We start from the raw sequence: 57,342 nt of genomic DNA, 5'->3' as shown, positions 1-57,342 counted from the left end.
GCGGCATGAAATCTAAAGGAATATAGCTATCAAAGGTTAAGTCGAGTAACAGCTCAACACAGTTGAAAGGGTTCTCAGACAGGCGTGCGCGTTTGCGCTCTGCCAGCATGTCCTGCTCTGTCTCAAAACCTCGCAATAGATAAACTTCGTTCAAATCACCAATGTCTGAGTACCATGCACCAAACAACTTCCCTTTTGCCTCAGGTGCTTCCAGAAAAGCTTGAATACCTGGCGCGGCTTTTCCTGCACCAAAAATAACAGTTTTCAATGTAACGATTTCATAGTACTGCATGATTTTCTTCCTCTGATGAATTTAGATCTGTGGCCGGTTTTTCCGACAGTGTTTTTAAGTTGTTAGCGATGATGTAGCCAAACGTCATAGCAGGGCCTAGGGTGATACCACCACTGGGGTAATTGCCTTCGAACACACTAGACATGTCATTACCTACTGCGAATAAACCGGAAATAGGACTGCCATGATTAGTAAGTGCTTGCCCTTGCTCGTTCGTCGCAATACCCGCAAAGGTACCCAAGCTACCCGCAACAATACGCACAGCATAAAAAGGGGCTTGTTCTAGAGCGGCTAAAGACGGGTTGGGGCGATTCTCTGGGTCCCCTTGAATAGCGTTATAGGGTGATGCTCCCCGAGCAAAATCGCGATCATGGCCTAACTGCGCGTCGCGGTTAAAACGATCAACGGTATGAACTAACGCAGTGCTAGGCACGCCAATCTTTTGTGCTAGCGCGTGCCAAGTCTCCCCTTTATGTAAGTAGCCCTGTCGCTCGTAGAAAGACGTAGGAAATGGAAAAGGTCGCGACCAGCCTAAGCCCCAACGACGTTGAGCTCGGTGATCCGCAAGCAACCAACAATAGGGCTCCTCTCCTGTTGGAGTCGCCTCAAATAAAGCCTTCATAAAGTCATGGTAGGAATCCGCTTCGCTAGTGAAGCGCCTCCCATTTGGAAGCACCGCTATAATACCGGGCTTTGCACGTTCAATTAGATGAGGAAAATGAATCGCACCTTGCTTACTCGGCACCAGTGAAACAGGGCTCCAAGCACCAGGGTTATCTAGGTCATCTCGTATTTTGGCCCCTATTTCCTCAGCCATATTGAGACCATCGCCAGTATTGGTTTTAGGCGCAGCTGAAAAATGTTGTTGGCCCGCAGTTTGAGGAAACAATGCTTTCTGACGTTTCGTATCGTGAGGGAATCCACCTGCCGCGAGAACAACGCCGTGACGAGCGCCAATTTTTGTCGGCTTACCGTCTATCACAACATCAACCCCTGTCACTCTTTCACCATGCTTGATTAAGGCTGACACGTGCGCGTTATTTTGAAGATAGACCTTTTTATCTACGGCGCTTTTTAGCAACGCGGCGACTAAAGCGTTACCGTTCACTAATTGTGTGCTTCGTCCATCACGTAATAAATCAATGACATGACGCCCCACTCTCTTGGCAACATATAAAGCTGAACGAAGAGAACGAGTGGCATTAAAGAAATGTTTTAGGTCTTGCCCACTGGCAATCCCCATTCCCCAAAGAGAAATGACAGACAGGGGTTTTCTCAACGTATACTTCCAGTCACCCAGTGCACGTCCATCAAATGGGGCTGCGGCAACTGAGCGACCGCCCAGAGCATGACCATTGGAGGTGTGGAAATCAGGAATAGCGTTACCATCTACGAAACGCAATGCGGTTTCTTGTTCAAAAAAGGACACCATTTCAGGCCCTTTTTCAAGAAACGCTAAAACACGTTCATCTGGGCAACGTTCACCCATTTCACTTTTAGCATATGCTAATGGCGCATCAAAAGGCTCTTGAATACCAGCTCGCTGAGCAAGCGGGTTACGTGGGATCCACAACCAGCCACCCGACCACGCACTGGTGCCTCCGAACACCTCAGTTTTTTCTAGCACAAGGACTGACAGACCTTGATGAGCTGCTCTAACAGCAGTGCTCAATCCAGCGGCTCCGGAGCCAACTACTATCACATCATATTGATCTTCTAAAACACCTTGATTAGGTAATCGCTGAGTCATACTCCAGAGCCTTTCATGTCAATATTCTACTCTCGCTGTGAGAAGTAGAGCGTTGCTCTGCTTGCTTCCCCCAGCGCTTCTGCTGCTTTTTTCAGAGGTGCTACATAAGTTTGAATCACCTCTTCTGTTACCCGCACCGATGGCCCTGCAATACTGACAGCACCAATTGGCCTACCGGTTTCTGGATTTTTTATGGCGACTGCAACGGCAGCCATGCCATCTAAATAACTGTTGGCGTTCACGCTGTAACCATTCTCGCGAACGGTGTTTAGAACGCTCAATAAATCGGCTACCGTCGCTGGCGCGTCTTTACCTGGATCAGGCTGTTTCAACAGCCCTTGCTTCATCACCAAAGCAATCGCTTCCTCGTCTGTCATTGCCGCAAGCCAAGCTTGCCCACCAGCAGAAGATGCTAAGTGAACGATTTTTCCTTGATCTGCCCCCGGCTCATATCGAAGACCAGACGTTGAGCCCTGTGAAACTCCTACCCAAACCAGCTCATCATTGTCAGCCAGCGACATTCGTACAAGCTCGCGAGTTTCCTTCGCCAACTCATCTAAAATTGGCTGGCTAATATTTCCTATCCCTGTCTGCCCTAAAAACGCTAGACCTAGAGACGCCAGTTTAATGGTGAGTTCGTACTCTCCCATTCCCTTTACCTGACGCACATAACCAAGTGTTTCAAGCTCTTTTAAAAGGCGATGTACACCACTAATAGGCATATCCAAAGACTTTGCTATATCGCTGACTGCGCTTCCGATGGGCTGATAAGCCAAGTACTCCAATACCGATAACGCTTTCGCTAACGCACTACTCAAATCGCTTGCCTCCAAAAAATTGAGGTGAATGTGTCACCTCGTTCGCAAGCAAGTTTATTCACACTAACAAAAAAAAACCACAATGGAAACTTTTTTAATTCTTGAAACAGTTTCAAGTTTATGAAATATTAAATGACATAACAACAAATTTGGTGAGTAAAACTCCCTTTCACAGGACTCTAAATATGACGACATTGGACCCACGAACCGGCCTGTCTCACATAGAAAACAACGCGGCATATGATGTGATTGTTCTAGGTGCTGGCGCTGGAGGTATGTCTGCAGCCCTGTTTGCAGCAATAAGAGGGCAGCGCGTATTACTGCTCGAGAGAACTCCTTGGGTTGGCGGTACAACAGCTTTATCAGGCGGCACCACATGGGTGCCCCTTACGCGTTACCTTGGCGACACAGACCTAGAAGACTCTTACGAGAAAGTGATGAATTTTCTGGATCATGCGGTAGGGAACCATAGTCACCGTGAATTGAGAGAGTCATTTGTACGACATGGAGCTGAGGCTATCCACACACTCGTTGACCATACCGAAGTGGCTTTTCGAGCGTGCGCTTACCACCCCGACTACATGGCAGATCTTCCTAATGCATCCTTATATGGGCGTGCTTTAGAACCACTTCCATATATAGCAGACCGTCTTGGCAAAGCCCGTCACTTATTGCGACACCCTATCCCAGAGTTCACTGTGCTAGGAGGCATGATGGTTAACCGAGAGGATATTGGGCATTTGCTAAAACGTTTTGATAACGCCAAATCCTTTTTTTACAGTGCTAAAGTCCTAACACAGTATGCCTTAGACAAAGTGCTGTACGGCCGCACCCGTCGCAGCGTAATGGGACATGCTTTGATTGCGCGAATGCTTCAGTCTTTGGTTGACAAGAAAGTCGACATATTAGTGGAGACCGAGGTAATAGATATAACGTCTAATTCTGATTCAGATTGGCAACTTACACTACAGCAGAAAGAAACCCAGAAAACGGTACACGCTAAAAGAGCGCTTATCTTGGCTTCCGGCGGTTTCTCTCGGAATCCTGAAAAGCGCCATCAATTCATGCCTCATACACTTCCAACAGAGTCCCCTTCAGCAGAAGGGCATAGCAGCAATCTGCACTCACTAGTAGAGGCGATGGGGGCACACTATGGCACTGAACATGATCAACCTGCTTTCTGGGCACCCGTATCACTGCGTCAAAGAAAAGATGGTAGTAAGGCTGTCTTCCCACATTTTGTTTTCGACCGCTCGAAGCCCGGTACCCTCTGCGTCAACTTAGAAGGTAAGCGATTTGTGAATGAAACGGTTTCCTACCATGAGTTTGGCAAAGCAATGTTAAACGGAGGAGCCAGTACAGAAAAAGCGTGGATCATAACGGACAGTGTTGGTTTGCAAAAATATGGACTCGGAATGGTTCGACTGGGTGGAGATAACCCGGAGCCCTATATTCGCGACGGGTACCTGAAACATGGTGACACCCTAGAGGATCTAGCCCATAGCATCCAAGTCGACCCCAATACATTGGCCAGCTCCGTGCAAAGCATAAACGATGCTACGGAAGCAGGCTACGATGCTCTGTTTGGCCGAGGATCCAATGCTTATCAACGAGCCAATGGCGACCCGGAACATGCCCCCAACCCAACGCTTGGCAAAATTGCCGTACCACCTTTTTACGCAGTAAAGCTGCAGCCAGCTGATATTGGTGCTGCTCAAGGATTAGTCGGTAATGAAAATGGGCAATTGCTGACGCAGGAAGGTAATCCGATACCTAAGCTATATGCCTGCGGTAATGACCTACAATCAATTATGGGTGGCACTTACCCAGGCCCAGGTATAACAATCGGTCCAGCCATCGTTTTTGCATACTTAGCTATTCGCCACGCAGCACTAAATGACTCAGAAACTACATTAACGACTAAGCGCCCCTCATCGCTAGCAGAAGCCTTATAACTCCATGGAGAAAAGTATGACGTTTATATCTGGAGAGACACAACTGTTTCCTATCTTAGGTGACCCTATTGCCCAAGTGCGTTCACCTGAGTTTTTAACCAAAATTCTGCACCGTCGAGAAGTAAATGGCATTGTGCCACCTATGCATGTTGCTCCAACAAAGTTCCAAGAAGTCATGAAGCATTTACGATCGGTGCAAAATGTAAATGGTGTGGTCATCACTATCCCACACAAAATTGCCGCGCTAGAAAGCTGTGATCTTGTTTCCGAACGAGCGCAGTTTGTTGGCTCAGTCAATATCATCCGAAAATTACAGGATGGCCGTTTTTACGGTGATAACGTTGATGGCATCGGCTATTTGGATGGCATATTGAAAGAAGGCTTTGATGTCGCAGACAAACGCGCATTACTAATTGGAGCGGGCGGCGCAGGTTCTGCTGTCGCATTCGAAATTCTTGCTCGCGGCGCCTCCCACCTTTCTATATTTGATGTTGATGAAACACGCCTAACGGCATTGATCACACGACTTGAGAGTCGCTTTCCTGGCAAAGTATCAATCGGCAACAACAATCCGACTGGGTTCGATCTAATCGCCAATGTAACCCCAGTAGGTATGCGTCCGAGTGATCCTTATCCAGTTCAGGTTGAACATCTGAATGAGAAACAATTTGTCGCTGACGCCATCACAAAACCTGAGGTATCACCAATGGTGGAGTATGCCAGATCACTTGGCTGCAACACGATGGTCGGTGCAGGTATGTTCAATGCGGAAGCCGAGATTTTAGTCGACTTCATGCTTACTGAGCATGATGTTTAATATCATGTTGGTACGCTTGTAAAGGTGCCACATCACTGCTCAGACACAACTTGTCTGAACATTCACATAATGGAGAACAATAACAATGAAAAAGCACATTATTGGTGTTTTAACAGCGATTACCTTATCAACGTCCACTGTGGCTGCTGACTATCCTAGCAAAGACATTCAAGGGATCATCCAATGGGGCGCTGGCGGCTCCACAGATACTGTGATGCGCTCCATTTCGCCACATGCAGAAAAAGAGCTGGGTGCAGACATCATCCTGACGAATAAAACAGGAGGTGTTGGCGCCATTGCAATGAAATACGTAAACGGCAAAAAAGCGGATGGCTACACGCTTTTAATGGGAGCTGAAAACCCGCAGATGTATAAGGTGCTTGGCTTATCAGACATTGATTATAACGACATGATTGCGATTAATGTGTTAGCACGTGGCACACCGATCTTTGTCGCACGCAATGACGCACCCTATAACAACATGCAGGAATTCTTGGATTACGCTAAAGCTAACCCAGGCGAGGTAAAGATTGGATCCACAGGCAAAGGCGGATTAACATCCATTGTCATGGCCATGCTGGAATCACAGGTTAAAGACTTAAAATACACTAGTATTCCGTACAATGGCGATGGTCCTGCTCTGACAGCGCTTCAAGGGGATGCGATTGATGTCATGCCCGCTGTGCTGGGCGCAACGATAGAGCATGTCAAGGCTGGCCGAATGAAAGCCATTGGCTTAGTAGACGTAGAAGCCAACAAGTTACTGCCAGGTGTTGCTCCTATTACAGAAACCTTGCCAAATATGGAAAGCTACTTACCTTGGGGACCATTCTTTGGCGTATTTGTGAAGAAAGACACGCCGAAGGACGCCGTAGAGAAGCTGCAAAACGCCTTCCACAAGGCTGCGTTTAACCCTGATTTTATTTCGCTAATGGAAAAACGCGGCTTCACTATTCTGAACATTGCAGGAGAAGAAGCAGAGTATTTCTTAAGTGGTTACCGCTCAACCTCTTCTTGGTTGGTGCATGAGGCAGGCTTCGCTAAACACTCTCCAGCGGATTTCAATATCCCTAAACCATAACCCTCCCATCTCAATTACCTAAACGAGTGGAGAAGCGTAGATCGCTTCTCCATCTTTTTACCTGTTTAATTTACACGGAGTCATGTGATGAGCCGCGTTTTATTACGCCATCCTGGTGAAGCTCTATTTAGCCTAGCAGTACTGGTTGGGGCTGCTTATTTGTTTTGGCAAGCCTTTCATATTGCGGACGCAGGCTCATTGAGCTCACCTGCCTCTTTACCTATTGCCGCATCGACTATTATGGTTATCAGTGCAAGTATTATCGTCATTAAAACCTTACGAATGCCTTTGCATCCGGAATTACGCTTTAGCCACCATATTTTCCCTCCTATCATTGCTCTAGTCATGGCTCTGTTGCTGATATTCGGCCTTGCCCTAGAGCCTGTCGGCTTTCTACTGTCCGCATTCTGCTTTTTATTACTTGGATTCGTTTTTCTTTATCGAGGCAAAATGCTCTGGAACATTGGTTTGGCAATTACCAGTCTAGCCCTTGTGTACCTGATATTTCGTCTTATTTTTCAAGTAGTGTTACCTGAAGGTATTGTCCCTGAGCGTGAATGGTTGGCACAACTCGCACAATGGTTTGAAACACAGGAGTAATTCATGGACGCTATCACTTATTTTCTAAGCTCTTGGGTCTCTCCAGAACTACTCGCCTTGACGGCACTCGGGACATTTCTTGGCATGTATGTCGGTGCGATTCCTGGTTTGTCCGTCACTATGGCGGTCTCCATTTTAATTTCTTTTACCTTTTCATGGGATGTAAATAACGCACTTTGCTTGATGGTTGGCGTCTACATGGGCGGCGTTTATGGCGGTTCGCGTACTGCGATCCTGTTAAATATCCCAGGCGCGCCATCGGCCATTGCCACTGCCTTAGACGGCTACCCTTTAGCAAAAAAAGGGCTAGCAGGGGAAGCCATTGGCCTGTCTACTGTTATGTCTGTCATTGGTGGCTTCATCGGCATTATTGTCTTAGCGTTTGCTGCACCACTCGTCAGTGAGTTCGCACTGAGTTTTCAGCCACGTGATTACATGCTGATTGGGATTCTAGGCATCATGTTAGTGGGTTCATTATCGGGTAATAATATGTCGAAAGGAGTGCTTGCTGGCGCCTTTGGTGTATTAATAGGAACAGTTGGATTAGATCCTTTAACAGCAGAAGAGCGCTTTACCTTTGGGGTTGTTGAACTTTGGAACGGAATCAACCCTGTCGCGGTTATGATCGGACTTTTTGGTCTATCTGAAGCACTCTCGCAGCTCCATCATATGGATAAAACCTCTGTTAAACAGGTGATTAACAGCGTCATCCCCAAACTTAAAGACGTTCGTAAGCACCTCCCTCTAAGTCTCCAATCCTCTACGATGGGTGTTATTGTCGGTGCTTTGCCTGGCACTGGAGGTGATATTGCCGCACTGATGGCGTATGACCATGCGAAACGCATCACAAAAAATCCAACAACCCCTTTTGGGGAAGGAGCAAAAGAAGGCTTGGTTGCACCGGAAGCGGCTAACAATGCAGCCGTTGGTGGCGCCTACATTCCAATGCTGACGTTAGGAATTCCTGGCGATGCGGTCACTGCTGTGTTCATTGGTGCACTGTTTATACATGGACTAAATCCTGGGCCACTGCTTATGGTCGAAAAGCCGGATATGTTCTGGTTTACGGTCGGAAATCTAACCTTAGCAAACCTATGTATTTTGATCTTCGGTCTGACTGGCATTCGATTATTTGCCAAGATCGTTGAGTGCCCTAAAGGTATTCTTATTCCACTCATCTTCTTACTCTCGATTGTTGGCGCGTACGCCATTAATAATTCGATTACAGATGTCTGGTGGATGCTCGGGTTCGGAGTACTTGGGTACTTTATGAAGATGTATGGCTATCCGGTAGGACCAGTGATCCTTGGTGTCATTCTATCGCGCCTAATCGATGAAAACTGGCGTCGCGCCATTCTATCCGAGCAAGAAAGCTTAGGAGGGTTATTCTCAGGCATTCTCACTAGCCCACTTTCTTTAACGCTCAGTGCTGCCATCATTTTTATTCTTTGGTCAAATCTGCCCTTAAAACCTAAAAAGTTATCGTGGCGCATTAAACCAGAAATATGAATGCATTTATTCTGAGCCACATAAGCATGTGCTTACGTGGCTCTGTTTCGCATCAGTCTATGAGCTTGCCCATGCTGATACGTTGCTCTACTTTGAAGCCCAATGACTCATAAAACGCCACGACTTCAGGGTTGTTTACTTCACGCACCTGTAAGTTAACTTTGATGCAGCCAAGCGACTTCAAGGTCTCAAACGATGCATTAATCAAGTTCGTTCCTACGCCCTTACGACGATGCTCTGGATGCACCGCCACGGCATACAGCCAACCTCGGTGACCATCGTAGCCCACCATGCATGCGCCAATCAGCTTACCTTCTTCCCACGCAACGAGGATTAAATCGTCTACGTCCAGTTTGGTTGGTAGCATTGCTCGTGGCGCGTTGTGAGACGGATCGTCTGGAAAGACCATTTCCCACAGTTCTACCAAGGGTTCTAAATCAATGGGTTGTACCCTTCTTATTGTCATAACACCCACTCCTCTGAGTACACCTCAACATTGACAATATATACAAAAGCGATGGTAATGCCCATCATTCAACGCTATTTCCTATAGCCTGTTCGACGAAAATCTAAGTTGCTGCGAACTCTTCTCTGCCTTCATGGTCTGTATAAGGGTAAAATACGTACAAGAAAGAAATCCGATCAATTGAATGACGTCTTATGAAATTTTTTAGTAAAGCCGAGTTAATCTTTTATGCAGGTGCCTTTGTCGCCGTTTTTGGTGTCGCAGCCCTCGTTAAAATGATTCACTCAGAAGATCCTCTTCCAGAAGCATTAGGTCCTTGCAATCTCGATACAGGACTTTGTACTCTCCAGGAAACACCAGAACGTTTCAATGGCGCTACCATTCAATTTGAAGATGGAATTCGCTTAAACCGCCGCATCAGTACCACACTTGATTTACCCAAGGCAGTGCAAAATGCGCAAGACATTAAGCTAGTCCTTGAAGGTCGCGACATGTACCTTGGCGTGTATGAGTACCCGCTGCGTAAGCTGCCAGATAATACATGGCATAGCCAAGTGGTAGTCCCTCTGTGTACGGATGAACGCATGCAGTGGGTACTGAAAGTTCAGATGAAAGATGCCATGGGGCGCAGTAAAGAATGGGCTTACCTATTCGATATCGACAACCCCAATGAGGCGATTTAATGTAATCTGCTCATCCTTGCTAGCTTGAAACGGATTGGATGAGCATCATACCGCCGCGTAATAGCAAAATAATGGACAGCAGAAACAGCATTCCCTGAATGACTTTGATGTAGGTCTGATCATGCAGTTTCTTGGTCAGCCAACGTCCAATGAACGTCCCAACGATACCAGTGACAGCCAACCCAACAATCAACGACCAATTCAAGTCGTCCATCTGCCCAATGGAGTAATAAGCGGGAATCTTGACCACATTACCAATGGCAAATGCGATGGCAACGGTGCCAGCAAACTCCAGCTTGGGCAGTTTCTGTGGTAACAAATAGGCTTGCGCTGGCGGCGCTCCTGAATGCGTAATAAAACTGGCGATCCCAGTTAATGTTCCCCAAAACACGCCGGGGCCGATTTCAGCTGTTTTTACGGCAGTAGAAGGCTTGGAAAACCAAGCTCTTACACTGTACCAAAGCCCTATTAAGCCAGTAAAAATTAACAAGCCAAACTCGGGGGTGTAAGGGGTAATGACGGTCGCAATGGCTAATCCTAACAAGATAGCAGGCGTCAAAATCCAAACATTTCTTTTCGAGTAATGCTTACGATACAGCCAGACGCCAACCCAATCCGTGACAATGTACACGGGCAGTAACGTTGCCGCCGCTTGCACGGGGTTCATAAACAACGCCAGCATGGGTACGGCAATCGCTGCCATAGAAGCCAAACCGCCTTTGGATAACCCGACAATCAGTGCCGCGATGATAAGAAGCGTCGTATCCATCATGTAATAATTCCACCATTGAGTTTCGCTGTGTCGAGACGAATATAGGATTTGGTGCTCACCACTTGCTCATGGGCATAAATCCCTTTGACGACAAAGTCACTAAAAGCCGCCATATCCTTTGCGCGAATTTCCACCATCAAATCCACGTCTCCTGTGACACCAAATACGGACACCGCCTGATCTTGTTCCTGCAAATAGCGAGTAACGTTATCCCGTGCTTCGGGCACATCCTTGCTAATGGTCACCAAGGTCCACGCGACCACCGTATAACCCATTTTTTCATAATCAATCTGCGCTCGGTAGCCACGGATAATGCCGCATTCCTCCAAACGCTTGATACGCCTTAAACACTGGGATTGTGACAGGTTCACTTGCTCTGCAATCCATGCATTGCTGGCCCGACCATTGTGCTCCAATGCTTTTATAATTTTATAGTCCGTACGATCTAAGGCAATTTCTGTCATTTAGCATCTCAATAATGAAAGTATCTTGTGAAACCGTACGAGTAAGCCCCCTATTATGCAAGCACATTGCGGCCCAATGCTTCTAGAATGAAAAGATCTTGCACACTTATTTATCAGGGGAAGGTTATGTTGTTGGATCAAAATTTTGTACGTCAGCAGTTTCCAGCGTTCCAAGAAGCATCATTACAAGGACAAGCGTTTTTCGACAACGCCGGTGGCTCTTACGCTTGCGCTCAGGTGATTGAGGCACTGAGTAACTATTATCGCGAAACCAAAGTGCAGCCTTACCACCCGCATCCTGCAGCGCTCAAAGCGGGGGCACAAATGGACGCCTCTCATGCCCGCATGGCAGCCTACTTAAATGTGGATACGGACGAAGTGTATATGGGCCCTTCAACCTCTCAGAACACTTACGTCCTCGCCCAAGCCTTTGCCAATGTGCTGCAAGCAGGCGATGAAATTATTGTCACCAACCAAGACCACGAAGCCAACATTGGTGTTTGGCATCGTCTTGCAAAGCACGGCATTGTCATCAAAGAGTGGCAAGTCGACCCTAAAACGGGTGCGCTATCGGTAGACGATTTAGATGAACTGATCACACCAAAGACAAAGCTATTAGCGTTTAACCACTGCTCTAACATTGTGGCTTATATTAACCCGGTGGCTGAGATTTGCGCCAAAGCCAAAGCCGCAGGAGTGATCACGTTAGTCGATGGCGTATCGTATGCGGGACATGGCCTGCCAGATGTCGGGGCACTTGGAGCGGATATTTACTTATTCTCTCTCTACAAAACCTTCGGCCCGCATTTGGGTGTGATGGTTATTCGCAATGCCGTGGCAGAGTTACTGGGTAATCAGGCGCATTATTTCAATGGTGCTTACAAAGCCAAATGGTTTGTCCCTGCAGGCCCTGATCATGCACAAGTCGCCGCTAGCCAAGCCATATTGGATTATTTCGAAACAGTTCACGACCACCATTTTGCAGCAACTAGCGATGTCAAACTTATCGCTGAAAGAGTACGTAAGCTCTTTCATGATACTGAGCAACCGCTTTTAGATAAATTACTGACCTTCTTATCGAATCACCCTAACGTGACCTTGCTTGGCTCAGACCAAGCCAGCGAGCGCGCAGCGACCGTGTCGATTGTACCGACACAGCAAACACCTCAGGAATTAGGGCGCAAGCTTGTAGAACAAGGCATTATGTGTGGCGTAGGGCATTTCTATGCCGTACGACTGCTAGAAGCCATGAATGTCGATCCCGACACTGGCGTCGTTCGCCTATCCTTTGTGCACTATACCACCCCAGAGGAAATCGATCAGTTGATTGCCGCGTTAGATCAAGCGCTCTAGAAAACTCGCGCTACAGGTGACCTCAAGCAAGAGTTCATCTTTTGGATCGAGCAAAAAAAGCCCCAATACGGGGCTTCAATCATACTGGAGGCGAAGAAAATTAAAGAACGGCACCAATAAACTGCTTCAGTTCTTCCGTTTCTGGCTCTGAGAGTAGCTTTTTAGAGTTGCCCTCTTCCCAGACTTTCCCTTGGTGCATAAAGACAACTCGATCGCCCACGTCACGAGCAAAGTTCATTTCATGGGTTACCAAGATCAATGTCATGCCCTCGGCAGCTAATTGCTCTAGGACTTTTAACACTTCACCAACCAATTCAGGGTCTAGGGCGGAGGTAATCTCATCACAAAGCAAGACCTTCGGATTCATCGCTAGAGCGCGTGCAATGGCAACCCGCTGTTGTTGACCACCAGACAGTTTCTCTGGATAACGATCAAACTTATCCCCAAGCCCCACCTTTTCAAGCATGGCACGAGCGACTTTTTCGGCTTCCGCCTTGGACTTTTTCAAGACAATGGTCGGTGCCAGCATAATATTTTCACCCACAGTGAGATGGGGGAACAGGTTAAAGTTCTGAAAGATCATCCCCACACTGAGCGCCAGTCGACGCACTTGAATGTCTTCCGAAGTCACTTCTTTATCGTCGACCGAGATACCGCCTTGTTGGTATTCTTCTAGACCATTAATACAGCGTAGTAAGGTACTCTTACCTGAGCCACTTTTGCCGATGATCGATACCACTTCTCCCGCTTTGATGTTCAGATCAATGCCTTTCAGCACATGAAAGTCACCATAGTATTTATGGACTTGATCAAGTTTAACGAGCGACATGGTATTTCTTCTCCAAATACTTGCTGCAAAGAGACAGCGGGTAACACAGGGCAAAGTAAATAAGTGCAACAAACGCAAACACTTTAAATGACTCAAAGGTCGCGTTATTCAACATGGTGCCGGCTTTGGTTAGCTCAACAAAACCAATCACCGACGCTAGTGCAGTGCCTTTGACCACTTGCACCGAGAAGCCAACGGTTGGGGCAAACGCCACTTTAGTTGCTTGTGGCAGAATCACGTGACGAAGTGTTTGCAAGAAGTTCAGGCCTAGTACGCGACTCGCTTCCCATTGACCTTTTGGTAGGGTGTCGATGCAACCGCGCCAAATTTCAACTAAAAAAGCACTGGTAAAGAGAGTTAAGGACAGGATAGCTGCACCCCAAGCAGAAATTTCATAACCGATCATCGACAAGCCAAAGAAACACAGGAACATTTGCATCAGAAGTGGTGTGCCTTGGAACAGCTCTATATACAATTTAACCAAGCGCACCATCACTGGGTTACGAGTCAAACGCATAGCGGTTAAACCAAGTGCCACCGCCGTGCCACCGATAAACGCGGCAAGGGACAACAGCACCGTCCACTGGGTAGCAATTAACAGATTACGAAGAATGTCCCAGTTCGAAAATTCAATCATTGAGCCTCCCGAAATGCGAACACACGTTTGCCAATCATAGCAAAGACATATCGCATCAACATAGCTAAGCCTAAGTACATCAATGCTGTCACCACATAGCTTTCAAACGCTCGAAAGTTACGCGATTGAACCAAGTTGGCTGCATAAGTGAGGTCTTGTACCGAAATCTGAGATAACACCGCTGAGCCCAACATAACGATGATGCATTGGCTGGTTAAGGCAGGGTAAATCTTTTCAAAGGCGGGCGTGAATACAACGCGTGTTAGGGTCTGGCGAAAGTCCATTCCCAACACTTTAGCCGCTTCCCATTGCCCCTTCGGAATATTGTTCAAACCGGCACGAATGATCTCTGTACTGTATGCCCCGAGGTTAATGGTGAGTGCAATGACACTGGCTTGCCATGGACTTAGCATCAAACCAATCGACGGCAGACCAAAGAAAATAAAGAATAACTGCACAATAAACGGAGTGTTGCGGATGAGTTCTACATAAGCCGCCACCGCGCGCTGACTCGCAGGGTGACCGTATTGTCGAACGGCAGCACAGGTTGTTCCCAATACAACGCCCAGTACAGTGGTTAATAAGGTGAGTTCAATGGTGGTCATCAGTCCACCAAAGAACACATCCGTATAGGGTAATAAATCGGAAAAATTCAGCATGGCTTAAGCCTTATGCACCAAAGCCTTTAGGCAATGGAGCCTTTAACCATTTCATGGAAATGTCGTTTAGCTTGCCTTCGGCCAGAGCCTTCGCAATGATGTTGTTCACTTCCGTTTGTAGCGCTGTTTCACCTTTGGCCATACCGATGTAACAAGGTGAGTCTTTCAGCATGAATTTCGCTTCAGGGGCACGAGCCGGCTTACGTTTGGCGATCTCTGTTGCGACAAGGTTACCTGTGGCGATCAAGTTCACTTGACCAGATAGGTAAGCCGTCAATGTAGTATTGTTGTCTTCAAAACGCTGAACGGTCACATCACTTGGTGCGTTTTTCTCAAGCTCAAGATCTTCAACTGAACCACGGGTTACACCTACTGTTTTACCAGATAGGTCTTGAAGAGCACCCACTGCAACACTTTTCTCGCCGAATACCCCCAAGAAGAATGGCGCGTATGGCGTTGAGAAGTCGATGGCTTTTTCACGCTCAGGGTTTTTACCTAAGCTAGAAATCACAAGGTCAACTTTATGAGTTTGTAAGTAAGGAATCCGGTTGGCGCTGGTAACCGGTACAATGGTTAACTCTACATCCAATTGTTCAGCAATGTAGTTTGCCATATCCACGTCAATCCCCTGCGGTTTCAAATCCGTACCCACCGATCCAAATGGGGGAAAATCCTGCGGTACGGCAATGCGAATTTCATCGCGCGCTTTAATGTCGCTAAGCACATCTGCCGCTGCGCTCATTGCTGTACCCAAACATGCTGTTGCAAGCAGTGTTTTACCTAACAGTTTCCTAAGTGATGTCATTGTTGATTGCCTCGTTTAGCTTTATGTAATTGTGAAACACAGTTTGCAATCAATATGCCAAAGTGAAACCAAAGTTTCACAACCTACTCTCAATGAGACGTAAGTACCAACTATGATAGAAGTTTCTCGAAAAACCGACTTAATCCTTCGTAAGTATTTGACCGATAAGTCAATTTTTTTTTGCCCAAGTTTGATGCGCAAATATAATTACGCACCAAAATCAATCATGAAATTTTATTAAAAAAGTTTAATGTTGTGTCCATCTTGGGTTTAAGGGGGATGCGTTAATGTGATAGACATCAAAACGAACTTAGGAGAACCCTTATGACTTTTAAAGAAAAAGTAGGCATCATCGCAACAGGCTTATTCACAACAGGGGCAATGTTCACTGCATTAACCTCTGCATTATTACTCACAAGCACTGCCAGCTACGCAAAAGACAAAGACCATAAAGATGACATCATGCGTCTAGCACTGCAGTCTAGTGAAACCACAATGACACAAGCCATCGCGGCATTTCGTTCAAACTACGCAGGTACTATTGTTGAAATTGAGTTGGACGATGAAGATCACATGTTGGTCTACGAGATCAAAGCCATTAATTTAGATGCAGGTGAAAAGCACCAAGCCTCGTATACTTTAAATAACTTAACGGAAGTGGATTATTACCATAAGTCTCTGAAGGTATTGGGCTTTAGTAAACTAGATGACGAAGATATAGCGGCAATCGAATCCGTTAGTCAGCCAGGGGCAGTTTCCATCGATAAAGCCATCGAGATTGCCAATGCTCATAATTCATCACATATTGAATCCATTGAACTAGAACACAAACGTGGCCTTACTTACTATGAAGTAGATTACATAGATAACGCCAATACAAAACGCTTATTAATTGATGCAGCGACTGGTGAAGCCATTCCGTCTATAAATCGTAAGTAATCATCGTTAGTATAAGTCAGCAGGTGTTCTCTTCACCTGCTTTTAATAGGTAAATTCTCCGTGCGCATATTGGTAGTTGAAGACGATCAAGTCACTCAAAGCTTTCTAAAAAAAGGCCTCACTGAACAGGGTTATCAGGTTGAGGTAGCTTGTGATGGACAAGATGCCCTATTTCAGGCACTAGAAGGAGAATTCCAACTCATTGTGCTTGACCGAATGCTTCCAAAACTTGATGGTTTGACGGTGCTTAACACTCTTCGCAGTGCTGGAAAAACGTTACCGGTCTTAATTCTAAGCGCACTTGATTCTGTTGATGATCGAGTAAAGGGGCTGCGTGAGGGCGGTGATGATTACCTCGTCAAGCCTTTCGCTTTTGCCGAGCTATTAGCGCGAATTGAAATTTTATTAAAGCGCTCTGCTCCGAATCAAACAACGCAAGAAACGACACTCCAAGTTGCCGATTTAACAATGAATTTGCTAACTCGAGAGGTTTCTAGGCAAGGTCGCAGCATTTCACTACAGCCAAAGGAGTTTCAGTTGTTACGTTACCTGATGGAGCACCCTGGGCAAGTAGTCACACGAACATTACTGTTTGAAGCTGTTTGGCACTATGACTTTGACCCCCAAACTAATGTTATTGACGTCCATGTGGCACGTCTTCGAAAAAAGGTAGAAAGCGATGACCTGGCTCCGATTCTTGAAACCATCCGTGGCGTCGGCTATCGACTGGTGGACAGCTCGGTTCGCTAGCTTTGCTTGGCGCTTCACCGTTTTATTCACTGGCATTCTACTGCTGTTGATATCAGCCATCATTTTTGTGCTGTACCAGCTAAGTATTGGGGAAATAAGCCGCAGTAAGCAGCAACAGCTCAATCTCATCGCACAGCAACAACAGCTATTAGCAGGCCAACTTCAGTACAGTGAGTTCTTACAGCAGCTCAGTTTGCAAGCAGAGCAAAGCCGTGATTGGATTATTGCTTATCAAGATTCCGAAGAAGCTTTGGGGGATTTATCTCGCGTCCCCAGTCATCTCCAAGATTGCCCCGATTTATCCTCTTTCCTAGTCTCCCAGGGAGATGACCTGCGGGTTTATTCTGGTTGCATCGTGACGCTTGCTCAAGGCACTTTGCTGGTCGCGTTTGATGAAGAAGACCTGTATTTCTTACAACAACGGTTCATCAATGCCAGTATCGTGTCACTGCTGTTAACCATTATTCTTGGGGGCTTTTCCGGACGTTATCTTTCTAAACAACTACTTAAGCGAATTAAAGGGTTTAACCAAGCGGCCGCTGTTGTTCAAAGTGGCAATTGGTCTGCCCGAGTGCCGTCTACAGGACGTGGCGATGAGTTTGATATATTGGCCAGCAACATCAACCGCATGCTGACGCAACTGGAGCATTCCTTTCAAGCCGTATCAGGCGTCACGGACGCAATCGCGCATGATTTACGAACACCTTTAGGTCGTGTGCGATTGACCTTAGAATCGGCTATCGAAGATGCCGCTCATCATCCCATTAAAGCAGAAGCCTTAGAACCATTGTTAACGGAAGTGGATAACATTATCCATACCTTTAGTTCTATGTTGGAGTTAAGTCGCCTTGAACATAAGCAAGCTCGTAGCTCTTTCGAACAAGTAAATTTGAATGTCATTGCAGAGGATGCAATAGAACTGCTCCAACCTGTTGCGCAAGATCGACATCAAACCATCGACCTAGAAACGACACCAACCCTAACACTACTTGGTGATCGTTCTTTGATCTTTAGAGCCTTGTTTAATACTTTAGAAAATGCCAGCAAATACGCAGGGGACGGTGCCACAATACAACTATCCTTACAGCCCACTGGCTTTATTGTAAGAGACAATGGCCCCGGTATCCCTACGGAATTCCATGACAAAGTATTCCAACGGTTGTATCGCTTGGAATCGAGCCGAACGACACAAGGTTATGGTTTAGGTTTGCCGTTAATACGAGCTATTGCCCAATTCCATGGTGGCGATGTCACCGTGTCGAATTTATCCCCAGGTTTACAAGTGTCCGTTACACTTCTTCAACCTGCGCTCACTTAATTTTCTTGCTTAACGTGTAATAAATCTTTGGTAGCGTTCGTCTAATAAACGGGAGCTTACCAATGATCAATATCGCGCGAGGAAACGACTATGGGCTTAACAACCATCAAAGGGAAACTGATAGCAAGTTTTATGGCCTTACTGATTTTATTGTCGGTCATTACCGGTGTTGCCATCACTCGGCTCCATCATCTTACAGCAAGCCTAGAGCAAATCGTTGAACACAATGCTCAGCTTGTGGAATCCAGCACAGAGTTAACCAACCTTGCTGAAGGCCTTGCTAGTCGTCTGTTACTCTTATTCGTGTTAGATGAGCGTGAACAGCGTATTGAGATCTATAAGGAAATCGACGCAAAAAATGCCATCATGGATAACCGAATTGAAAGCATGCAAAGCTTAACCGCGGCAACAGCAGACACATCTAAGCTTTCCCAATTGAGTAACCAAAAGACACGTTATCAAGCGGCCTTACAAGCAACTGTCGAAGCACTCGAATTTGGAGAGTTAGAGGACGCTAAATTGCAAATGTCTGGCGACACTCGAACCCAACTGGAGCAGTTCATCAACCTTGCACAGACCTACGCAGAGACTCAACGTATGGCTATGTCTGAGCAACAACAAGATGTATTAACCAGCAGTGATAATGCCATCATTATGATGTTAGGAATTGGGGTTTTAGCATTGATTACGGGACTGTGCATGGCGCTAATTATCACCCGATCAGTGGTACATCCTATTCAATCTGTTGGTGCGATCTTAGACCAGGTCGCTGAAGGTGATGTTTCCAAGCCTGTACAATTAAATACTTCAGGGGAACTCGCACATTTAAGTCATAGCACAGAGAAAATGCGTTCAAGTTTAGTAGGCTTATTAAAGGACATCGACCTGAGTGTTCAGACCGTTTCTAACTCTGTTAATGCAATAGGTACAACCGTTACAGATGTGCGGGCTGGCGCGCAATCTCAAGAAGGTATGGCAACCAGCATTGATCATTCTATTACACAACTAAGTCATGTTTCCGAGCAAATTGCCACCAACCTCACGTCAGCAAAAGACCAAGCTGACTCTGCACACCAGCTGGCCAAGCAAGGGGTCGTCGTGATCAATGCAGCCTCCACTGACATTCGTAATGTGGCGAACTTCATGGCAGACAGTGCCACCTCCGTAGCAGACCTTGAACAAAGCGCAGCAAAAGTCACGGAGTTTGTTGATCAGATACGTGAAGTGGCAGACCAAACCAACCTACTTGCACTAAACGCCTCCATCGAAGCTGCTCGTGCTGGAGAAACAGGTCGAGGGTTTGCAGTCGTTGCCGACGAAGTACGCAATTTGGCTAATAATACCGCCTCTGTTACCGAGTCTATTGATCAAGTCATCACTCAGATTAGCCAATTAGCGACTCAAGTAGCGTCTGAGCTCGATCAAGGCCGTTCAAAAGTACATCAAGGCATGGAGCAAATTGAGCAAGTTGTGGAGCCGCTTTCTCGACTAGAAGAAGACTCCGCACAAGCACTGCAAAGTCTGAATGATTTAACTCGGCTCGCAACTCAGCAGAGTCTGGATGCGGCAAATATACGACAGCAAGTTCAAGCAATTGTTGATGTCATTCGCCACAACACTCATACCTCTGAACAGCTCGAATTGTTAACCAATACAATGCAAGAAGCTGTAATACGCAGCCAGTCTGCGACATCTTCCTTTAGACTACCTTCATAAGCGTGAAATCATGATGACGTAGTTGGCACGACTGCTGCTTTCGATTAACGTATACCCATTCGTTTTTATTGAAGGCAGCACATCACCGTGAAGCAGGATGTTCTCTCGCTTATTGAGCAAAATTACCCAACTCTGTCGCCCTCGGCGCGAACCATTGCCAACTATTTACAGCAACACCCATTGGCAATTGTTAGTCAAACGTCTGCGGAAATAGCCGAACACACACAGACCTCCAAAGCGACCGTGAGCCGTTTTTTCCGCCAACTTGGGTTCGAGTCACAACAAGATGCCAAGCAGGCCCAGTTACAACTGCGCCAACAGGGCGTTCCAGTGTTAACCCAAGGCCAATCCATCGATCAAACCGCAGAAGAGCTAAAGAATTTATCCTTAACATTTGAAGGGCTACGCACAGAATTACTTGATGAGATCAGCGCCCAACTCGCCAACGCAAGCCGCGTCACGTTAATTGGCTTTCGTAATTCATACCCTGTTGCGTTGCACTTTCGCCAGCAGCTACAACAGATTCGTACATCGGTCCGACTGTTACCACAACCTGGTCAGACGTTAGGAGAGGACCTACACGATATCTTGGATGACGAAGTCATCGTACTGTTTGGCTTCCGTCGTAGGACACGCATATTTAAGAAAATTGTTGAAGCGCTAGAAGGCCGCAACACCATACTCGTGACCGACCCGACTGGACAGGTCTACAACCAACAAGTCAGCAAAGTCTTAGTTTGTCACTTAGGAAACGACAACCCATTTTATAGTTACGCAGCCCCTATGAGCCTCGTTTCGATGCTGTGTAATCGCGTCTACAGCTACATTGGTGAAAACGCGCAATACCGCACCCAGTCTATCTCGAATCTATACGATGACTTAGATGAGATGGAGCTATAGCAGAATGCTAGAGCTCCAACGCCGAAGAAATGGCTGATACAATCTCATCACTAGATGGGATACTCGCGTCCGAGCGCATCACGATGTGATGAGGCTCGTAGAGTGGCGTGTATCGATAAGGGACAGTGAAGTAAAAAATGCCAACTGTTGGAGTATGCGTCGAAATGGCAATATTACGAACGCCAGTATCCGGCGCAACCAACAAAGAAGATTGCGCTACTTTCTGTACCAGCTCATCCAGAGGCAAGCACTCCTGGATTGAGAAGTTATTCTGAGCAGTTAAGTCCTCTAAGAACTCGCCTTTCTCAAAGTCGTTTTTACCTTCCAAATAGACATGCTGAAAGTCGGGTAATGCAGCCATACTTCTCGCGATAACATCGCGCATCTGATCTTTTGATAAGATCTTGTCTTTCACAGAGGCACCATTGAAATACAGGATAAATGGCTGCTCTTTGTCACATACCAACTGATGATCAGGGTAAGCAAAATCCAAGCGCATTGGGGGCGTATGGCCTAGGATTCGCAACATGTCTAGCATGACTTCCACTTCCGGCTGTAAATCGGACCGGAATATGGCAACGTCACACAATAATTTACGTACTAGATTATTGTACGGAAAGCCAATTTTCAGCTTGGCTTTACCGAATGCCATCATCCAATGAGATCGGTTGGTACTTGCCAAGTCAAACATAATATCTTGTTCACCTAGCGCTTTAATACAGGCAAGCTTTTCTTTAATACCTGTCGTTTTACGCTGGTCTGAACCTGGCATAATGCTCACATGATCCACAAGATCCGTTGGCATGCCGTATTGATAATTGGAAACAGCTGCTAGCGTAATTTCAGCATTTGGGAAGAATTTACGTACTTCGACTAAGAACGGGCGCACAATCACTTGGTCACCGAGCGCGGCATGTCGAATCACAGTGATTTTTCTAATCGCTTGAGGGTCAAAGTTTCCTTGTAAAAATTGACGGGCCTTGTTATTCGCGTATGCACCTCTTTCAAACCAAAGATGTTTGAGTCGGTCCTGTGACAATCGAGTCATGAGGATACAGTCCAATTACATTAAATTATGTGGAATTGTACTTGAGAACCAGCATTGGCTAAACCTAAAACTGACTCTGATACTTTATGAGCCACTGCTGTCTGCAAGTACCGCGACCATTGAATCTTTTGCTTGTACTACTGCATCATATAAAGGGCCGCTAGATGGATTAAACACAACAGCAATGATTGTGATTAATGCAACAGCAATGACCGCGTATTCAATTGCGGTAACGCCTTTGCGACACTTTAAAAAATCGAAAGCACATTTAACTAATTTTTTAAGCATATAGGTAAACATATGATCGCCTAACATGGGATATAGATCGATATAATTTAGCTAATTAGTGCTAATTAACCAATTATTCCTTGTGATTTTTTACTCTTCAATCCCTGAGGTCAAAACATTGATTGAATATCATTCCTTTCTTAAAAGAGCATAGTCTGGATCAAAACATGTTACTTCCGTACATACCTCTGCATCTAGACGTTGCTTTGCAAGCACACCTTAAGCAACATCTACAGCACACAGCACTTATAAAGCTTCTCACTATTCATCTTTTAGAGGCATGACATCAGTAATCATACATATTCTTATTCAGAATAATCCTCTCACTTGTCAATCTATAACTTCCCTAATAAATCATAATTTATATTTTAGAACTTTATTGTACCTAATCACTTTTTCAGAGGATGCCTTTCCAATAACATCTTCTAAAATACTTAGAAATTTAGGTTGATTTGACGTTATCACATAAAAATCATCATTTTCTAAAATATCTAGCTCCGATAGTATTTTAGAAAATTTATTTTCATTCAAGTCTTTGTCGTTAATTATATAAACCTTACTCTTATTGTGTAAATAAGGCATTAAATTTACAATAATCCAATCCTTCTGACTCTCATCAAATATTGTACTTTTCCACTCATCTCTTAACTTGATAATCACCGGATAATCATCATTTTTAAAATCATAAAGAAGATCACCTTCTTTCGCATTATCCCTATAAAGATAGCTAACATTGCCAATATCAAAGTTCACAGCAAAAAAAATAAAAACCAATAATGATATAGATATTTTTTTAATATAACTTGTCTGTATACCCACTAGAATCTTAGATAAAAAAACGCCTAAAAAGCATATCATCAAGACACTTGGCACATAAAAATACCTATACGATCCATTCAGAATAGAAAATGGCTGTGTTAGAAAAACAATCGTATAAAAACTAATAGCGGATATAAAAAGTGATGCAAAAAGATATCCTCTATAACCGTAGAAATATAGTTTCGATCCATCTTTTTTTGCCCAAAGATAAGCTAAAACAAAAAAACATAAAAACTGTAGCAACAACCCTGAGAAGAGATAATTATTTGTCATTGCTAACATTTCGATAAAGTTACTTTTCTTTCCAAAAGACTCGAAGATAGTGTTTGAAAGTTTGGAGGAAAAAACTTGCTCAAAAACAACATGCCAGGTTATCAAATAGCATAGCGCACTTACTGATAATATTTTTATATAGTCAACCAGATCAGAGTACCTCTTATTAGCAATATAACCTATCGCCAACAACAGAAACACAAAAAACGCTAAAACAATAAAATAATGATGAGTAAGAGCACCTAGGGTACAGCTTAAAAAAATTGAGACAATCAATACCCTACTTCGTCTTCCTATAAAAAATAGAAATGAAACATATATAAAAGCAAGCGATAACATCCCAAACAAAGAATACATTCTCAAAAGCATATCCGAAGATATCATTGCAGGTGAGCAAGAAAAAAATGCAACAGGAAATAGCGAAAAAAACTTCTCTCTTACAAAAAACCTTACTATTTTAAAAATTAAAATAGATGAAGCAATATAACAAAGAAAGTTTAGGATTAGCCCAGGCCACCAAGAAACCTCACCATCTGCAATCAAGGCCTGAAACGGATGCAAAACCCAATAATAAAAAGGCGGATGAACATCCGCATACTTCAGCACTTTATTAAAGGAATAATCGAATTTTTCCTCTTCAGACATGGTCATATCATCAAGAAAGACACGCCCAGAAATAACTCTATTATAATTATTTTCGTTTGTTCTCTCTTTCGCCCACTCGGGGCCGTTGATTAGCTCAAGTGTAAAAATCCCATCATGAAAGAAGTATGACTTTTGAAGGCCAGAATAGATTCTAAGACCTAGTCCTAAAAGAATAACCAGACATAACACTACAAGCAGGTTTTGCTTCCTTTCTAGAAACTCCATTTTCCCTCGAACTACCTATCAAACTATAGACGAGGAGCATTATATACAATTTCTATATCAGGACTATAAGCTAGTTTTATTTTTAACCAGCTAAAGCAGACCTTAAAGGTCTGCTTTAGCAAAGTTCGCTTGAATACGTTGATTCAAGAAATCCTGAGCTGTGATCGCTTGGTAGCGTTTGTTAGGCCCTTGAATTATCTGCGTCTTATTGGCTTGGCAGAAGAAGGCAACGGAGTAACGACTACCGCAATATTCGTCCACGCGGGGTAAACGCACACGGTGCAGGTTGGATTTTAATTGGTCATCACTCCAACGCATCAGCATATCGCCGATATTACAGGTGATCACGTCAGCAATCGGTGGCACGCTGGTCCACTGTTTAGTGTCTGCTTCTTTACCAGGACAGACTTGTAGGCCACCATGACCTTCGTGTTGGAACAACAAGGTTAAGCAGTCAAAATCCGTGTGGGCACCCGCACGCCAGATATTACCTTGCTCAGTTACACCTTGGGTTGGGTAGTAGTGCAATAAACGCAGAGTGCTTTGGTAATCGCTTTGTTGTGGATCATGTGCTTTGGTGAAGAAATCTCGTTCAAAACCAAGCTTATCCGCAAAGCACGATAGGACTTTCATGCCCACTTTCCAGCACTGCTGTTCAAACGAAAGGATATTGCCTTGGAAGTTAGGCAGCTCATCCTCCGTTGGCCACAAGCCATCCATATGGTACTGAGTGATTTGATAGGACTCTTTTTCGTCAGCAGTGCCCGTTGAGGGGCGAATTTGGCTGCGAGTTTCGTAACCTGCATTAACACCTCTTGGTCGAGGCCATTGTGCTTTTACGTCATCAGAAAGCTTAAAGAATCGATCGGACTCCCTAAATGCCGCATCGATCTCGGAGCGAGCAATACCATGGTTTTTGAGTTGGAAGAAACCAATCTCCGTGGCTGCATGCCACAGTTCATCGGCGATTTGCTCACGACGTTCTTCGAAATTACTCAGGTCAATCACTGGCACGTCACGTTCCGATTCCGAGCCAGTTCCACCAAAGGTCGTTTCACGTTGTAGTTCTTCCAGAGCATAGGATTGAGTCATAGTACATCTCCTAAAAGTTCTGGAGCAATGACCCAGCCACTGGCTTGCCTGCTTCTACTCCGTTCAGTTTAATGATTTAAAGGGCTACCAAACGCCCTCTTGAAGTGCAGCCGCCTCGTCCTCTAAACAAGGGCCAACGACTTCTACATTACGTTGTCCTGCATCGAATACTGCTCGACAAGGCAAGTCTAAGGTGGGGTTTTCCGGATGGTTTCCAGTAATCGTTTTTAAGCGTGCTTCACTTAAGCCATATACCACTCGTCCAAGCCCAGCCCAATAGGCCGCCCCAGCACACATCGCGCAAGGCTCAGCCGACACGTACATGGTGCAACGCGCCAAGAAATCGGGGCGATAGGTTTTGCTGGCACGGGTCATTAGCTTGCGCTCTGCATGACCTGTCATGTCCAAGTCGGGCAAATAGCCATTGACCTGAGACATCAACACTTCACCGTTTTCATCCACTAAAATCGCCGCAAAGGGATGAACCCCTTGTTTCTTAGCATCGTCCGCTAAAGCAAAGCTTTGACGTAACAAGGCTTCATCCTTTGGTGTTAACTTGCTCATAAGGCTCTCATCTTTAATCAATGTTATTTCTTCTTCGGCAAACTCCAAGGGAACAACCACGCTTGAATCCACTGCACAGATTTGAACAGCAACAAGCTAATCACTGCTAAGAAGATCAAGCCTGCAAATGCCTGTGGGATTTTAAAGAACGACGTTGAGAACTGAATGAAGTACCCCAGGCCTTCTTCTGCTGCGACAAATTCCGCCACGACTGCGCCAATGATCGCCAACGTAATCGATACTCGAAGACCACTGAAGATATGCGGAATGGCATAAGGAATTCGGATCTGCCACGTTTCACGATAGCGCGGCGCGCGAAGTGACTGGCTCAACTCGATCATTTCTGGTGGCGTTTCTAGCATGCCAGTGGTCGCGGAAACCACCAATGGAAAGAAAGTAATCAGGCAGGTAATCAACACACGAGAGGGATCATCCGTACCAAGCAACACAATAATCAAAGGAGCGACTGCAACGACAGGTGTTGACTGAATCACAATCAAGACAGGGTACAGCGTTCGGTTCATTAACTCAGAACGAATCATGCCAATCGATAACGGCAAGGCGATCAGTATCGACAAAGCGAAGCCCATCAAAGCCACTCGAAGCGTTGCCCACAAATGCCCCATCCAACGGGAGAACTCCACATCAAAGAACGCTTTAATGATCGCTGACGGTGATGGCAGAATGTAGTTGGGCACCTTGCCCACCTGACATACCAGCTCCCACAACGCAATCAACCCGACAAAAAACAACGCTGGCGCAAAACGATACGCCAGCATCCCTACCCAAGACTTAGGCTGGTACGTTTGGCTCATAAATATGCCCTCGAATTAAGTCAGTCAGTTCAGCAAAACGCGGTTCATTAATGGTTTTACTGGTGCGCGGGCGGGGTAAATCCACCTCAATCAAATCCAGCACTGTGCCAGGGCGTTTACTCATCACCAAAATACGGTCTGATAGCAACACGGCCTCACTGATGGAGTGAGTAATAAACAGTACGGTTTTAGGGTTCTCTTCCCAGATTTTCAGTAGATCAAAGCCAATCTGCTCACGAGTCAGTGCATCCAGCGCCGAAAATGGCTCATCCATCAGCAAAATATCGGGGTTCAACAACAACGCTCGCACAATACCAACACGCTGCTGCATACCGCCTGATAATTCATCTGGCATCTTTTCAGCAAACTGGGTGAGCCCTGCCATTTTAAGCAGCTCATCGGTGCGTTTTTCATCTTCTGGCGTGTAATGTCCGTATTTATGCTTCAACGGAAACAAGACGTTTTTACGCACGGTTAACCAAGGCAGTAAATTGGCCTTTTGAAACACAATACCCACATCGTCACGCGGCTCCGTTACTCGTCGGTTAAATACCGACACCTCTCCATGAGACGGGATCAATAAGCCAGACACCATACGTAGCAAAGTTGACTTACCGCAGCCCGAAGGCCCCACCACCGCCACAAACTCGTGGCGATGAATGTCTAAATCAATATCTTGCACAGCCATCGGTGCATCAGGGTTAGGATCATAGCGATGCCCCACCCCTTGCATGCTGACATAAGCGGCTTTATTACTTACTTCTGTCAAAACATCACTCCGCCAAGTAGGTGAAATCCACCGCTGTTTGTGGATCTAATGCGTCTTCACTTAACTCATTAGCGGCAGCGACGTACTCCCATGTTTGTTGAATACGCTCTGGCGTAAATACACCAAAACCATCCGCTTTAGTGACATCGTTATAAACGAGGTTTGTAATGCTCTTGATTTGTGCTGCTGCAATATTGGCATCCACTTCAGGCACCATTGCGTGAATCGCTTCCCCAGCTTTTTCGGGATGGGCATAGGTGAATTCTAGTGACTTCGCGAATGCTTTCACAAAGCGCTCTGCAACCTCTGGTCGCTCAGATAAGAAACGTTCAGAAGCCAATAATGAAGAGCTATACAAAGACAAGCCCGCACTAGACCATGGCATCTCAACGATTTCTTTACCCGCTTCTGCTGCTTGGGTTTTAAACAATGCCGTGTTGGTCACCCATGCGATGATTGCATCGGCATTACCCGTAATCATCATCGGACCCAAGGCTCCCGGATCGGTTTTCACTAAGCTGATCTCATCATCGCTTAGGCCATTTTGTTTCAAGACTAACGGCAAGAATGCATTGGAAGATGTAAATGGTGACGTCGCGACTTTCTTGCCTTTTAAATCATCAATTGAATCAATGCCTGAACTTTTCAACGCAAAAAAAGCATGAGGCGCTTGAGTAAAATATGGAAACACCGCCACCACAGGTACACCGTCTTGCGCTTTCGCAGCCATCAGTGCACCAATATCAGAACTGCCCACATCCGACTGCCCCGTTGCCATTTTTGTCAATGCATCGGTCGAGCCACGACCACTGGCAATCGTCACCTCCAAATCCACTTCAGCAAAGAAGCCTTCTTGAATACCCACATAAACTGGGGCCTTATCGCCACCTGGTAGCCAATCCAACTGAAAGGTTACCTTGTCAGCAGCCATCACGGACGAACTAGAGATCAAACCGGCCAACAGAGATAACTTCAACGCTGCTTTCATACTCAAACTCTCCTGTGTTTCTTTTAAAGATACTTTTGTTTCACTCAGGCAAAGAGAGCAACATTCGTTCCAACTTTATCAAGGCAAACAAAATTTTATTAAAAACAGTCAGTTAAAGATTTCCCTCAACCTTTCAGTACTCTTTTTCTAAAAATGATCGTGCAAGGTGACTCAAAAGAGAGCGAAACAAATGTTTCATGGATAGGAATTGCCAAAAAGCGGGGCATCATCTAGTAGTGACAACAGCGCCAGCATTGCCATTAAAGAGAATTAGAATGCGCTACAACTAAAAAATCGTGCCAAGAGCTCCTAAACTCAGGATAAAAACTCCACATCACGATATTACAATTCAGTAAAATCAATATCCAAAGGACCGCTTTAAAAGGCTGCTTAACGGTCTTGTGACGAAGACGGTGCTGAGCGAGTAACGCCCCAGGCCAGCCGCAGAAGAGTGATAGCAAATGTAATGTTTTCTCAGATATACGACTCTGACCTTTTTGCGCGGCACGCTTATCAAAGCCAAAGGCTAGATACGTCAGCGAAGACATGACCGCATAAATCGCCAACAAGATTGCCGGTCCATCCAGTAATACGAGTGCAACCGACAGCAGCAGGCAATATGCTGCACAAAATAATAGGGAGGCGGGTGTATTCTTTTTAGAGTGGGAAGTAACTCTAGGTTTGACCATGACAAGCTAGAACTCTTAAACAGTCTTTATTGCAGCATCTAGCTTTTTCGTATTACGAATCTTAAAGTAGAACTGAACCACATTTAAAAAGGCTAACCCCAATATGATCAGAAGACACTCATCCCACTCAGGTATTAACAAGCGATATAGTATCGCAGCATAAACAAAAGTACTAAAGATTTCGACCCAATAGGATGGTGGAGTCACTACCAGTTTCTTCGCCGATCATGACACATCTCGTTAAAGTGGAGAGGTTAGCGCGATGAGGTGATTAACGAGAGAATATGCGATTTAATTCACATATTACCTACAGTTTATAAGAATATGCATGGCTATATTTTCCTCTCACAAATGAGGTTAATTTTGAACACATTTCTGATCATTTAGTGTATGATGCTCACCACAAAAAAGGAACGCTCTTTATCAAGGACATGAAATGAGAGATCTATACTCAAAAACTGAAAAACTCTTATTTATTTACGGCTTTTTAATCATAGCTTTTTTAGTTTCCACCTCTACAAAAAACCCGATATATAACTGGGATATCATTCCGTATATAGGAAGCACTTTAACGCTTGATTCAAGAAACATTGAGGAAATCCATAGCTTAACCTATAAAACCTTAAGCTCCAATATTCCAGAAAAAGAATTCGAAAAACTAATAAACGATAGAAACGAATCTATAAATTATAGAAAGAGCGTTTATGAAAAACCAGAAATATTCAAGGAACAATTAAACTTTTACTTTATTAAGCCATTTTATATTGGCTCAATCTACTTGTTAAAAACAACTGGTCTACAAATAATCGACGCAATTTATACATTATCTATTCTGGCTTGCATTTCCACATCATTACTATTGCTATATTGGACAAACCTATATTTAAACGCCAACATAAGTTTCATTGTAACATTATTAATAGGCGTTCAATCCAAACTATTCGTAATAGGTAGAATGCCAACTCCTGACGCTCTATCTGTATTCACAGTTTTGCTTGCTTTATTTTTCTTAGTTGAGAGAAAGAATTTAAAAGCAACAACTTTACTTCTTATGGCGTCCATTTTCATTAGGCCTAACAATATAATTATAACCTTACTCGTCTTAACTTATCTTACATACCTTTCACATCACCAAAAGAACAAGTCTGATTTTTACTTTTTCATTTTAACAATAGCATCTTCAATTTTAATTTATTTCTCTATAGGTAAATTATTGAATAGATATGATTGGTGGACACTGTTCCATCATTCTTTCATTCAGAATCTTAACTACCCAAGCAAGTTCGATTCATCATTTTCTATAGATGAATACATTGCAGTTATCACACTACAAGTTAAAGGCCTTTTCATGATGGCATATGGATTTCCCTCGACAATGATAATCTTCATATTCATCAATATAATCACCTTTAATATGGATAAATTTTCTAAAGATAAACCACATACTAACCCTATATTAATACTAAGCATCATAATAGTGTTAAACTACCTAGCCCACTTATTTCTTTTTCCAGGCGTCATACAGTGGGACCGCTTCTTTACCAGCTTCTATATATTTAGTGCAATTGCACTCATATCTAAAATCTCTCCTAACCTATCTAGAACTTAGGTTTATAGTAAGCATCTGGTGGCCCGTGCAATGAGATCATAGCCACCAATGATCCATTAAGCACTAGACGAAAACAGAAAGTAGCAAGTAATACACTGCACAAAATAACAGGGAAGCTGGCGACCTAGGAATGCAACCTAGTTTGAGAATTGATCCCTCGAAACCGAGGTCCTACAAATAGGGACTTCGGTTTGCTGTTGAGGTTACCACCCGAAGTAGGCTAGCCCAATGGGCCGCCGAGGATGGTTTTTGACAGTCCTTTCATGATGCCTTCGCCAGTTTCGCTACGAAGTTCTTCGTACCATGCTTGGGTGGTTTCTGGGTGGTAGCCGTGGGTCACGTCACAACGTGCACGTGCTTTCAGCACTAGATCTTTCACACGATCCACTCGTGCGTCGTTATACTCAGCAAGGGCCAGTTCAATGCTGTCTTCTTCTGCAAAGCATTGTCCTAACACCACAGCGTCTTCGAGTGCCGCGCAGCCACCTTGGCCAATATCCGGCGTGGTGCTGTGACCTGCGTCTCCAAGTAAGGCAACTCGACCTTTTACCAATGGCTTAAACGGTTCTACATCATGGATTTCAATGCGGTTCGTGGTTTCAGGGGTAATGGCGTCGATCAGCGTTTGCACGGGTTGCGCCCAATCTTGGAAGTAGCCTGTTAAGTCATGTTTAACGGTGCTGCGATCCTGCGGCAGTCCAAGAGGCAGTGGCACATCAAAGAAGAAGTAGAAGCGATTATCGGCAATCGGCATGACGGAGACACGTTTGCCATCTGCGACAAACATGGTCCATTGATCGGCTGGGGCAATAGCCTCATCGATTTCTACCAAGCCATTCCAGTTCACATAGCCAGCATAGCGGCGCTCTACTTTGTGTCCGAGTACGTATTCACGGGCAATGGAGTGTGCCCCATCTGCTGCAATCATAAAGTCGCCCGTTACCGTAGAACCATCGGTAAAAGTCGCTGTAACATTGGTATCCGTTTGTGTGACAGCTTCTAAGCGCTTACCAAAATGAACCTTTTCACGGCCCCACCAGTCAATCATCTGCGCTTGCAGGTCTGCGCGCGATACTGGACATGGTCGCTCGCCCACTTCAGCTACCAACGGAGCTAAGCTGAATTGCGTCATGGTGGCACCGCTAATACCTTCGTTGTAAGCCATTCTGTGCATCGGGCCACCCAAATTATCCATGATGCTGCCCATGCCTAGGTGGTTCATGCATTTGACGCCATTAGACCAGACAGAAATAGCGGCACCAACGGGTTTCATTTCTTTAACGGCCTCAAAGATCTCACATTCGATGCCTTGCTGTTTTAGAGCGGCTGCGGCGCTCATGCCGCCAATGCCTGCACCAATGATGATTGCTTTCATGGTATTCCCCTTGTTCATTCGGTGTTTCCTTACACCCTAATGGCAAGATTCGTACCCAAAACGTTTGTTTCCATCAAAACCCATATGAAACAAAGGTTTCAGTGTTTTACCCTAGCCACCGCCCCCGATCACGTAGATAGTGAGGCTGCACTACCATGATGCACACGCACTAGCATGACGCAAAAGTTAACCGATCGATCAACTTCCACGATAGGTGCTGTAGGAGTATGGTGTCACGAGCAACGGTACGTGGTAATGGCTATCTTCATCGGCGATACCGAAACGCAACACCACCACATCGAGAAAACGAGGCTCAGGCATTTCGATGCCTTGCTCTGCGAAGTAATCACCAATGGCGAACTCTAATTCGTAGCGCCCTGCTTTGAAGTTATCACCTTCCAAGAGCGGCGCGTCACAGCGGCCATCATGGTTAGACAAGGTTTTGTGAACCAAGCTTCGTGCGCCGTCTTCGGCTAATTGGTAAAGCTCAATGGTGACACCTGACGCGGCCACACCACGAGTCGTGTCGAGAATATGAGAGGTTAAATAACCCATAAAAACTCCTTATAAAAATAAGCTCAGATGAACCACTTGGAAAAATACACTTGCACTTTGCCATGCTTACAGCGGAAAGTGTTAGAACAAAATCTATGCCAGCAACAACACCCAAACTTGGCATCAGCTAAGCACACTTAAATCATAAATACCAAGGAATACACCGCTATGAATACAGCAAGCACACCTCTGCTTGAACAAGATAAATTTAGTTTTATCAACCACTTAAAAGATATCTACGAGCATTCAAAGTGGGTTGCCGAGGCTCTATATGAAAAGCGTGATTCGTTGAAGCATCATCCAGACGACCCACAAACTGCGGTCACTCAAGCCATGCATGACATTATCGAAGCGGCCGATCATAACACTCAGCTTGCCTTACTTCGTGCCCATCCTGACCTAGCCGGCAAGGCCGCTTTGGCAGGAGAATTAACCAATGCTTCCACCAATGAACAAGCTGGCGCAGGACTGGATCAACTCACACCTCCAGAGCTCGAGCATTTTCTTTTCTTGAACGAAAGCTACCGAGATAAATTTGGTTTTCCATTTATCATGGCAGTGAAAGGTGCCACCAAAGACCAAATTCTTGAAGGCTTCGAAGCACGCTTACCTAACTCAGTCGAGACAGAGTTTCGTCGCGCTTTGAATGAAGTGCACAAAATTGCAGGCTTTCGGATCGAAGCACTCCCCAAGTCATTTTGGTCAGCATAGTTTTTGCATTAGCTCTATTTGTTTCAGTTGACAAAATAAAGAAACAATTGTTTCATAACTTAAGAGACAGGAGCAACTCATGAAACACTTCACTGCACACAGCCCATTCCTTACACCAACAAAAGGTAAAGTGTTTGAGCACAAAACAGCGGCATCCGGTAGTTTGTCGGACATGCGCCTCGCGGTGAAAGATTTGTTTCATATGCAAGGTTTGCCGACCACAGCGGGTAATCCCACTTGGCTCGCCACTCATGATCTCCCCATATCAACCGCGTCTAGCGTTAGCACCTTGCTGAGCGCAGGCGCGCAGTTCGTCGGAAAGACGATTACCGACGAGCTGGCTTACAGTCTAAACGGGCAAAATATTCATTACGGCACACCAGAAAACCCAATAACACCTGAGCGTTTACCTGGCGGCTCGTCTTCAGGTTCTGCTGTCGCCGTATCTGGTAAGCTGGCTGAGATTGGCCTTGGCACGGATACCGGCGGTTCGATTCGTGTGCCATCGAGCTACAACGGCTTGTTTGGTTTACGCCCTACTCATGGCGTGATTGCCACGGATAACATGGTGGCGTTGGCACCGTCGTTTGACACGGTTGGCGTTATGACCCGTAGCCTTGATGAGCTAATCAAGGTTGCCAAAACGCTGTTACCTAACCAACAGCCAGAGCTTTCTAAGACACTGATTGCCAGAGCATTAATCGAACAAGTTGAACACAAAGATGCGCTACTTAAGCAGCTAGATACTTGGGTAAATCAAGGTAAGCTCAATATAGATGAAAGCCTTGAAATCGACCCTGTGTACTGGCAAACCGGCGCAACCTTCCGCACTTTACAGGGCGCGGAAATCTGGCAAACACACGGCGTTTGGATCACGCAGAATGATCCCGATTTTGCAGCGGATATTGCCAGCCGTTTTGAGTGGACCAAAACCATCAGCGCCAATGATGTTGCTCAAGCAAAAACACAACAAGCCAAGTTTCGAACATGGCTCGATGAGCAGCTTGAAGGGTCTGTCTTGATACTGCCAACTACACCGGGTCGCGCACCACTTTTAACCATGCAAGACAATGAGTTAGCAGAATACCGCAACCAACTTTTAGAGCTCACAGCGATTGCTGGATTATGCGGTCTGCCGCAATTGCATTTACCGGTTTGTGACATTGACGGCGCACCGTGTGGCCTATCCCTTATTGGCCCACGTGGTAGCGATTTAAGTTTGTTAGCCCTAGCCAAAAACCTAATGGAGTAACGCATGTCTTCGATTGCATTTACGGCGCCACATCACGAAGCCACCAAAGCAGGCCAAGCCATCCTTGAACAAGGCGGCACCGCCATCGAAGCCATGGTCGCAGCAGCGGCCACTATTGCCGTGGTTTACCCGCACATGAACGGCTTAGGCGGCGACGGTTTTTGGCTGGTCAGCGAGCCCGGCAAAGCCCCTATCGGCATCGATGCCTCGGGCAAAGCGGCACAACTTGCGACACTGGACTTCTTCCAAGGGGAGCAAGCCATTCCAGCCCGAGGCGGTAAAGCTGCTGTCACTATGGCAGGCGCGGTAGCCGGTTGGCAAAAAGCCTTAGACATCAGCGCGTTCTGGCAAGCGCCTAAGAAATTAAGCGAACTGCTACAAAACGCCATCGATCATGCTGAGAATGGCATTGAAATTACGGAAAGTCTGCAAGCGGCCAGCCAAAAAGTACATGATGATTTGTCAGCGTTACCAGGCTTTGCGCAATTTTTGGATCAAAGCGAAGCCCTAACTCAAGGTAACCGCCTAACTCTGAACACCTTGGCACAAACGCTAAAACACTTAGCCGAAGTCGGTTTAGACGATTTCTACCACGGTACGCTTGCTGAGAAACTAGCAGCCGATCTTGAAGCGGCTGGCTCACCAATTCGTTTGGCGGATTTCCACGATTACCGTGCAGAAGAAGTCACGCCGTTAAGCGTAGAAACAGGCGTAGGCAAGCTTTATAACCTGCCGGCACCGACTCAAGGTATTGCGTCTTTAATCATCTTGGCGCTGTATGATCGCATTCATCAGTTGGGCGATGGTGGTGAAACCGATATGGCGCACCTACTGATCGAGGCCACTAAACAAGCTTTTATTGCGCGCAATGAATATGTCACCGATCCAGCGCGTTTAAGCATTGAGCTACAAGACCTATTGAGCGATGAAAGTCTATCCGCCATGGCGGAAAAAATTGCTATCGACCGAGCCCAAACTTGGCCACACCCAGCGAAACACGGCGACACCATTTGGATGGGCTGCTGTGACAGCGAAGGTCGCATGGTGAGCTACATTCAAAGCCTTTATTGGGAGTTCGGCAGTGGCATCGTCAGCCCAAGCACCGGTATTGTATGGAACAACCGAGGTTCGTCATTCAGCCTTGAAAAAGGCCATTTGCAAGAACTTAAACCGAATTTAAAGCCATTTCACACCCTAAACCCTGCTTTTGCAGAGCTTAACGATGGCCGTCGTATCAGCTACGGCACCATGGGCGGTGAAGGCCAACCACAAACCCAAGCGGCACTATTCAGCCGTTATGTTTACCACAAGCAACCATTGGCACAGAGCATCGCTTCAGGCCGTTGGTTACTGGGCCGAACTTGGGGAGATGTAAGCCATAACTTGAAAGTGGAAAGTGATTTCGCGGCCGATGCCGCAGATACATTGATTGCCCGCGGTCACGACCTAATCGCTGTGCCAGCGTGCAATGAATTAATGGGCCATGCTGGCGCCGTGGTGTTGCTCCCAGAGGGCAACACCGACGCAGCCACCGACCCACGCAGTGATGGTTTAGCCGTTTCTTCTGCTAGTCATTCTGGTTAGGTTATTTGGTCTGAAATGCGTCGAAGTTGATTATGAAAGCGCCGTTCGTTGGGCACGCCCATCCATGGGCTTACGCTTTTCGTAGTCATCTTCTCGCTCAATTGTCTGACTTAAATAGGAACAGGCACCCCTTCAAGGCCAGCAATCAGGATGATTGCGTAGGCTTAATCGGCACAGGGGTGTGCCGTCTAAGCCAGGCCGTGAAGGCGTTGCTGTTCCGAGAACACAACAACATATTTAACGTTAAAGAGAGTAAAACATGTCGTTCATAATGGAAAACTATTCCATGATTTTAGCCATGATGGGCACGGGCGTAGTCGCGGGTATCTTGGCAGGTCTGTTAGGCGTTGGTGGCGGTATTGTAATCGTGCCGGTGCTGTTTTTCTTATATCAAGGCCTAGGCGTCAGTGCTGACTCAGCCATGCTCGTGGCGACAGCTACCTCTCTGGCGACCATTATTCCGACATCAATTAGCTCGATCCGCGCCCACAATGCGAAAGGCAATGTGGACTTCCAACTGCTGAAAGCCTGGGGCTTCTTTATTTTCCTAGGTGTGTTGATCGGTAGTTTCGTGGTGACACGTGTGGAAGGCCAGTGGCTAACGCTGTTATTCGGTGTGATTGCAACCCTATCTGCGCTTAATATGTTGCTGGGTAAGAAAGACGCATTTTTCCAGTCTCTTCCTGGTAAAGGCGGTCAGAGCATCATCGCTACTTGTATCGGTTTCTTCAGTTCTATGGTGGGGATCGGTGGCGGGACGCTAACCGTGCCAACGCTAACCTTCTGTAATTACCCAGCGCACCGTGCCGTCGGCACCGCCGCAGCGGTAGGCCTGATTATTTCGCTACCCGCAGCAATCACTATGTTGATCGTTGGACAAACACCAGCAGACGCTCCATTTGGCACATTTGGCTTGGTTAACCTAGTCGGTGCCGCCTGCATTATTCCGCTGACGGTATTGTTCGCACCAGTGGGTGCGGGCCTTGCGAACCGTTTAAACGCTGCCATGCTGAAAAAAGTGTTCGCGGTAACACTGATCTTCACTGGTCTTCGAATGCTTTATCAAGTTTTAGCGTAGGAGCTACCCCATGCAACCTCTACAATTTCCACCACGTTTGCTAATGGGCCCAGGCCCAATCAACTGTTACCCAAGTGTGTTGCAAGCCATGTCAACGCAGCTTGTCGGTCAATACGACCCGACCATGACAAGTTACATGGATGAAGTGATGGCGCTGTACCGTCAGGTCTTTCATACACAAAACCAGCAGACTTTCCTAATCGATGGTACGTCTCGTGCGGGCATCGAAGCGTCTTTGGTGTCCGTACTGGAGCCGGGCGATAGAGTGCTTGTGCCGATCTTCGGGCGCTTCGGTCATCTTTTAACAGAGATCGCAGAGCGTGCCGACGCGGAAGTACACACTATTGAAGTGCCTTGGGGCGAAGTCTTCGATCCTCAACAAATCGAAGAAGCGATCAAACGAGTGCAGCCAAAAGTATTAGCCATCGTGCAAGGTGATACCTCGACGACCATGTTGCAGCCATTAAATGACATCGGTGGCATCTGTCGCGCCCACGATGTGCTGCTGTACACAGATGCAACGGCTTCTATTGGCGGTAACCCATTTGATATGGATGCTTGGCAAATCGATGCGGTATCAGTAGGTCTGCAAAAATGCCTTGGCGGCCCCTCTGGTAGTGCGCCCGTCAGCTACAACGACCGTTTCGTGGCAGCAGTACGTAAACGTCACCATGTGGAAGCAGGTATTCGTGATGCACACCATACAGAGTCTGTGGGTTCGCGCATTCGCTCAAACTACTTCGACCTTGGCATGATCATGGATTACTGGGGCGAAGAGCGCCTAAACCACCATACAGAAGCCGCAACCATGCTATTCGGCTCGCGCCAATGTGCGGTGGAACTACTACGTGAAGGCCAAGACGCGGTCATCGCCCGCCATCAATTAGCTGGCAATGCCATGCTAAAAGGCATTCAAGCGATGGGCTTGAAGCCATACGGTGATCTAAGCAATAAAATGAGCAACGTGGTGGGCGTGACCATTCCTGACAATGTCGATGGCGAGAAAGTGCGTCACGATATGCTCAACATCTTTAACATCGAAATCGGCACCAGCTTTGGCCCATTAAAAGGCAAAGTGTGGCGCATTGGCACCATGGGCTACAACGCGCGCCAAGACGCGGTATTGCACACGCTTCAATCCCTTGAAACCGTGCTTCGCGGTCAAGGTTTTGCGCTGCCAAATGGTGAAGGTGTCGACACTGCTATGGCAGTCTATTCCTCTGCAAAAGAAAGTGCTTCAGCACAAAAGGCTAGCCTATGATGGATTTCAAACGCCTTGGCCAAGAGGTTATGGAACGCTTGGAGACGCTTGGCAAGATTAGCCAATCATCCGAGCACCTCGACCGTCGCTACCTGACTGAGCAACATAAAGAAGCCAACCAACTGGTAGGCAGCTGGATGGAAGCCGCAGGCATGCAAACTTGGCAAGACCAAGCAGGTAACCTGTGGGGCCGTTTTGAGGCGGCAGATGCCAACGCACCGCGCTTTATTATGGGCAGTCATTTGGACACGGTACCCAACGGTGGCAAATACGACGGCATGCTTGGCGTGGTCGCTCCGGTGACCTTAATCGAGGCGTTCCAAGCGGAAGGTATCCGTTTACCTTTCCATTTAGATATCGTGGGCTTTGGTGACGAAGAAGGCACCCGCTTTGGTTCGACTTTGCTAGGCAGCCGTGCGTTAACCGGTCAATGGCCAGCGAGCTGGGCGGAGTTAAAAGACGAAGATGGCATTAGCCTTGTCGGGGCGCTGGAAAACTTCGGCTTAAGCTTCGATAAAGTCTCCGAAGCAGCGATTCCTACAGACAATTTGAAAGGCTACCTTGAACTGCATATTGAGCAAGGCCCTGTTTTAGAAGAGAAAAACCTCCCTATTGGTGTGGTCAGCGCCATCGCAGGAGCCAAACGTTTTGAATTTACCGTTACCGGTATGGCAGGTCATGCGGGCACTGTGCCCATGCCAATGCGTTTGGACGCTCTAGCGGCCAGCAGTGAAATGATTTTAGCGGTGGAAGCCGTTGCCAAAGAACACGGCGTCGTCGCAACCGTCGGCCAGATCAGTAACCGCCCAAATGGCGTCAATGTGATCTCTGGCAAAACGGTTTTCTCATTGGATATCCGCAGCGAACACGATCAGCAACGTGATGATGCCTTAGTCGATCTAATGGATCGTTTGGCGAAGATCGCCGCTAAACGCAATGTTATCTTAGAACATCAGCAAACTCATAGCGCCAACGCTGTGCATTGTGATGCCGAGCTGCAAAGCGTGTTGCGTAATGCCATCGCCACACAAAACATCGATGTGCATACCCTATTCTCCGGTGCTGGCCACGATGCCATGGCCATGGCGGAGATTTGCCCAGTGGCGATGCTGTTTATGCGCTGTGACAAAGGCATTAGCCATCATCCAGCGGAAGCGATTATAACAGAGGATGTAGTGGCCACTTTGGCGGTGTTAAGCCATACATTGCAGAGTCTTAAGTAAGCGCTGCATTAAAGGGGTCAGATCCCTTTAACGAAAGCATTCAAAGACTCAGTCACTCAACATTTAAGGGATCTGACCCCTAGGATAGTTACAGGGATTACTCGATGCAATTTACTCGAATTTATAATGACGATCAGGGCAAGAGCCATTTTGGTGAAGTGAATATTGATGTACGCGATGGTGGGCCGATCGGTATGTTGTCGGAGCGTTTTGCTGCGGGCGAGATGATCTTTCGTGAAACCCCAGCCGACTACGATTTTAAATGGCACCCAGCGCCACAGCGCCAATTGCTGTTTATCATCAAAGGCAGCTGTGAGTTTAAAGTATCAAACGGTGAAACCCGCCAATTTAAAGGCGGAGATGTATTACTGCTTGAAGACACCGAAGGCGAAGGCCACTGCTCCAAAGCCTTAAACAACGAAATACGCCACTCGATCTTTGTCACCCTACCAGAAGGGACTGAGTTGTAAGTCCCACTTCTGTAGTCTTGTCTCTGTACGACCTGACTCTGTCAGGGACAAGGTAATTACTCTTTCTTCCTTTACCTAGTGAAGAGCACTCCCAGCTGATTCAGCGCGTTGTCTTGAGCTTGGCTCCCCTCAGAAGATGAATTGAAATCTGATTGAATAACAAGTTAGCCGCGTACAATAAGCTTCTGGTATATTTACCCGCATTCGCAATCAAATGCTGTTTTTATGGAGCCATTATGAAAGGAATTCTCGCGACTGCACCCGTTGTTATCCTATTAACGGGCTGTGCTACTCAGCCTGATGATTCATTACCTGCAACACCTACGGAACTCTCCTCACCGTGCTTAGGTACCACAGATTTACCTGAGCATTTAGTGCCTTATTTCGATGAAATCTCTGATCCTGAGCTACTCGCTGCAGCGCTGGGTGAAGAGAATCAGGGCAAGTTATGCCAAGGCAAAGTTTACCAAGCAAAAACGAATACAGAAGTTCCTATTTATCGAGCTTGGAACAGTACCAATCCTAGCAGCCAGTTTGGCCAATGGTGGTCATTTTATCAGCCTAGTGGATTGGTTGCCGATTACAGAAAAGAATATGAAATCTGCTATCAATGGTCCCCTTTGGATAAGCTTGTGAGCTGCAGACTCAATGCGGGGAGCAAGATCGTCTTAGGCAATGGGCAAAGCGCTGTCTGCTCTGACTATCTGACTTATGGAAAGTCTGCCGCACAGCAACTCTACTTATCTGAGGCTTCTGAACAAACATTGAAGTGCGATGTGAAGAGTGCCGCCTTTTCATGGCAGTAGGACACTCGTTCGAATAGACCTACCTTGTAGGTTGACACTAGGCTACTAATCTTAACAATCTTTCGGGTTAAATTTTGGCATAAGCTCAGCTAAGCTTTAATGCATGGAGTTGTATGGGTCTCATGGATTAATAATAACAATATTCCGAGGTACATTATGCCGTTGTACGAGATGAGAAAGTTTGTTGCACCTGAGTTTATTTTTGGCGTTGGTGCGAGGCATAGAGTCGCTATTTATGCCAAAAATATGGCGGCTAAACGTGTCTTAATCGTAACCGACACAGGTGTTATAAACGCTGGCTGGGTAAAAGACGCGGTCAGTGATTTAGATGAACTAGGCATTGAGTCCGTCATCTTTTCAGGCCTTACATCCAACCCTAAAGATCATGAAGTCATGGCTGGTGCGGACTTTTATGCAGAGCAGGAATGTGATGTGATCGTTGCCATTGGTGGCGGTAGTGTCATTGATTGCGCCAAAGCGATCGGCATTGTGCACACCAATGGTCGTCATATTTTAGGCTTTGAAGGCATTGATTTGGTTGACCTGCCCGGACCGCCGCTCATTTGCATCCCTACCACCGCTGGAACAGCTGCGGACATTTCGCAATTCTGCATCATCATGAACACTGAAGAGCGTTATAAAGCGGCGATTATTAGTAAGACGATGGTCCCTGACGTTGCTCTGATCGATCCAGAAACCACCACGACACTAGACAAGGCTCTAACTGCTTGTACAGGTATGGACGCTCTAACCCATGCCATCGAAGCCTATGTATCGACAGCAACGTCACCTATTGTTGAAATCCATGCTCTAAAAGCCATCAGCCTGATTTGGTCCAACCTTGAAGCTGCGGTTATGAAACCCTCTCAGATTGAGCCACGAGAAAATATGCTACTCGGCACTCTGCAAGCAGGTCTGGCTTTTTCCAATGCTAGCTTAGGCGCTGTTCACGCTATGGCACACTCCTTGGGCGGGTATTTGGATTTACCTCACGGTGAGTGCAATGCCTTGTTGCTTGATCATGTTTTACGCTTCAACATGGTTGGAGGCGGTGAACGCTATTTTGCCATTGCCAATGCGATGGGAATCGACACACGAGGCATGTCTGTTCAAGAATGTACCAAACGTGTGACTCAACAAATCATGGACATGCGACACCGATTAGGGATCGCAAATAAACTCTCTCTAGTCGGCGTAAACAGCTCAGATATTCCTGAGCTAGCAACCCATGCATACACTGATGCTTGTCTAGTTACCAATCCAAGAGATGCATCCATGGCTGATTTAAAGGTTCTTTATGGCGAAGCCATGTAACCCAAAATCAGCAGGCTCTCGTCTAGAGCAAATTATTGGTCTTGGTGAACGGTCAGTACGCAAGAATTATTATCCACAGCTGAAAGAAAATGCTGAGCAGGTAAAACGCTTCCGTGCTTTATTAGATTTCACATCTGATTGGGTCATTTTATTGTCCCTACAACCTTTCCAGATTTGTGATGTGAATGAACCTGTGTGTCACTTCTTTGATCTAGAAGCAAAAGACATCATTAATGGGCGTCATCGAGACGTAACACATAAGTATCCAGAATCCTCTTTCGCCGAGCTGATTAGACATTTGCGTCAACTGGTCAAAGAGCAAGACAACATGGATGAGCTGACTAACGAACTCTCTATCCAGCACAATGAACAATCCGTCTGGCTTGAATTGACCTGTCGATTCGCGCGCTTTGAAGGGCAGCACTTTATTACCGTCGTTGGTCGAGACATCACTGAACGTAAGCGACATGAACAGGCGCTCCAGCGTCTTCTCAATGAAAAAGAAGCGTTGATTGACAATGCCCTTGTTGGATTAGCATGGATTAAGAATCGAGTGATCCTGTCCTGCAATCGCAAACTTGAGGAAATGTTAGGCTACGATCATGGCGGCGCAGATGGGCTGCCTACACATGAGTTTTATGAAAGCCTAGAGGCCTATCAAGAATTTGGCAGCGAGGCCTATAGAGAACTTGGCCACGGTCATAAGTTTACCGGGCGTGTCAAGATGACTCGGCGGGATGGCACCTACTTATGGTGTGAATTGACCGGCAATGCCATCAACCCAGACGAACCGGATGAAGGCAGCGTATGGATATTCTCTGATGTACATGAACATATGCTGAATCAAGAAAAAGCCGAATTCCTTGCGCTTCATGATCCTCTGACCGAGTTACCCAACCACAAACAGCTACAACAAGAGTTTCTCCAAGTTTCTTCTAAAGAAAATAGTTCCGAGGAACATATTGCTATCATCTCCTTGGATCTGGATCGCTTTAAAAATGTGAACGATTTATTGGGTTATACCGAGTCTAATAAGCTCTTGAGCAAGGTAGCAGGCCGCCTGCGTCGATGTGTTGATACGCAAGGTATTGTCTCACGCCAAGGTGGAGACGAATTTAATATTTTGCTTCCTGGGCTTGCCAGCGTCGAGTTTTGTTTACCACTCATTCGCAAAATTCATGCTGAGTTACTTAAACCTCAGCAGCTTGCTAAACAATACATTGCTTTATCTTGCTCGATGGGCATAGCAGTCTACCCTCAAGACGGCCAAGACTTGGATACACTTCTAAGTCGTTCAGAAATGGCGATGTATGAAGCCAAAGCCTCAGGACGTAATACCTACCGTTTTTTTAACGAAGCGATGAATAGAACCGCCAACGAGACCTACACCCTTTCGTTGGGTTTAGCGAAAGCAATAGAGCTGAAACAATTTGAACTGCATTATCAACCTCAAATCGATATCAAGTCCAATCAACTTATTGGCGCCGAAGCTCTGATTCGATGGCGCCATCCTGAGTTGGGGCTAATTCCCCCTAATAAATTCATTCCCATTGCAGAAGAAAGCGGCCAGATCGTAGCAATAGGGAAATGGGTGTTAGAAGAAGCGTGTCAACAAGTAAAGAGTTGGCATGCCTTGGGATTAACCGACACCGTCATAGCCGTGAACCTTTCGGCCATTCAATTTACCTCGGGCGATATAGAGGAAACTGTTCGGCAGACCTTAGCAACCACAGGCGTCACCGCCAATATGATTGAACTCGAGCTTACCGAGTCTATCATCATTAAAGATGCTGAAAACGTGCTGGAGAAAGTAAAACGCCTGAAACAGATGGGATGTAACTTATCCATCGATGACTTTGGAACAGGCTATTCAAGCCTTGCTTATTTAAAGCGCTTCTCAGTCGATACCCTAAAAATTGACCAAGCGTTTGTGCGTGATATGTCTAGAAATAAAGACGACGAAATTATTGTTCGCACGATCATCCAAATGGCGCAAAACCTCGGTCTAAAAACCATCGCCGAAGGTATAGAAGACCAAGCTACCCTTGATCTACTCAAACACCACCAATGTGATGAAGCTCAGGGATACTTAATTGCTAAACCCATGAATCAGGAGGATTTCCATAACTATATTCTAGCCAAGCAACGAGGAAATGCTTCCACCATACAAATAAGTACTGATGACTTATAGGAGCTCGGTCCCCGAGCGAGCGCAAGCTATTCACCGTTTCGCTTTATAGCTATCCAACCAAGATAGCTATAAAGCCTGGCAATTAATTCCAACTGATATCAGGAAGTGCTTCAAAGGCAGGCTTGGCAAAGTAGTACCCTTGAAATAAGTTAACCCCCAATTTAAGCAGTGTATCGCGCTCTTCTGCTGTTTCAATCCCCTCAGCAATGACAAACATATCTAACTCTTGAAGCATATTTACACTTTGACGAACAATGATCTGACGTTTTTTATCCTGATCAATATTTCGGATTAAACTCATATCTAACTTAACAAAGTTAGTCGATAAGTGTGTTAAAAGCTCGAGACCATTATAGCCAGAGCCAAAGTCATCAATCGCCGTCAAAAAGCCTTGTTCAAGATAATGTTCCACAATATTACGCAGGTGCTGCTTATCGATGATCTGCTCATTCTCAGTAAACTCAAAGATAATGCGCTTCTTATTAAAGCCGTATTTCTCGGCTGCCGCTAAAGTTGTTCGAATACATAATTCCGGGCGATAGACAGCATTCGGCATAAAATTAATACTGAGATAAGATTCAATTCCCAACTTAGCCGCAAGCTGGATAGCCTTAACCCGACAACTTTGGTCAAAACGATATCGATTATCTTCGTTCACTTGGGCAAACACCCAGCCAGCACCCTGCCCTTCTGGGCCTCTCGCCAACGCTTCATAAGCAAAAACACGTTTATGAGCCCAATCAATAATGGGTTGGAATGCCATCGAGAATTCAAAACCTAAATCACAGGCCTTAGCACACTGTTGACAGCTTAACTCAGCAAAGTCGGGTGGTTTCTGCATAGAATCGATTCCCCTGACGAATAGTAGACTTTTCTATAATTCGTTTAACATTAGCATATTCTTATCAGTAAGAGCTTCTTGGTAAAGAGCAGGGAAGCACCTACTTTCAAAAATGTTTAGGTAACCTTACCGAGATCAAAGCCGTTAAACCAATAAAGCCCGCGGATACCCATAAACAAATCGATAGACCATAATCCTGATACAGCCAACCTGACAGCAAAGTGCCAATCAGGCGCTCCATGGCATTGGCCATGTAGTAAAAACCTACATCAAGCGATACTCCATCTTTACCAGCGTAGCTGACAATAAGGTAACTGTGTAGCGAAGAATTAATGGCGAACACTGTACCAAAAGCAAATAAGCCCGCAATCACAGCGAATTCAACCTGCCAATCAAAGGTTAAAGCGAGGGCAATGGCAATGGCAATGGCAATGGCAATGGGGATAATGCCAAGCACTAACGCCCAACTTAGGGCTTGGCGACCATCGGGGACTTTGCCAGACGCTTTGCCGGTAAAGCGTGGCGCAAAGCCTTGCACAATACCGTAGGCAATGATCCAAAGTGCTAGGAAACCGCCGACGTACCAATGATCCCAGCCAAAGGTGCTGGCAAGGAACACCGGCAGCGCTACCACAAACCAAACATCGCGTGCACCACCAAGATTCGCAACGCGCCGTCGGTTAAGGTAAACGCTCAGTAGTTACCAACGATCCACCATATATTGACGGATCGCTGGCGAAGGATTGACTAGTGCTCCCATGAGATATTGAGTCCTTTTATGAGCAAAGTAAGTGGTTAACGCCTAGCTTGATAATGACAGCAGAGACCATTCGCATTAACTCTGCGGTACGGGTAACGTAGCCCCATTCGTTATCGTGCCAAGCGTACAACTACACTTATGCCTTAATAATAACCATCGTAGACGAAGCGTCGATCACGCTAGCGCCAGCTCAGATTGGTCGACAAGCCCTGCTAAAAAATCGGCGACGCAGCGAACACGTTTGCTGTGGTGTAAATCGCTATGAATGACCAAATAAATGGGCTGGGTTAACTCGGGCAGTGTTTTTACACAACGGACAGGTTCGTTGTTGGCGACGATCTGCGGTAGAACGGCGATACCTAACCCCCCTTTGCAGGCGGCTAATTGCGTGGCGACTGATGTGCAACGTAACGCAGGCGTCGCGCTATGTAGCGCGTAGCTTAGCCATTTGGCGGCAGGTAAGTCCTGATAATGGTGATCCCAACCAATCGCATTATGGGGATCTAGCGTCAGCGTCTCAGGCAGTTGGCTTGATTGATACAGCCCATAGCGCAACTCGCCAATCCGCCGAAAGGTCACATTACCCTGAGTCGGCCTAGTCATACGTAAGCCTAGATCAGCATCGTGCCGATGCAGGTTGGCTGTGCGGATATCGGTCACGATCTCTAGGTTGAGTTCAGGATGTTGCTGTCTTAGCTGAGCGAGGTTGGGCAATATCAATTGCGTAGCGAGATTTTCTGCTGTGGCCAGACGCACCGTCCCAGAGATCACTGTATCCAATGCTTGCTTAGAAAATCCGAGCATGGCCGCTTCCATTTGCTCAGCATGGGCGACCAACGCTAGACCTTCCTCCGTCAGTTCATAGCCAGTTTGCGAGCGTATGAAAAGCGCGATACCAAGGGCTTTTTCAAAGCGCTCAATACGCCGCGACAAGGTTGCAATGCCTAATTCCAGCTGCTGGGCCGCCGCAGTGAGTGTGCCGGATCGCGCCAGCGCCAGAAAGACCCGCGAATCGTCCCAGTTCAATGCACTGCTTTCCATTTTTGAAAACCTATATTGATTTTTTGGCTGCATATTCGGTTTGTGAAAAATGCCATGCTACGCCTCTCAACGTCAAATATACAGAGGTGGTTATGCATTCGGATCGTTATCAGATAGGTTGGCAAAAACTAGCAGAGATCGATGGGGCGCAAGGTGAGAAAGTGATTCAAGCGATGGAAGGTATTGCGCCGGACTTTGCGCGCTTGCTGATCGAATTCCCATTTGGAGATATTTACAGCCGAGAGGCGTTGGATCTAAAGTCTCGCGAGATCGCAACGATCGCGGCCTTGGCGGCGATGGGTAATGCTACGCCCCAGCTAAAAGTCCATATTCATGGCGCTCTCAATGTCGGGTGTTCGCCCCAGGAAATCATTGAAGTGATGATGCAAATGGCGGTCTATGCGGGGTTTCCTGCAGCACTCAATGGATTGTTTGCTGTTCAAGATATCTTGCAAGAGCGAGGCTTAAATCCAGACTCGGCACCGTTGCCTAGCAAGCAGTCGTTATCGACTCTAGCTGGCGGCTACTTCGCCACAGCTGAGCTTGCAATCACCGATGCTAGTCGAGTCGAAGAAACTAAAGCCGCTCTTAAGCAGCTAAGTGAGCAAACACGTACGGAACCCGGCTGTCGCTTATTTGAGCTGCATGAAAATCCAGATGAGCCGACTCAGCTTTTATTATGGGAGTGCTTCGCCACCGAAGCAGACTTCCATAAACATCATGCAATGGACTATACCAAGGCTTACATGGAACGAGGATTGACCCAAGTAAAACGCTTGTATCATAGCGACTTAGTGCGATAAGTGCGCGGGTGCTCGACTCCTGACAGAAACTGACAGTGTAATGTTTTATGTTATACCCAACTGTTAAGGAGTCGATGCTATGTCAGAAAAGCAAACAACCTTGGATAAGGAAAATAACACGAACTCAGCGCCACGTTGTTGGGTCGCGGTAGCCAGCACCGATCATGTGGCGCGTGGTTATAATGAGCAATTTATGCAGGTGTGCCACGGCAAACAAGGGCCGTTAAAACGGGTGCAACCCAATGCCTTCGTTGTGTATTACTCGCCTACTTTTACCTATCAAAAGAAAGACACCTGCCAAAGCTTTACTGCATTGGGGGCTGTCCGAAGTTCCGCGCCTTATCAAGTGGTTATGTCAGATGATTTTATGCCCTACCGCCATGATGTTGTGTGGCTCAGCCAGCAACACTGCCCGATTCGCCCACTGCTGCAAACCCTAAGCTTTACCCGTGATAACCCACGCTGGGGCTATCAGTTTCGCTTAGGGCTGTTTGAAATCCCCTTCGAGGATATGCAAGTCATCGCTTATCAGATGGGAGTGGAGTTAACAACGGATCTATTGGAAGACTTGGAATTGGCTGCCATTGTCAAAGATCGTGAAAACGAGCCATCGGTAGAAGTTGATATTGATGACTTGTAGGAGCTCGGTTTCCGAGCGAACCTTTTGACTAACTATGGATACTTAAACCCACCTGCTAGAGCTATAGACACAAAGTTCAGTAAAGAAATTGCTTTAAGGCTATTTATTTTGGTTCCGTAGTCACAGACTTCGCCATGTAGCACTTGATGTCGGTTCAGCCCTGAAAAATTTTCGTCTCGATCCCAGCTAGACTGATTCACTGGGATCTTGACCTTAAACACTCCATCAATGAGAGCATCGGTAAGATAACCTTTCGTTAAATTATAAACATGTGGGGATACTTGAGGCTTCTTGTCTGACATCATAAAGAAATGTTTATCAGCTGTAGCATCAATGCAAATTCCATCTACTTGAGCGGATGTTGTTGGGACCGTCAGGTTATAAAGTCCATTGCGGTGAGCTTCAAATACTGAAGCAATAATTTTTGCGCGCTCTGGGTTCTTCAGTCTTGAAATTATGTTCCCTTCTATCCTATCGAGATGGTCGTCGAAGTATTCTTCAATCTCATGTTCGATTACTTCCCATTCTAGAGTGCTTCCTTCATTTAGGACTTCAAGGTCAAAGTGCTCCAAATCATCGCAAAACCATCCTTTATTTACTAAGAATTCAACAGCTTCTCTAGTCTGTGATGGCAGCTCTTTGTACCAGAGATCTATCGCTTCCAGAGCCCTTTTTGGTTTCTCCATTTCTTCTAGAAGTTCTTCTAATACTCTTTTTGATTCTTCAACGCTCTCGATGAATGGTTTGACTTGTTCTTCTGACGATATATACATTTCTAATTCGGCTGCGCCCTATAGTGCTTCCTTATGATTACTTTTAGGCACAGTAGCGTTATTGTGTCGTCTTTTTTTCATCGCTGTTAAATTCCTCTTAGCTGGCTGTAAGCATAGCTTTATAGATTAATTTCGATCAATCCAATTTTTGGGAGCACGTCGGCTGTTCATCATTGCTAAAACGATGATTTGATCGTCGTGTATTTTGAAATATAAGCCAATAGGAAATTGCTTGAGCAAAGCGCGGCGAGTATCTCGGTGAACGAGTTGGTAGAGAAAAGGGGTTAGAGCGACTTGAGCAATGATTTAATCTGTTCGAGATACGAAATCATAGCCTAGTTTTGGACTTATTCGTTTGTAGTAGTCGAAAGAATCACGAATATCTTGCTCTGCTTCCTTGCGAACAAAAATTCTGTAAGGCATTACTCTTCCATTAATTGTTTTTTAAGTAAGTGCCACTCAGTGCCTATGTTTTGGTCTTTCTCAAATGCAGCAGATCGTGCGTCTAGGATGGCTTTTTGTTCATCACTGATGGGCGCTGACGACTGCTCTTGGTAAGCACTTTCCCAAAGCTTTTCAGCAAGCTGCACTTTTTCTTCTGTGGAAAGGTGTTCGATATTCATAACGATGAATCCAGTTTGAATGTTTGTATCAGTATACGTTAGTGGAACAAAACTGGCGAATTATTCACCAGCTTTGTTCCTTGGCAATCCTACTGATATCAACGCGGTCAACGCAATAAACCCTGTCGAGACCCAGAGACACACCGCTAAGCCGTAATCTTGATATAACCAACCAGACAGTAGAGTGCCGATAAGTCGGCCCATGGCGTTGGCCATGTAGTAAAAGCCTACGTCGAGGGAGACGCCATCTTTGCCTGCGTAGCTGACAATAAGATAACTGTGTAGGGAGGAGTTGATGGCGAATATAGCACCGAAGGCAAATAAGCCCGCAATCACAGCGAACTCAATCTGCCAGTCAAAGGTCAGCGCTAAGGCAATCGCCGCGGGGATCACGCCAAGCCCGAGCGCCCAGCCAAGAGCTTGGCGACCGTCTGGCACTTTGCCAGATGTTTTACCGGTGAAGCGTGGCGCAAAGCCTTGTACGATGCCGTAGGCAATGATCCAAAGTGCTAGGAAACCGCCGACGTACCAATGATCCCAGCCAAAGGTGCTGGCCAAGAACACGGGTAGCGCTACCACAAACCAAACATCGCGTGCGCCAAAGAGGAATAAACGTGCTGCAGATAAATAGTTAACGGCCGCACTTTTCGAGAAGATGTCGCCAAATTTTGGCTTATTCTTCGCTTTTCCGAGATCTTTCTTCAGCGTGATCAGACTGGCGATCCACACCAAGGCAAGCGTCACGGCCATCCCCAAGATTGCGCCTTTAAAGCCAAATAAACTTAGCAGTGCGCCGCCAAGGAAAAAGCCCACGCCTTTGAGTGCGTTTTTAGAGCCGGTGAGCAACGCCACCCATTTGTACAATTGGCCTTGAGCATCGCTGGGCACCAACAGCTTAATCGAGCTCTTGGCACTCATTTTATTGAGGTCTTTGGCAATGCCTGATAATGCCTGTGCGCCCATCACCCAAGGCACGGTTAAGAAACTCGCGGGCACCAGCAACATGCTCAGCGCCACCACCTGCATAAACAGCCCGATGTTCATGGTGCGGTTTAAACCAAGACGCGCGCCGAGCCAGCCGCCGACCAAGTTAGTCACCACGCCAAAGATCTCGTAGAACAAGAACAGCATGGCGATTTGCAACGGGCTGTAGCCTAAACCGTGAAAATACAACACCACCAACATTCGCAATGCGCCGTCGGTTAAGGTAAACGCCCAGTAATTACCCGTGACCACCATATATTGGCGGATCGCTGGAGAAAGATTGGCTAGTGGATTCATTGGCGTTTGTTTCCAGAAATCTTGTGCGATGTTTGTTAGAGACGCTTGGGTTATGACAAGCGCTAAGCCCATGGATGGGCGATCCGACCGTCACGCACAGGGATGTGCGTCGGTCGGCGCTGTCATAACCAAGTGTCTGTTCTCAGGTTATACAGGAGCTGACTATTTGGCTTGTAGATCCAATCGACCGACCATACGCATTAGCTCTGCAGTACGGTTAGCATAACCCCATTCGTTGTCATACCAAGCGTACAGCTTCACTTGTGTGCCATTTATGACCATGGTCGATAGAGCGTCGATGATGCTAGAGCGTGGGTCAGTTTTGTAATCCACCGATACCAATGGGCGCTCTTCGTAACCAAGAATATCTTTTAGCTCGCCTTCAGCAGCTTCTTTTAGAAAGCCATTTACTTCCGCTTCCGTTGTCGGGCGGCTGACTTCAAACACGCAGTCGGTTAGGGACGCGTTAGCCAGTGGTACACGCACCGCATGGCCGTTTAGCTTGCCTTTTAACTCTGGGAAAATATGGGTGATCGCGGTCGCTGAGCCGGTTGTCGTTGGGATCAGGCTGGCACCACAAGCACGTGCACGACGTAAGTCTTTATGCGGTGCGTCCAAGATGGTTTGCGTATTGGTGATATCGTGAATCGTGGTCATGGAACCGTGTTCAATGCCCAATTTTTCATGAATCACTTTCACTACAGGTGCAAGACAGTTAGTGGTACAAGATGCGGCGGTCACAATTGGGTAAAGTGCGGGATCGTAAAGGTCTTGGTTAACGCCCATTACCACGTTTAGTACGCCGTCTTCTTTCACCGGAGCAGTCACCACAACGCGCTTCACACCTTGGTCTAGATAAGCTTGTAGCAAGGCTTTGGTTTTCATCACGCCACTAGCCTCAATCACCACATCACAGCCTGACCAGTCGGTATCGCCGATGGTTTTGTTTTGTGTGCAAGGAATACGCTGGCCATTGATGATCATCTCATTGCCTTCTGCGCTGGCTTCGTGGTGCCAACGGCCGTGAACAGAGTCAAACGTGATCAGATGTGCAAGCGTCGCCGCATCGCCTGCTGGATCGTTGATCTGTACGAATTCCACATCATCCCAGTCAAATGCTGCACGGAACGACAAACGTCCCATACGACCAAATCCATTAATGCCTACTTTAATTGTCATAGCGATCTCTCTATTGATATTTTAATAAGATTAGTTACAGCAGCCGTTCGTGCGCTCTGGGCGATCACCCATACTCTCCAATCGAGCTAAGTCTGCGGCGATGGTCTCTAAGTTGTCGGCCACTGTGACTTGTAGAACCAGTTTTGCCCAGTCCGGCAAGGCTTCATTGATGCTGTAAAACACCCACTGCCCTTGACGACGATCTGTCAGTAGACCACAGCTTCGCAGCTGTGCCAGATGACGGGACACTTTCGGCTGACTTTCGTCGATGGCTTCCATCAGCTCACAGACGCATAGCTCGCCTTCTAGCTGGATCAGCATCATGCTACGCAGACGTGTATCGTCCGCGAGGCATTTATAAAATTGGATGGGACCGATGTTCATTTCAGGAACTGTCGTCATGAGAGTCTTTTATCCATATCTGTTATTTCATATATATGGATAGAAGCATATATGGAAAATCGAATACTTTAAAGGACCAGATACAGAAAAGTAAACTTCTGCATCTGGTGATGGTATGAGGCTAGGCAAGCCAACCTTTAACTTGATCAGTATGCGGAATCGAGCCTGAGTGTTTCAGTACCTCGTCGATAATAACGGCAGGTGTGCTCATGACGCCGTACTGTAAAAAGACTTGGGCGTCAGTTTCTTTGGTTATGTTAACTTCAACACCTTGCTCCGCAGCGATACGCTCGATCAGCTCCGCTGTTTTTTGGCATTTCGTACAACCACTTCCTAGAACTTTGATTTGTTTCGTCTCTTGTTTCATAGCCACCTCATAAGAAAGAAGAAAATCCATTAAATAGCCATCCCACCAAGGTGAAAGACAGCAACAACATGACAAACACAGTCGCCAGCAAACGCCACTGCATCACTTGTTTCAGTAAGATAAATTCGGGAAAGCTGGCGGCCACGGTACTCATACAAAACGCTAAGGTAGTGCCGATCGGTAAGCCGTTTTGAATCAAGCTTTCCATCACCGGGATAACCCCAGTAGCATTAGAATACAAGGGGATACCCAGTGCCACGGCGGCTGGGACAGTCCACCACTGACCTTTGCCAAGGTACTGTTCGATCCAACCATCGGGCACAAAACCATGTAACGCAGCACCTAGCCCTACACCGATAATGACCCATTTCCACACTCGACCAAAGATCTCTAACGTTTCATCTTTGGCAAAGCGATGACGTTCGGCTAGGGACAGCTGTTCCGCTTCGGGTGCATCCGCTAGCTGCGCATTTTGCCCCGCCGCTAAGGCTTTCTGGGCAAAGGATTGTAGCCAGCGCTCCGCTTTGATGGCATCCAAGAAGGCGCCGCCGAGTACACCTACGGTCATTCCGACGACGATATAGAGTACAGTGAACTTCCATCCCAACAAGCTCATTAGCAACAACACCGCCACTTCATTGATTAATGGCGAAGTAAGAAGAAATGACATGGTAATGCCTACAGGAATACCAGCAGACGTGAAACCTAGGAAAACAGGAATGCTTGAACAGGAGCAAAACGGTGTAATCGCACCAAAAACGGAACCAAGCGCATAACCTACCGCTCGATTTTTACCAACAAGATAATGACGTACACGCTCAACATTTAAGCTGGCTCTTAGTAGAGCGATTACATAAATCATGATGACTAAAAGTACGTAGATTTTGCTGACATCTTCAATAAAGAAATGCACAGCATCGCCAATTTTTGACGATGGAGAGAGCGTCACTAAATCATACGCTAGCCAGTCTGCGAAATGGGTGAACACTTCAAACATAAACACCTCTACCTCTCGGAAAGAAAGAAAGCTTCCTTCTCTATTTATTAGCTTAACGGAGGGACAGGAGTCGGGCACCTATAAGTGCATCTAATATTGAGATTTAGCAATAAATGGCTAGAGAAAGTGGTTCGGACAGGTTTGTGAGACTTGTGCGATCAACTGACGAATCCAGCACCTCCGCGAGCCAATCCAGTGTAATGCACTTGGTGCCAATCGTTCGCCAAGCCTTCCTCCGCGCTGTACTGGCACATGGGAGGAATCGCTACGCGATTTTTCAGGGTGATACTTTTTAGTGTAAATGGGGTAAAGAGTTGTGCCATGATGTGGCTCCTTGTCAAATAGGGAACAGGCTGACATCAGCCGTGTTGATGCCTACATGATACGAAAGCCAAGACATTCATGAATCTCTAATTTTTGATAACAGCTATCCAAATTTATTATATCTAGATACGAGACACCGCAATGAAAACATGGATTATTTTACTGGTGGCGATTTTGTCCGAAGTCATTGCCACCTCAGCACTTAAGGCGAGCGAGGGTTTTACTAAGCTTGGGCCAAGTGTACTGGTCGTAGTCGGCTATGGACTGGCGTTTTATTTCTTGTCTCTTACGTTGAAAGTCATGTCGGTAGGCATCGCTTATGCCATTTGGGCCGGACTGGGGATTGTTCTAACGGCGGTGATCGGCTGGTTTATGTTTGGCCAGAAGCTGGACACGCCTGCTCTACTGGGTATGGGGCTGATCATTCTGGGGGTTATTGTGATTAATCTGTTTTCCAACGCAAGTGGGCATTAATTCGTCGCAAACAGGATAGTGAATGGGAGTACCTAGGCGTAACTTGCGCTAAGTCGATTTGGCATATTAGAGGTACTCTATGTTTCGCTTATTAAGCAAATACCAATGCGCAAAAGATTTGGTTCTACCGATTGCGGCATTTATTGTATTGTTGCTACTCAGCGCAATCTTTATTCATTTTTACCCAGAAAGCAGCTGGTTCACTATCATTGCTTTGCTGCCATTGATTCCCGCCATCTGGGCCGTGCGAACAACTGTTCGTCTCGTGACCTTGTTGGAAACGGCGCAACAAGTGAAGCTACTAGTGAACTTCGCGACCAGCTTTGTGATTGTCGGTTTGATGACATTTACCTATGGCTTCTTAACCTGTTTTGCAGACTACCCAAGCTTACCGTTGATATTGGTGGCACCGATAATGGTCGTGGTCTGGATCATCACCCGCTGCGTTACCTGTCGCCGTTGCAAATAACACAGTCTTTATTCGATTCTTTTGGGTGCTAGCGCCCATTTTCCGCCGAATTGTCGTCTCCCCTGGTGATTGGGCAGCCAGTCCTTGTCTTGGCAAGATTCCGGTTGTCCTACCGCGACTCTTATAGCAAAGTATAGCCTTTTAGGGATTCTAAAATGACCAGCTTGCTTAGCTTGTTTGTCTTAGCTGCTTTATGGGGTAGCTCTTTCCTGTTTATGCGCATTGCTGCGAATCCCATGGGGCCTGCGCTCTTAATCGAAGCACGAGTGGTGCTGGCAGCTTTGACGCTGCTTACCATCGCGACGTTGTGGCGTAAACGTTTAGACTTTCTTGCGCATCCGAAACATTATCTGATTCTCGGTTTATTCAGTACAGCTTTACCCTTTGTCTTAATCGCTTATGCGGCGCAAACACTGAACGCTTCAACCCTGTCGATCTTAAATTCGACGGCCCCCATCTGGGGCGCATTGATTTCAGTGGTTTGGGGCGGTAACCGCTTAACCAATAAGTTTATGATGGGCCTCGCTCTGGGCGTCGTCGGCGTTTGTGTCTTGGTTGGCAAGGAGGCTCGTTTAGTGGGATGGGATGCCGCATTGCCTATGTTATGCAGTGTTTCAGCAGCATTTAGTTATGGTATTGCTACGAACTACACCAAAATCGCTCCGAAAGTCTCTTCGTTTAATAACGCCCACGGCAGCATGTGGGGCGCCTCGCTTTTGTTACTCCCGTTGGCACTTCTCATGCCTGCACGCGAGCCGCTAACATTAGAGATAGGCCTCCCCGTGTTAGCTCTTGGAGTTTTCTGTACTGGCTTGGCTTACATTCTGTATTTCCGGCTCGTTGACGACATCGGCGCGGCCTCGGCGTTATCAGTTACCTTTTTGGTACCAGTCTTTGGTATCCTGTGGGGACACTTATTTTTAGGGGAACCTGTGGGCTGGAATACACTCATAGGTACTTTGCTGGTTCTCGCGGGAACCTCTTGGGTAACAGGTTTCTCTGTTAGCCAACTTATAAAAAACACCCGCTCGTCATAGCGGTGAGTAATCGAAAGGAACGCAACGTGGCATTTGAAGACAAATTAATGAAAGCCCATGCCGAGCTTCAAGCTCAAGGCGTATGGTTATCCAACTATAAGCCCCCTATGTTTAGCTTATTACGTATGCTGGGCATCAAAGTACCACCACCTTACTACTTAGGCTTTCACTTAAACGCCGTGATTGCATTTTGGTACTTCGCTATCATCATTTTCTTAGTCATGTATTTTGGCTTGTTAGGTAGCCAAGACACCATGAAAACGGCCATGGACAAGGCAGCTGTTTGGGGCATTGTTTATGGCGTAGGTATGGCGGTGTTTTATTCGATCCGTCGTCGTAAGCTTCAGCTTAGTGAATGGTCAGCTCTCTGATTCAAACTTATATAAGGATTTTTTATGTCTAGTACGGTTTACTGCATCGCACAGTTTTTGCCAAAAGAAGGCAAAGAGCAGGAATTATTTAAAGTTCTACAAAGCCTTGAGCCCAATACACTGCGTGAAGATGGCTGCCTTCAGTACCGTGTAACACGCCATATTCCAAGCCTATTTGCAGAGGGAAAAACCTTTCCGCTAGC

Annotated in this window: 61 protein-coding genes and 1 pseudogene (2 of these 62 running past the window's edge); 30 read left to right on the top strand and 32 right to left on the bottom strand. The window is 46.3% G+C overall.

Going from position 1 to position 57,342, the window contains the following annotated elements; all coding sequences use genetic code 11:
* The 3 genes in view from JHD44_RS06325 to JHD44_RS06315 are tightly spaced (at most 26 nt apart) and all read right to left on the bottom strand, a layout consistent with a single transcriptional unit that may run on beyond the window.
* On the bottom strand, nt 1-292 hold the 5' end (the start) of the coding sequence (locus JHD44_RS06325) for an NIPSNAP family protein (protein ID WP_199461923.1). 326 nt of this gene lie to the left of the window's left edge; the window shows 292 of its 618 coding nt (coding positions 1-292); it begins with the start codon at nt 290-292; its stop codon lies off the left edge, out of view.
* The gene (locus JHD44_RS06320) at nt 279-2,042 is read right to left on the bottom strand and encodes an FAD-dependent oxidoreductase (RefSeq protein ID WP_199461922.1); all 1,764 of its coding nucleotides are present in this window, start codon (nt 2,040-2,042) and stop codon (nt 279-281) included. The genes JHD44_RS06325 and JHD44_RS06320 overlap by 14 nt, the downstream gene beginning before the upstream one ends.
* Before the next feature lie 26 nt (nt 2,043-2,068).
* Entirely contained in the window at nt 2,069-2,860 is a 792-nt protein-coding gene (locus JHD44_RS06315; protein ID WP_199461921.1) for an IclR family transcriptional regulator, read from the bottom strand.
* 185 nt (nt 2,861-3,045) lie between these two features.
* Here JHD44_RS06315 and JHD44_RS06310 point away from each other — a divergent pair, with 185 nt between their 5' ends.
* The 5 genes from JHD44_RS06310 (at nt 3,046) to JHD44_RS06290 (ending at nt 8,822) form a co-directional block, all read left to right on the top strand.
* Nucleotides 3,046-4,815, top strand: a complete 1,770-nt coding sequence (locus JHD44_RS06310; RefSeq protein WP_199461920.1) for an FAD-dependent oxidoreductase — start codon at nt 3,046-3,048, stop codon at nt 4,813-4,815.
* Nucleotides 4,816-4,831: 16 nt separating this feature from the next.
* Nucleotides 4,832-5,632, top strand: a complete 801-nt coding sequence (locus JHD44_RS06305; RefSeq protein ID WP_199461919.1) for a shikimate dehydrogenase family protein — start codon at nt 4,832-4,834, stop codon at nt 5,630-5,632.
* 85 nt (nt 5,633-5,717) lie between these two features.
* Entirely contained in the window at nt 5,718-6,713 is a 996-nt protein-coding gene (locus JHD44_RS06300) for a tripartite tricarboxylate transporter substrate binding protein (protein WP_199461918.1), read from the top strand.
* Between the two features lie 87 nt (nt 6,714-6,800).
* Nucleotides 6,801-7,313, top strand: a complete 513-nt coding sequence (locus tag JHD44_RS06295; RefSeq protein WP_199461917.1) for a tripartite tricarboxylate transporter TctB family protein — start codon at nt 6,801-6,803, stop codon at nt 7,311-7,313.
* Nucleotides 7,314-7,316: 3 nt separating this feature from the next.
* Entirely contained in the window at nt 7,317-8,822 is a 1,506-nt protein-coding gene (locus JHD44_RS06290; protein ID WP_199461916.1) for a tripartite tricarboxylate transporter permease, read from the top strand.
* A gap of 52 nt (nt 8,823-8,874) precedes the next feature.
* Here the strand turns inward: JHD44_RS06290 and JHD44_RS06285 are convergent, their stop codons facing one another.
* Nucleotides 8,875-9,288, bottom strand: coding sequence for a GNAT family acetyltransferase (locus tag JHD44_RS06285; RefSeq protein ID WP_199461915.1), 414 nt, complete (start codon nt 9,286-9,288; stop codon nt 8,875-8,877).
* A 194-nt stretch (nt 9,289-9,482) separates the two neighbouring features.
* Here JHD44_RS06285 and JHD44_RS06280 point away from each other — a divergent pair, with 194 nt between their 5' ends.
* Nucleotides 9,483-9,971, top strand: coding sequence for a hypothetical protein (locus tag JHD44_RS06280; protein ID WP_199461914.1), 489 nt, complete (start codon nt 9,483-9,485; stop codon nt 9,969-9,971).
* 19 nt (nt 9,972-9,990) lie between these two features.
* On the opposite strand, the gene JHD44_RS06275 is transcribed toward JHD44_RS06280, so the two are convergent.
* Both JHD44_RS06275 and JHD44_RS06270 read right to left on the bottom strand, forming a co-directional pair.
* A complete protein-coding gene (locus JHD44_RS06275) occupies nt 9,991-10,743 on the bottom strand; it encodes a sulfite exporter TauE/SafE family protein (protein ID WP_199461913.1) in 753 nt (250 codons plus the stop codon).
* Entirely contained in the window at nt 10,740-11,207 is a 468-nt protein-coding gene (locus tag JHD44_RS06270) for an Lrp/AsnC family transcriptional regulator (RefSeq protein WP_199461912.1), read from the bottom strand. The genes JHD44_RS06275 and JHD44_RS06270 overlap by 4 nt, the downstream gene beginning before the upstream one ends.
* Nucleotides 11,208-11,333: 126 nt before the next feature.
* Between JHD44_RS06270 and JHD44_RS06265 the strand changes: the two genes are divergently transcribed.
* Nucleotides 11,334-12,560: an aminotransferase class V-fold PLP-dependent enzyme gene (locus tag JHD44_RS06265; protein ID WP_199461911.1), complete on the top strand. Its 1,227-nt coding sequence runs from the start codon at nt 11,334-11,336 to the stop codon at nt 12,558-12,560.
* A gap of 100 nt (nt 12,561-12,660) precedes the next feature.
* Here JHD44_RS06265 and JHD44_RS06260 read toward each other — a convergent pair whose 3' ends face one another.
* From JHD44_RS06260 to JHD44_RS06245, 4 genes are read right to left on the bottom strand one after another with little or no spacing between them, the layout of a single operon-like run.
* Nucleotides 12,661-13,389, bottom strand: coding sequence for an amino acid ABC transporter ATP-binding protein (locus tag JHD44_RS06260; protein ID WP_133561084.1), 729 nt, complete (start codon nt 13,387-13,389; stop codon nt 12,661-12,663).
* On the bottom strand, nt 13,376-14,026 hold the full coding sequence (locus JHD44_RS06255) for an amino acid ABC transporter permease (RefSeq protein ID WP_199461910.1): 651 nt from the start codon (nt 14,024-14,026) through the stop codon (nt 13,376-13,378). Before JHD44_RS06255 ends, JHD44_RS06260 begins: the two co-directional genes overlap by 14 nt.
* Entirely contained in the window at nt 14,023-14,685 is a 663-nt protein-coding gene (locus tag JHD44_RS06250) for an amino acid ABC transporter permease (protein WP_133561088.1), read from the bottom strand. Before JHD44_RS06250 ends, JHD44_RS06255 begins: the two co-directional genes overlap by 4 nt.
* A gap of 10 nt (nt 14,686-14,695) precedes the next feature.
* Nucleotides 14,696-15,490: a transporter substrate-binding domain-containing protein gene (locus JHD44_RS06245; RefSeq protein ID WP_199461909.1), complete on the bottom strand. Its 795-nt coding sequence runs from the start codon at nt 15,488-15,490 to the stop codon at nt 14,696-14,698.
* A gap of 324 nt (nt 15,491-15,814) precedes the next feature.
* Between JHD44_RS06245 and JHD44_RS06240 the strand changes: the two genes are divergently transcribed.
* The 5 genes from JHD44_RS06240 (at nt 15,815) to JHD44_RS06220 (ending at nt 21,113) form a co-directional block, all read left to right on the top strand.
* Nucleotides 15,815-16,429 carry a PepSY domain-containing protein gene (locus tag JHD44_RS06240; protein ID WP_199461908.1) on the top strand — a complete coding sequence of 205 codons (615 nt, stop codon included), beginning with the start codon at nt 15,815-15,817 and terminating at the stop codon, nt 16,427-16,429.
* Nucleotides 16,430-16,489: 60 nt separating this feature from the next.
* The gene (locus JHD44_RS06235) at nt 16,490-17,179 is read left to right on the top strand and encodes a response regulator transcription factor (protein ID WP_199461907.1); all 690 of its coding nucleotides are present in this window, start codon (nt 16,490-16,492) and stop codon (nt 17,177-17,179) included.
* Nucleotides 17,109-18,497, top strand: coding sequence for a sensor histidine kinase (locus JHD44_RS06230; RefSeq protein WP_199461906.1), 1,389 nt, complete (start codon nt 17,109-17,111; stop codon nt 18,495-18,497). The genes JHD44_RS06235 and JHD44_RS06230 overlap by 71 nt, the downstream gene beginning before the upstream one ends.
* Before the next feature lie 90 nt (nt 18,498-18,587).
* A complete protein-coding gene (locus JHD44_RS06225; RefSeq protein WP_199461905.1) occupies nt 18,588-20,213 on the top strand; it encodes a methyl-accepting chemotaxis protein in 1,626 nt (541 codons plus the stop codon).
* Nucleotides 20,214-20,300: 87 nt separating this feature from the next.
* The gene (locus tag JHD44_RS06220) at nt 20,301-21,113 is read left to right on the top strand and encodes a MurR/RpiR family transcriptional regulator (protein WP_228190072.1); all 813 of its coding nucleotides are present in this window, start codon (nt 20,301-20,303) and stop codon (nt 21,111-21,113) included.
* 7 nt (nt 21,114-21,120) lie between these two features.
* Here JHD44_RS06220 and JHD44_RS06215 read toward each other — a convergent pair whose 3' ends face one another.
* From JHD44_RS06215 to JHD44_RS06175, 9 genes are all read right to left on the bottom strand, one after another.
* Nucleotides 21,121-22,161 (bottom strand): glycosyltransferase family 9 protein, encoded by a 1,041-nt coding sequence (locus tag JHD44_RS06215; protein ID WP_199461904.1) that lies wholly within the window; start codon nt 22,159-22,161, stop codon nt 21,121-21,123.
* An 84-nt stretch (nt 22,162-22,245) separates the two neighbouring features.
* A complete protein-coding gene (locus JHD44_RS06210; RefSeq protein WP_199461903.1) occupies nt 22,246-22,461 on the bottom strand; it encodes a Flp family type IVb pilin in 216 nt (71 codons plus the stop codon).
* Nucleotides 22,462-22,803: 342 nt separating this feature from the next.
* Nucleotides 22,804-24,411, bottom strand: coding sequence for a hypothetical protein (locus JHD44_RS06205; RefSeq protein ID WP_199461902.1), 1,608 nt, complete (start codon nt 24,409-24,411; stop codon nt 22,804-22,806).
* 102 nt (nt 24,412-24,513) lie between these two features.
* Nucleotides 24,514-25,503: an isopenicillin N synthase family dioxygenase gene (locus JHD44_RS06200; RefSeq protein WP_199461901.1), complete on the bottom strand. Its 990-nt coding sequence runs from the start codon at nt 25,501-25,503 to the stop codon at nt 24,514-24,516.
* A gap of 84 nt (nt 25,504-25,587) precedes the next feature.
* On the bottom strand, nt 25,588-26,067 hold the full coding sequence (locus tag JHD44_RS06195; RefSeq protein WP_199461900.1) for a nucleoside deaminase: 480 nt from the start codon (nt 26,065-26,067) through the stop codon (nt 25,588-25,590).
* Between the two features lie 23 nt (nt 26,068-26,090).
* On the bottom strand, nt 26,091-26,882 hold the full coding sequence (locus JHD44_RS06190) for an ABC transporter permease (protein ID WP_199461899.1): 792 nt from the start codon (nt 26,880-26,882) through the stop codon (nt 26,091-26,093).
* Nucleotides 26,860-27,651, bottom strand: coding sequence for an ABC transporter ATP-binding protein (locus JHD44_RS06185; RefSeq protein WP_233401819.1), 792 nt, complete (start codon nt 27,649-27,651; stop codon nt 26,860-26,862). Before JHD44_RS06185 ends, JHD44_RS06190 begins: the two co-directional genes overlap by 23 nt.
* Before the next feature lie 4 nt (nt 27,652-27,655).
* Nucleotides 27,656-28,639: an ABC transporter substrate-binding protein gene (locus JHD44_RS06180; protein ID WP_199461898.1), complete on the bottom strand. Its 984-nt coding sequence runs from the start codon at nt 28,637-28,639 to the stop codon at nt 27,656-27,658.
* Nucleotides 28,640-28,899: 260 nt separating this feature from the next.
* Nucleotides 28,900-29,328: a DUF1294 domain-containing protein gene (locus JHD44_RS06175; protein WP_199461897.1), complete on the bottom strand. Its 429-nt coding sequence runs from the start codon at nt 29,326-29,328 to the stop codon at nt 28,900-28,902.
* A gap of 436 nt (nt 29,329-29,764) precedes the next feature.
* Between JHD44_RS06175 and JHD44_RS06170 the strand changes: the two genes are divergently transcribed.
* Nucleotides 29,765-30,937: a hypothetical protein gene (locus JHD44_RS06170; protein WP_199461896.1), complete on the top strand. Its 1,173-nt coding sequence runs from the start codon at nt 29,765-29,767 to the stop codon at nt 30,935-30,937.
* Nucleotides 30,938-31,157: 220 nt separating this feature from the next.
* On the opposite strand, the gene hpxO is transcribed toward JHD44_RS06170, so the two are convergent.
* Nucleotides 31,158-32,312 (bottom strand): FAD-dependent urate hydroxylase HpxO, encoded by a 1,155-nt coding sequence (gene hpxO / locus JHD44_RS06165; RefSeq protein WP_199461895.1) that lies wholly within the window; start codon nt 32,310-32,312, stop codon nt 31,158-31,160.
* A 198-nt stretch (nt 32,313-32,510) separates the two neighbouring features.
* A complete protein-coding gene (gene uraH, locus JHD44_RS06160; RefSeq protein ID WP_199461894.1) occupies nt 32,511-32,867 on the bottom strand; it encodes a hydroxyisourate hydrolase in 357 nt (118 codons plus the stop codon).
* Nucleotides 32,868-33,035: 168 nt separating this feature from the next.
* On the opposite strand from uraH, the gene uraD reads away from it, so the two are divergent.
* From uraD to JHD44_RS06110, 10 genes are all read left to right on the top strand, one after another.
* The gene (uraD, locus tag JHD44_RS06155) at nt 33,036-33,578 is read left to right on the top strand and encodes a 2-oxo-4-hydroxy-4-carboxy-5-ureidoimidazoline decarboxylase (RefSeq protein WP_199461893.1); all 543 of its coding nucleotides are present in this window, start codon (nt 33,036-33,038) and stop codon (nt 33,576-33,578) included.
* 79 nt (nt 33,579-33,657) lie between these two features.
* Nucleotides 33,658-34,830 (top strand): amidase, encoded by a 1,173-nt coding sequence (locus tag JHD44_RS06150; RefSeq protein ID WP_199461892.1) that lies wholly within the window; start codon nt 33,658-33,660, stop codon nt 34,828-34,830.
* Nucleotides 34,831-34,833: 3 nt separating this feature from the next.
* On the top strand, nt 34,834-36,414 hold the full coding sequence (locus JHD44_RS06145) for a gamma-glutamyltransferase family protein (RefSeq protein WP_199461891.1): 1,581 nt from the start codon (nt 34,834-34,836) through the stop codon (nt 36,412-36,414).
* A 259-nt stretch (nt 36,415-36,673) separates the two neighbouring features.
* Complete coding sequence (locus JHD44_RS06140) at nt 36,674-37,492, top strand: sulfite exporter TauE/SafE family protein (protein ID WP_199461890.1); 819 nt, start codon at nt 36,674-36,676, stop codon at nt 37,490-37,492.
* A 10-nt stretch (nt 37,493-37,502) separates the two neighbouring features.
* A complete protein-coding gene (locus JHD44_RS06135; protein ID WP_199461889.1) occupies nt 37,503-38,753 on the top strand; it encodes a pyridoxal-phosphate-dependent aminotransferase family protein in 1,251 nt (416 codons plus the stop codon).
* Nucleotides 38,750-39,976, top strand: a complete 1,227-nt coding sequence (locus JHD44_RS06130) for an allantoate amidohydrolase (protein WP_199461888.1) — start codon at nt 38,750-38,752, stop codon at nt 39,974-39,976. Before JHD44_RS06135 ends, JHD44_RS06130 begins: the two co-directional genes overlap by 4 nt.
* 104 nt (nt 39,977-40,080) lie before the next feature.
* Complete coding sequence (locus JHD44_RS06125) at nt 40,081-40,446, top strand: AraC family ligand binding domain-containing protein (RefSeq protein WP_199461887.1); 366 nt, start codon at nt 40,081-40,083, stop codon at nt 40,444-40,446.
* Nucleotides 40,447-40,682: 236 nt separating this feature from the next.
* On the top strand, nt 40,683-41,252 hold the full coding sequence (locus JHD44_RS06120) for a hypothetical protein (protein WP_199461886.1): 570 nt from the start codon (nt 40,683-40,685) through the stop codon (nt 41,250-41,252).
* A gap of 156 nt (nt 41,253-41,408) precedes the next feature.
* Nucleotides 41,409-42,566, top strand: coding sequence for an alcohol dehydrogenase-like regulatory protein ErcA (gene ercA / locus JHD44_RS06115; protein ID WP_199461885.1), 1,158 nt, complete (start codon nt 41,409-41,411; stop codon nt 42,564-42,566).
* Nucleotides 42,550-44,757, top strand: coding sequence for an EAL domain-containing protein (locus JHD44_RS06110; RefSeq protein ID WP_199461884.1), 2,208 nt, complete (start codon nt 42,550-42,552; stop codon nt 44,755-44,757). The genes ercA and JHD44_RS06110 overlap by 17 nt, the downstream gene beginning before the upstream one ends.
* Before the next feature lie 82 nt (nt 44,758-44,839).
* Here JHD44_RS06110 and JHD44_RS06105 read toward each other — a convergent pair whose 3' ends face one another.
* The 3 genes and pseudogenes from JHD44_RS06105 to JHD44_RS06095 form a co-directional block, all read right to left on the bottom strand.
* A complete protein-coding gene (locus tag JHD44_RS06105; RefSeq protein ID WP_199461883.1) occupies nt 44,840-45,598 on the bottom strand; it encodes an EAL domain-containing protein in 759 nt (252 codons plus the stop codon).
* A 106-nt stretch (nt 45,599-45,704) separates the two neighbouring features.
* Nucleotides 45,705-46,259, bottom strand: a pseudogene (locus JHD44_RS06100) (MFS transporter); the annotation flags it as partial.
* A 273-nt stretch (nt 46,260-46,532) separates the two neighbouring features.
* Nucleotides 46,533-47,399: a LysR family transcriptional regulator gene (locus JHD44_RS06095; protein WP_199461881.1), complete on the bottom strand. Its 867-nt coding sequence runs from the start codon at nt 47,397-47,399 to the stop codon at nt 46,533-46,535.
* Between the two features lie 92 nt (nt 47,400-47,491).
* Between JHD44_RS06095 and JHD44_RS19210 the strand changes: the two genes are divergently transcribed.
* Together JHD44_RS19210 and JHD44_RS18885 are read left to right on the top strand one after the other, a co-directional pair.
* A complete protein-coding gene (locus JHD44_RS19210; RefSeq protein ID WP_199461880.1) occupies nt 47,492-48,202 on the top strand; it encodes a carboxymuconolactone decarboxylase family protein in 711 nt (236 codons plus the stop codon).
* A 79-nt stretch (nt 48,203-48,281) separates the two neighbouring features.
* A complete protein-coding gene (locus JHD44_RS18885; protein WP_199461879.1) occupies nt 48,282-48,842 on the top strand; it encodes an EVE domain-containing protein in 561 nt (186 codons plus the stop codon).
* Nucleotides 48,843-48,874: 32 nt separating this feature from the next.
* Here the strand turns inward: JHD44_RS18885 and JHD44_RS06080 are convergent, their stop codons facing one another.
* The 8 genes from JHD44_RS06080 to JHD44_RS06045 all read right to left on the bottom strand — a co-directional run bounded on the left by JHD44_RS06080 (nt 48,875) and on the right by JHD44_RS06045 (nt 54,787).
* Entirely contained in the window at nt 48,875-49,615 is a 741-nt protein-coding gene (locus JHD44_RS06080) for a hypothetical protein (RefSeq protein ID WP_199461878.1), read from the bottom strand.
* A 422-nt stretch (nt 49,616-50,037) separates the two neighbouring features.
* Nucleotides 50,038-50,238, bottom strand: coding sequence for an addiction module protein (locus tag JHD44_RS06075; RefSeq protein ID WP_199461877.1), 201 nt, complete (start codon nt 50,236-50,238; stop codon nt 50,038-50,040).
* 60 nt (nt 50,239-50,298) lie between these two features.
* Nucleotides 50,299-51,519 carry an organoarsenical effux MFS transporter ArsJ gene (arsJ, locus tag JHD44_RS06070; protein ID WP_199462053.1) on the bottom strand — a complete coding sequence of 407 codons (1,221 nt, stop codon included), beginning with the start codon at nt 51,517-51,519 and terminating at the stop codon, nt 50,299-50,301.
* A 162-nt stretch (nt 51,520-51,681) separates the two neighbouring features.
* On the bottom strand, nt 51,682-52,698 hold the full coding sequence (locus JHD44_RS06065) for an ArsJ-associated glyceraldehyde-3-phosphate dehydrogenase (RefSeq protein WP_199461876.1): 1,017 nt from the start codon (nt 52,696-52,698) through the stop codon (nt 51,682-51,684).
* A gap of 30 nt (nt 52,699-52,728) precedes the next feature.
* Entirely contained in the window at nt 52,729-53,100 is a 372-nt protein-coding gene (locus JHD44_RS06060; RefSeq protein ID WP_233401817.1) for a metalloregulator ArsR/SmtB family transcription factor, read from the bottom strand.
* Between the two features lie 121 nt (nt 53,101-53,221).
* Nucleotides 53,222-53,467, bottom strand: a complete 246-nt coding sequence (locus JHD44_RS06055; protein ID WP_199461875.1) for a thioredoxin family protein — start codon at nt 53,465-53,467, stop codon at nt 53,222-53,224.
* 7 nt (nt 53,468-53,474) lie between these two features.
* Nucleotides 53,475-54,464, bottom strand: coding sequence for a permease (locus JHD44_RS06050; RefSeq protein ID WP_199461874.1), 990 nt, complete (start codon nt 54,462-54,464; stop codon nt 53,475-53,477).
* 158 nt (nt 54,465-54,622) lie between these two features.
* Entirely contained in the window at nt 54,623-54,787 is a 165-nt protein-coding gene (locus JHD44_RS06045; protein WP_199461873.1) for a hypothetical protein, read from the bottom strand.
* A 142-nt stretch (nt 54,788-54,929) separates the two neighbouring features.
* Between JHD44_RS06045 and JHD44_RS06040 the strand changes: the two genes are divergently transcribed.
* The 5 genes from JHD44_RS06040 to JHD44_RS06020 all read left to right on the top strand — a co-directional run.
* Nucleotides 54,930-55,262 (top strand): DMT family transporter, encoded by a 333-nt coding sequence (locus tag JHD44_RS06040; RefSeq protein WP_199461872.1) that lies wholly within the window; start codon nt 54,930-54,932, stop codon nt 55,260-55,262.
* Between the two features lie 79 nt (nt 55,263-55,341).
* Nucleotides 55,342-55,731: a hypothetical protein gene (locus JHD44_RS06035; RefSeq protein WP_199461871.1), complete on the top strand. Its 390-nt coding sequence runs from the start codon at nt 55,342-55,344 to the stop codon at nt 55,729-55,731.
* Between the two features lie 155 nt (nt 55,732-55,886).
* Nucleotides 55,887-56,768, top strand: a complete 882-nt coding sequence (locus JHD44_RS06030) for a DMT family transporter (protein ID WP_199461870.1) — start codon at nt 55,887-55,889, stop codon at nt 56,766-56,768.
* 26 nt (nt 56,769-56,794) lie between these two features.
* Nucleotides 56,795-57,139, top strand: coding sequence for a DUF6404 family protein (locus JHD44_RS06025; RefSeq protein ID WP_199461869.1), 345 nt, complete (start codon nt 56,795-56,797; stop codon nt 57,137-57,139).
* Nucleotides 57,140-57,163: 24 nt separating this feature from the next.
* A protein-coding gene (locus JHD44_RS06020) for a putative quinol monooxygenase (protein ID WP_199461868.1) crosses the window boundary here: on the top strand, nt 57,164-57,342 show its 5' portion. Its footprint extends 175 nt past the window's final position; only the first 179 of its 354 coding nucleotides appear in the window; its start codon is at nt 57,164-57,166; its stop codon lies off the right edge, out of view.

Source organism: Marinomonas ostreistagni, from assembly GCF_016461785.1.
Classification (GTDB): Bacteria; Pseudomonadota; Gammaproteobacteria; order Pseudomonadales; family Marinomonadaceae; genus Marinomonas; species Marinomonas ostreistagni_A.
This window is presented reverse-complemented; position numbering and strand designations above follow the sequence as displayed.

Coding starts and splice junctions, on each gene's coding strand:
- JHD44_RS06320 (WP_199461922.1), bottom strand. CDS start 2,042: ATGACTCAGCGATTACCTAATCAAGGTGTTTTAGAAGATCAATATGAT.
- JHD44_RS06310 (WP_199461920.1), top strand. CDS start 3,046: ATGACGACATTGGACCCACGAACCGGCCTGTCTCACATAGAAAACAAC.
- JHD44_RS06305 (WP_199461919.1), top strand. CDS start 4,832: ATGACGTTTATATCTGGAGAGACACAACTGTTTCCTATCTTAGGTGAC.
- JHD44_RS06300 (WP_199461918.1), top strand. CDS start 5,718: ATGAAAAAGCACATTATTGGTGTTTTAACAGCGATTACCTTATCAACG.
- JHD44_RS06295 (WP_199461917.1), top strand. CDS start 6,801: ATGAGCCGCGTTTTATTACGCCATCCTGGTGAAGCTCTATTTAGCCTA.
- JHD44_RS06290 (WP_199461916.1), top strand. CDS start 7,317: ATGGACGCTATCACTTATTTTCTAAGCTCTTGGGTCTCTCCAGAACTA.
- JHD44_RS06285 (WP_199461915.1), bottom strand. CDS start 9,288: ATGACAATAAGAAGGGTACAACCCATTGATTTAGAACCCTTGGTAGAA.
- JHD44_RS06280 (WP_199461914.1), top strand. CDS start 9,483: ATGAAATTTTTTAGTAAAGCCGAGTTAATCTTTTATGCAGGTGCCTTT.
- JHD44_RS06275 (WP_199461913.1), bottom strand. CDS start 10,743: ATGATGGATACGACGCTTCTTATCATCGCGGCACTGATTGTCGGGTTA.
- JHD44_RS06270 (WP_199461912.1), bottom strand. CDS start 11,207: ATGACAGAAATTGCCTTAGATCGTACGGACTATAAAATTATAAAAGCA.
- JHD44_RS06265 (WP_199461911.1), top strand. CDS start 11,334: ATGTTGTTGGATCAAAATTTTGTACGTCAGCAGTTTCCAGCGTTCCAA.
- JHD44_RS06260 (WP_133561084.1), bottom strand. CDS start 13,389: ATGTCGCTCGTTAAACTTGATCAAGTCCATAAATACTATGGTGACTTT.
- JHD44_RS06255 (WP_199461910.1), bottom strand. CDS start 14,026: ATGATTGAATTTTCGAACTGGGACATTCTTCGTAATCTGTTAATTGCT.
- JHD44_RS06250 (WP_133561088.1), bottom strand. CDS start 14,685: ATGCTGAATTTTTCCGATTTATTACCCTATACGGATGTGTTCTTTGGT.
- JHD44_RS06245 (WP_199461909.1), bottom strand. CDS start 15,490: ATGACATCACTTAGGAAACTGTTAGGTAAAACACTGCTTGCAACAGCA.
- JHD44_RS06240 (WP_199461908.1), top strand. CDS start 15,815: ATGACTTTTAAAGAAAAAGTAGGCATCATCGCAACAGGCTTATTCACA.
- JHD44_RS06230 (WP_199461906.1), top strand. CDS start 17,109: ATGACCTGGCTCCGATTCTTGAAACCATCCGTGGCGTCGGCTATCGAC.
- JHD44_RS06225 (WP_199461905.1), top strand. CDS start 18,588: ATGGGCTTAACAACCATCAAAGGGAAACTGATAGCAAGTTTTATGGCC.
- JHD44_RS06215 (WP_199461904.1), bottom strand. CDS start 22,161: ATGACTCGATTGTCACAGGACCGACTCAAACATCTTTGGTTTGAAAGA.
- JHD44_RS06210 (WP_199461903.1), bottom strand. CDS start 22,461: ATGTTTACCTATATGCTTAAAAAATTAGTTAAATGTGCTTTCGATTTT.
- JHD44_RS06205 (WP_199461902.1), bottom strand. CDS start 24,411: ATGGAGTTTCTAGAAAGGAAGCAAAACCTGCTTGTAGTGTTATGTCTG.
- JHD44_RS06200 (WP_199461901.1), bottom strand. CDS start 25,503: ATGACTCAATCCTATGCTCTGGAAGAACTACAACGTGAAACGACCTTT.
- JHD44_RS06195 (WP_199461900.1), bottom strand. CDS start 26,067: ATGAGCAAGTTAACACCAAAGGATGAAGCCTTGTTACGTCAAAGCTTT.
- JHD44_RS06190 (WP_199461899.1), bottom strand. CDS start 26,882: ATGAGCCAAACGTACCAGCCTAAGTCTTGGGTAGGGATGCTGGCGTAT.
- JHD44_RS06180 (WP_199461898.1), bottom strand. CDS start 28,639: ATGAAAGCAGCGTTGAAGTTATCTCTGTTGGCCGGTTTGATCTCTAGT.
- JHD44_RS06175 (WP_199461897.1), bottom strand. CDS start 29,328: ATGGTCAAACCTAGAGTTACTTCCCACTCTAAAAAGAATACACCCGCC.
- JHD44_RS06170 (WP_199461896.1), top strand. CDS start 29,765: ATGAGAGATCTATACTCAAAAACTGAAAAACTCTTATTTATTTACGGC.
- hpxO (WP_199461895.1), bottom strand. CDS start 32,312: ATGAAAGCAATCATCATTGGTGCAGGCATTGGCGGCATGAGCGCCGCA.
- uraH (WP_199461894.1), bottom strand. CDS start 32,867: ATGGGTTATTTAACCTCTCATATTCTCGACACGACTCGTGGTGTGGCC.
- uraD (WP_199461893.1), top strand. CDS start 33,036: ATGAATACAGCAAGCACACCTCTGCTTGAACAAGATAAATTTAGTTTT.
- JHD44_RS06150 (WP_199461892.1), top strand. CDS start 33,658: ATGAAACACTTCACTGCACACAGCCCATTCCTTACACCAACAAAAGGT.
- JHD44_RS06145 (WP_199461891.1), top strand. CDS start 34,834: ATGTCTTCGATTGCATTTACGGCGCCACATCACGAAGCCACCAAAGCA.
- JHD44_RS06140 (WP_199461890.1), top strand. CDS start 36,674: ATGTCGTTCATAATGGAAAACTATTCCATGATTTTAGCCATGATGGGC.
- JHD44_RS06135 (WP_199461889.1), top strand. CDS start 37,503: ATGCAACCTCTACAATTTCCACCACGTTTGCTAATGGGCCCAGGCCCA.
- JHD44_RS06130 (WP_199461888.1), top strand. CDS start 38,750: ATGATGGATTTCAAACGCCTTGGCCAAGAGGTTATGGAACGCTTGGAG.
- JHD44_RS06125 (WP_199461887.1), top strand. CDS start 40,081: ATGCAATTTACTCGAATTTATAATGACGATCAGGGCAAGAGCCATTTT.
- JHD44_RS06120 (WP_199461886.1), top strand. CDS start 40,683: ATGAAAGGAATTCTCGCGACTGCACCCGTTGTTATCCTATTAACGGGC.
- ercA (WP_199461885.1), top strand. CDS start 41,409: ATGCCGTTGTACGAGATGAGAAAGTTTGTTGCACCTGAGTTTATTTTT.
- JHD44_RS06110 (WP_199461884.1), top strand. CDS start 42,550: ATGGCGAAGCCATGTAACCCAAAATCAGCAGGCTCTCGTCTAGAGCAA.
- JHD44_RS06105 (WP_199461883.1), bottom strand. CDS start 45,598: ATGCAGAAACCACCCGACTTTGCTGAGTTAAGCTGTCAACAGTGTGCT.
- JHD44_RS06095 (WP_199461881.1), bottom strand. CDS start 47,399: ATGGAAAGCAGTGCATTGAACTGGGACGATTCGCGGGTCTTTCTGGCG.
- JHD44_RS19210 (WP_199461880.1), top strand. CDS start 47,492: ATGCATTCGGATCGTTATCAGATAGGTTGGCAAAAACTAGCAGAGATC.
- JHD44_RS18885 (WP_199461879.1), top strand. CDS start 48,282: ATGTCAGAAAAGCAAACAACCTTGGATAAGGAAAATAACACGAACTCA.
- JHD44_RS06080 (WP_199461878.1), bottom strand. CDS start 49,615: ATGTATATATCGTCAGAAGAACAAGTCAAACCATTCATCGAGAGCGTT.
- JHD44_RS06075 (WP_199461877.1), bottom strand. CDS start 50,238: ATGAATATCGAACACCTTTCCACAGAAGAAAAAGTGCAGCTTGCTGAA.
- arsJ (WP_199462053.1), bottom strand. CDS start 51,519: ATGAATCCACTAGCCAATCTTTCTCCAGCGATCCGCCAATATATGGTG.
- JHD44_RS06065 (WP_199461876.1), bottom strand. CDS start 52,698: ATGACAATTAAAGTAGGCATTAATGGATTTGGTCGTATGGGACGTTTG.
- JHD44_RS06060 (WP_233401817.1), bottom strand. CDS start 53,100: ATGACGACAGTTCCTGAAATGAACATCGGTCCCATCCAATTTTATAAA.
- JHD44_RS06055 (WP_199461875.1), bottom strand. CDS start 53,467: ATGAAACAAGAGACGAAACAAATCAAAGTTCTAGGAAGTGGTTGTACG.
- JHD44_RS06050 (WP_199461874.1), bottom strand. CDS start 54,464: ATGTTTGAAGTGTTCACCCATTTCGCAGACTGGCTAGCGTATGATTTA.
- JHD44_RS06045 (WP_199461873.1), bottom strand. CDS start 54,787: ATGGCACAACTCTTTACCCCATTTACACTAAAAAGTATCACCCTGAAA.
- JHD44_RS06040 (WP_199461872.1), top strand. CDS start 54,930: ATGAAAACATGGATTATTTTACTGGTGGCGATTTTGTCCGAAGTCATT.
- JHD44_RS06035 (WP_199461871.1), top strand. CDS start 55,342: ATGTTTCGCTTATTAAGCAAATACCAATGCGCAAAAGATTTGGTTCTA.
- JHD44_RS06030 (WP_199461870.1), top strand. CDS start 55,887: ATGACCAGCTTGCTTAGCTTGTTTGTCTTAGCTGCTTTATGGGGTAGC.